This window comes from Paenibacillus apii (assembly GCF_011043685.1).
GTDB lineage: Bacteria > Bacillota > Bacilli > Paenibacillales > Paenibacillaceae > Paenibacillus_AQ > Paenibacillus_AQ sabinae.
Window position 1 is genome coordinate 1 of record NZ_JAAKGU010000019.1, and the last position, 45,265, is coordinate 45,265.

Annotated in this window: 43 protein-coding genes, 1 tRNA gene, 1 other RNA gene and 2 riboswitches; of the genes, 31 read left to right on the plus strand and 14 right to left on the minus strand. The window is 53.4% G+C overall.

The features are described 5' to 3' along the window. Positions 1 to 336 precede the first annotated feature (336 nt). The 9 genes from guaB (at position 337) to G5B47_RS24510 (ending at position 8,293) form a co-directional block, all read left to right on the plus strand. A complete protein-coding gene (gene guaB, locus G5B47_RS24470) occupies positions 337 to 1,794 on the plus strand; it encodes an IMP dehydrogenase (RefSeq protein WP_165104051.1) in 1,458 nt (485 codons plus the stop codon). Positions 1,795 to 1,895: 101 nt separating this feature from the next. Then, positions 1,896 to 3,311 (plus strand): D-alanyl-D-alanine carboxypeptidase family protein, encoded by a 1,416-nt coding sequence (locus G5B47_RS24475; protein WP_165104053.1) that lies wholly within the window; start codon positions 1,896 to 1,898, stop codon positions 3,309 to 3,311. 106 nt (positions 3,312 to 3,417) lie between these two features. Beyond that, positions 3,418 to 4,299 carry a pyridoxal 5'-phosphate synthase lyase subunit PdxS gene (gene pdxS, locus G5B47_RS24480; protein ID WP_025332627.1) on the plus strand — a complete coding sequence of 294 codons (882 nt, stop codon included), beginning with the start codon at positions 3,418 to 3,420 and terminating at the stop codon, positions 4,297 to 4,299. Positions 4,300 to 4,318: 19 nt separating this feature from the next. Then, positions 4,319 to 4,903 carry a pyridoxal 5'-phosphate synthase glutaminase subunit PdxT gene (gene pdxT / locus G5B47_RS24485; RefSeq protein ID WP_165103997.1) on the plus strand — a complete coding sequence of 195 codons (585 nt, stop codon included), beginning with the start codon at positions 4,319 to 4,321 and terminating at the stop codon, positions 4,901 to 4,903. A gap of 82 nt (positions 4,904 to 4,985) precedes the next feature. Further along, on the plus strand, positions 4,986 to 6,275 hold the full coding sequence (serS, locus tag G5B47_RS24490) for a serine--tRNA ligase (protein WP_165103999.1): 1,290 nt from the start codon (positions 4,986 to 4,988) through the stop codon (positions 6,273 to 6,275). 65 nt (positions 6,276 to 6,340) lie between these two features. After that, positions 6,341 to 6,429, plus strand: a tRNA-Ser gene (locus G5B47_RS24495). A gap of 169 nt (positions 6,430 to 6,598) precedes the next feature. Continuing rightward, a complete protein-coding gene (locus tag G5B47_RS24500) occupies positions 6,599 to 6,940 on the plus strand; it encodes a hypothetical protein (RefSeq protein WP_165104001.1) in 342 nt (113 codons plus the stop codon). A gap of 20 nt (positions 6,941 to 6,960) precedes the next feature. Then, positions 6,961 to 7,113: a small acid-soluble spore protein P gene (locus tag G5B47_RS24505; protein ID WP_025332631.1), complete on the plus strand. Its 153-nt coding sequence runs from the start codon at positions 6,961 to 6,963 to the stop codon at positions 7,111 to 7,113. Positions 7,114 to 7,204: 91 nt separating this feature from the next. After that, the gene (locus G5B47_RS24510; protein WP_165104003.1) at positions 7,205 to 8,293 is read left to right on the plus strand and encodes a hypothetical protein; all 1,089 of its coding nucleotides are present in this window, start codon (positions 7,205 to 7,207) and stop codon (positions 8,291 to 8,293) included. 125 nt (positions 8,294 to 8,418) lie between these two features. On the opposite strand, the gene G5B47_RS24515 is transcribed toward G5B47_RS24510, so the two are convergent. Then, entirely contained in the window at positions 8,419 to 8,997 is a 579-nt protein-coding gene (locus G5B47_RS24515; RefSeq protein ID WP_165104005.1) for a GNAT family N-acetyltransferase, read from the minus strand. Positions 8,998 to 9,003: 6 nt separating this feature from the next. After that, complete coding sequence (gene tadA, locus G5B47_RS24520; RefSeq protein ID WP_268958538.1) at positions 9,004 to 9,522, minus strand: tRNA adenosine(34) deaminase TadA; 519 nt, start codon at positions 9,520 to 9,522, stop codon at positions 9,004 to 9,006. Between the two features lie 320 nt (positions 9,523 to 9,842). Between tadA and G5B47_RS24525 the strand changes: the two genes are divergently transcribed. Both G5B47_RS24525 and rluF read left to right on the plus strand, forming a co-directional pair. Then, a complete protein-coding gene (locus tag G5B47_RS24525) occupies positions 9,843 to 12,164 on the plus strand; it encodes an ATP-binding protein (RefSeq protein ID WP_165104007.1) in 2,322 nt (773 codons plus the stop codon). Positions 12,165 to 12,174: 10 nt separating this feature from the next. After that, positions 12,175 to 12,876 carry a 23S rRNA pseudouridine(2604) synthase RluF gene (gene rluF, locus G5B47_RS24530; protein ID WP_165104009.1) on the plus strand — a complete coding sequence of 234 codons (702 nt, stop codon included), beginning with the start codon at positions 12,175 to 12,177 and terminating at the stop codon, positions 12,874 to 12,876. A gap of 114 nt (positions 12,877 to 12,990) precedes the next feature. On the opposite strand, the gene motB is transcribed toward rluF, so the two are convergent. After that, positions 12,991 to 13,794: a flagellar motor protein MotB gene (motB, locus tag G5B47_RS24535; RefSeq protein WP_165104011.1), complete on the minus strand. Its 804-nt coding sequence runs from the start codon at positions 13,792 to 13,794 to the stop codon at positions 12,991 to 12,993. Then, positions 13,778 to 14,581, minus strand: a complete 804-nt coding sequence (motA, locus tag G5B47_RS24540; protein ID WP_165104013.1) for a flagellar motor stator protein MotA — start codon at positions 14,579 to 14,581, stop codon at positions 13,778 to 13,780. The genes motB and motA overlap by 17 nt, the downstream gene beginning before the upstream one ends. Before the next feature lie 199 nt (positions 14,582 to 14,780). Here motA and G5B47_RS24545 point away from each other — a divergent pair, with 199 nt between their 5' ends. Next, positions 14,781 to 15,074 (plus strand): hypothetical protein, encoded by a 294-nt coding sequence (locus tag G5B47_RS24545; RefSeq protein ID WP_165104015.1) that lies wholly within the window; start codon positions 14,781 to 14,783, stop codon positions 15,072 to 15,074. A 216-nt stretch (positions 15,075 to 15,290) separates the two neighbouring features. Continuing rightward, entirely contained in the window at positions 15,291 to 15,578 is a 288-nt protein-coding gene (locus G5B47_RS24550) for a 4a-hydroxytetrahydrobiopterin dehydratase (protein ID WP_165104017.1), read from the plus strand. A gap of 92 nt (positions 15,579 to 15,670) precedes the next feature. Here the strand turns inward: G5B47_RS24550 and G5B47_RS24555 are convergent, their stop codons facing one another. The 6 genes from G5B47_RS24555 to G5B47_RS24580 form a co-directional block, all read right to left on the minus strand. Next, on the minus strand, positions 15,671 to 16,027 hold the full coding sequence (locus tag G5B47_RS24555) for a c-type cytochrome (RefSeq protein ID WP_165104019.1): 357 nt from the start codon (positions 16,025 to 16,027) through the stop codon (positions 15,671 to 15,673). 103 nt (positions 16,028 to 16,130) lie between these two features. Then, positions 16,131 to 16,631, minus strand: a complete 501-nt coding sequence (locus tag G5B47_RS24560; protein WP_025332642.1) for a GNAT family N-acetyltransferase — start codon at positions 16,629 to 16,631, stop codon at positions 16,131 to 16,133. Positions 16,632 to 16,892: 261 nt separating this feature from the next. Continuing rightward, complete coding sequence (locus tag G5B47_RS24565) at positions 16,893 to 17,384, minus strand: C40 family peptidase (protein WP_407945245.1); 492 nt, start codon at positions 17,382 to 17,384, stop codon at positions 16,893 to 16,895. Between the two features lie 5 nt (positions 17,385 to 17,389). Beyond that, positions 17,390 to 17,533: riboswitch (cyclic di-AMP (ydaO/yuaA leader) on the minus strand. A 341-nt stretch (positions 17,534 to 17,874) separates the two neighbouring features. Continuing rightward, the gene (locus tag G5B47_RS24570) at positions 17,875 to 18,342 is read right to left on the minus strand and encodes a C40 family peptidase (RefSeq protein WP_165104058.1); all 468 of its coding nucleotides are present in this window, start codon (positions 18,340 to 18,342) and stop codon (positions 17,875 to 17,877) included. Between the two features lie 20 nt (positions 18,343 to 18,362). Further along, positions 18,363 to 18,504, minus strand: a riboswitch (cyclic di-AMP (ydaO/yuaA leader). Between the two features lie 219 nt (positions 18,505 to 18,723). Continuing rightward, a complete protein-coding gene (locus G5B47_RS24575; protein WP_165104021.1) occupies positions 18,724 to 19,554 on the minus strand; it encodes a hypothetical protein in 831 nt (276 codons plus the stop codon). An 11-nt stretch (positions 19,555 to 19,565) separates the two neighbouring features. Next, positions 19,566 to 21,560, minus strand: a complete 1,995-nt coding sequence (locus tag G5B47_RS24580) for a M1 family metallopeptidase (RefSeq protein WP_165104023.1) — start codon at positions 21,558 to 21,560, stop codon at positions 19,566 to 19,568. A gap of 304 nt (positions 21,561 to 21,864) precedes the next feature. Between G5B47_RS24580 and G5B47_RS24585 the strand changes: the two genes are divergently transcribed. Beyond that, positions 21,865 to 22,371 (plus strand): YwhD family protein, encoded by a 507-nt coding sequence (locus G5B47_RS24585; protein ID WP_165104025.1) that lies wholly within the window; start codon positions 21,865 to 21,867, stop codon positions 22,369 to 22,371. 128 nt (positions 22,372 to 22,499) lie between these two features. On the opposite strand, the gene G5B47_RS24590 is transcribed toward G5B47_RS24585, so the two are convergent. The 3 genes from G5B47_RS24590 to G5B47_RS24600 form a co-directional block, all read right to left on the minus strand. Continuing rightward, a complete protein-coding gene (locus G5B47_RS24590; protein WP_165104026.1) occupies positions 22,500 to 22,967 on the minus strand; it encodes an AbrB/MazE/SpoVT family DNA-binding domain-containing protein in 468 nt (155 codons plus the stop codon). A gap of 208 nt (positions 22,968 to 23,175) precedes the next feature. Then, positions 23,176 to 23,853 (minus strand): DNA-3-methyladenine glycosylase, encoded by a 678-nt coding sequence (locus tag G5B47_RS24595; protein WP_165104060.1) that lies wholly within the window; start codon positions 23,851 to 23,853, stop codon positions 23,176 to 23,178. Positions 23,854 to 23,968: 115 nt separating this feature from the next. Beyond that, entirely contained in the window at positions 23,969 to 26,035 is a 2,067-nt protein-coding gene (locus G5B47_RS24600; protein ID WP_165104028.1) for a transglycosylase domain-containing protein, read from the minus strand. Positions 26,036 to 26,172: 137 nt separating this feature from the next. Between G5B47_RS24600 and G5B47_RS24605 the strand changes: the two genes are divergently transcribed. The 3 genes from G5B47_RS24605 (at position 26,173) to argS (ending at position 29,781) form a co-directional block, all read left to right on the plus strand. Next, complete coding sequence (locus tag G5B47_RS24605) at positions 26,173 to 27,339, plus strand: WD40/YVTN/BNR-like repeat-containing protein (protein WP_165104030.1); 1,167 nt, start codon at positions 26,173 to 26,175, stop codon at positions 27,337 to 27,339. A gap of 316 nt (positions 27,340 to 27,655) precedes the next feature. Further along, positions 27,656 to 28,093 carry a DUF1934 domain-containing protein gene (locus G5B47_RS24610; RefSeq protein ID WP_165104032.1) on the plus strand — a complete coding sequence of 146 codons (438 nt, stop codon included), beginning with the start codon at positions 27,656 to 27,658 and terminating at the stop codon, positions 28,091 to 28,093. Between the two features lie 2 nt (positions 28,094 to 28,095). Continuing rightward, positions 28,096 to 29,781, plus strand: coding sequence for an arginine--tRNA ligase (gene argS, locus G5B47_RS24615; protein WP_165104033.1), 1,686 nt, complete (start codon positions 28,096 to 28,098; stop codon positions 29,779 to 29,781). A 125-nt stretch (positions 29,782 to 29,906) separates the two neighbouring features. Here argS and G5B47_RS24620 read toward each other — a convergent pair whose 3' ends face one another. Next, on the minus strand, positions 29,907 to 31,097 hold the full coding sequence (locus tag G5B47_RS24620; RefSeq protein ID WP_165104035.1) for a S8 family peptidase: 1,191 nt from the start codon (positions 31,095 to 31,097) through the stop codon (positions 29,907 to 29,909). Positions 31,098 to 31,626: 529 nt separating this feature from the next. Here G5B47_RS24620 and rpoE point away from each other — a divergent pair. The 14 genes from rpoE (at position 31,627) to G5B47_RS24690 (ending at position 45,006) form a co-directional block, all read left to right on the plus strand. Beyond that, complete coding sequence (rpoE, locus tag G5B47_RS24625; RefSeq protein ID WP_025332655.1) at positions 31,627 to 32,190, plus strand: DNA-directed RNA polymerase subunit delta; 564 nt, start codon at positions 31,627 to 31,629, stop codon at positions 32,188 to 32,190. A 318-nt stretch (positions 32,191 to 32,508) separates the two neighbouring features. Further along, positions 32,509 to 34,116, plus strand: a complete 1,608-nt coding sequence (locus G5B47_RS24630) for a CTP synthase (protein WP_165104036.1) — start codon at positions 32,509 to 32,511, stop codon at positions 34,114 to 34,116. Positions 34,117 to 34,427: 311 nt separating this feature from the next. Continuing rightward, the gene (locus G5B47_RS24635) at positions 34,428 to 34,820 is read left to right on the plus strand and encodes a response regulator (protein WP_165104038.1); all 393 of its coding nucleotides are present in this window, start codon (positions 34,428 to 34,430) and stop codon (positions 34,818 to 34,820) included. 288 nt (positions 34,821 to 35,108) lie between these two features. Further along, positions 35,109 to 35,963, plus strand: a complete 855-nt coding sequence (fba, locus tag G5B47_RS24640) for a class II fructose-1,6-bisphosphate aldolase (RefSeq protein ID WP_165104039.1) — start codon at positions 35,109 to 35,111, stop codon at positions 35,961 to 35,963. 235 nt (positions 35,964 to 36,198) lie between these two features. Further along, positions 36,199 to 37,452: a UDP-N-acetylglucosamine 1-carboxyvinyltransferase gene (locus tag G5B47_RS24645; RefSeq protein ID WP_165104041.1), complete on the plus strand. Its 1,254-nt coding sequence runs from the start codon at positions 36,199 to 36,201 to the stop codon at positions 37,450 to 37,452. A gap of 460 nt (positions 37,453 to 37,912) precedes the next feature. Further along, complete coding sequence (rho, locus tag G5B47_RS24650) at positions 37,913 to 39,268, plus strand: transcription termination factor Rho (protein ID WP_165104042.1); 1,356 nt, start codon at positions 37,913 to 37,915, stop codon at positions 39,266 to 39,268. 21 nt (positions 39,269 to 39,289) lie between these two features. Further along, positions 39,290 to 40,567 (plus strand): radical SAM protein, encoded by a 1,278-nt coding sequence (locus G5B47_RS24655; protein WP_165104044.1) that lies wholly within the window; start codon positions 39,290 to 39,292, stop codon positions 40,565 to 40,567. A gap of 133 nt (positions 40,568 to 40,700) precedes the next feature. After that, complete coding sequence (gene rpmE / locus G5B47_RS24660; RefSeq protein WP_165104046.1) at positions 40,701 to 40,898, plus strand: 50S ribosomal protein L31; 198 nt, start codon at positions 40,701 to 40,703, stop codon at positions 40,896 to 40,898. A gap of 187 nt (positions 40,899 to 41,085) precedes the next feature. Then, an RNA gene (gene ffs / locus G5B47_RS24665) (signal recognition particle sRNA large type) lies at positions 41,086 to 41,353 on the plus strand. A gap of 139 nt (positions 41,354 to 41,492) precedes the next feature. Beyond that, positions 41,493 to 43,244: a DNA polymerase III subunit gamma/tau gene (gene dnaX / locus G5B47_RS24670; RefSeq protein WP_165104047.1), complete on the plus strand. Its 1,752-nt coding sequence runs from the start codon at positions 41,493 to 41,495 to the stop codon at positions 43,242 to 43,244. 54 nt (positions 43,245 to 43,298) lie between these two features. Continuing rightward, positions 43,299 to 43,610 (plus strand): YbaB/EbfC family nucleoid-associated protein, encoded by a 312-nt coding sequence (locus G5B47_RS24675; RefSeq protein ID WP_025332663.1) that lies wholly within the window; start codon positions 43,299 to 43,301, stop codon positions 43,608 to 43,610. A 40-nt stretch (positions 43,611 to 43,650) separates the two neighbouring features. Continuing rightward, positions 43,651 to 44,250 carry a recombination mediator RecR gene (gene recR, locus G5B47_RS24680; protein ID WP_165104049.1) on the plus strand — a complete coding sequence of 200 codons (600 nt, stop codon included), beginning with the start codon at positions 43,651 to 43,653 and terminating at the stop codon, positions 44,248 to 44,250. A gap of 207 nt (positions 44,251 to 44,457) precedes the next feature. After that, entirely contained in the window at positions 44,458 to 44,709 is a 252-nt protein-coding gene (locus G5B47_RS24685; protein ID WP_165103995.1) for a DUF2508 family protein, read from the plus strand. A gap of 30 nt (positions 44,710 to 44,739) precedes the next feature. Then, positions 44,740 to 45,006 (plus strand): pro-sigmaK processing inhibitor BofA family protein, encoded by a 267-nt coding sequence (locus G5B47_RS24690; RefSeq protein WP_025332666.1) that lies wholly within the window; start codon positions 44,740 to 44,742, stop codon positions 45,004 to 45,006. Positions 45,007 to 45,265: the final 259 nt, after the last annotated feature.

A 45,265-nucleotide genomic window follows, 5' to 3' on the forward strand; every position in this document is an offset into this window, starting at 1 on the left:
TATATTTTATTTGGCTAGGGCCAATCCTAACTTTTTAACTGTATTGGATACAACTGTACGCTGATGATGGACAAATTACCGGGATTTGGTTTGCGGTTATGCCGATTTTTTCAAAGAAATCCCTTCTCATGTAATGTTCTTGACAGTACAAAAGGCCTTTGCTAAGATGGCAATAATATATTTTTGGACATGCCGCTCCAACTTACTTGACGATTAGAACCAGTGTACTTTCTGTTCAATATATCTGTCCTCCGTGGATGGACTTGAGACGAAGGTTGTTCTTTTTATAAAGTTCGCGGGCCGTGAGAACAAAGAATACAAGGAGGAATGACCCAGGTGTGGGAAGATAAGTTTGGTAAAGAGGGATTGACTTTTGACGACGTATTGCTGGTGCCGCGTAAATCGGAAGTGCTGCCTAAGGAAGTGGATTTGTCCACTGAGCTCAGCAAGAATGTGAAACTGAATATTCCGCTGATTAGCGCCGGTATGGATACCGTAACCGAGGCGGCTATGGCGATTGCAATGGCGCGCGAGGGCGGCGTTGGCATTATCCACAAGAACATGTCTGTTGAGCAGCAAGCGGAAGAAGTGGACCGGGTAAAGCGCTCTGAGAGCGGCGTTATTACCAATCCTTTTTCGCTTACCCCGGCACATATGGTTTCCGACGCTGAGCGTCTGATGGGCAAATATCGTATTTCCGGTGTGCCGGTTGTAGATGAGAACAATAGACTGGTAGGGATTATTACGAACCGCGATTTGCGGTTTATCCACGATTTTGATATTCCGATCAGCGAAGTCATGACGAAGGAAAATCTGGTCACCGCCCCTGTTGGCACGACTCTGGCCGAAGCTGAGGTTTTGCTGCAGCGCCATAAGATCGAGAAGCTTCCGCTTGTAGACGATAACTACATTTTAAAAGGACTCATTACCATAAAAGATATTGAAAAGGCGATTCAGTTCCCTAACGGCGCCAAAGACGCTCAAGGACGTCTTCTGGTGGGAGCCGCTGTCGGTATTTCCAAAGATACCTTTGACCGGGTAGAAGCGCTGGTTAAGGCCGGAGTTGACCTGATTGTTGTCGATTCGGCCCATGGGCATCACATCAATATCCTCGATGCGGTCCGCAAGGTTCGTGAGCTGTACCCGGATTTGACGATTATAGCGGGAAATGTGGCTACCGGCGAGGCTACACGCGATCTGATCGAAGCTGGGGCTTCGATCGTCAAGGTCGGCATTGGTCCAGGCTCGATCTGTACAACCCGTGTCATTGCAGGTATCGGCGTACCGCAGATTACGGCTATTTATGATTGCGCCTCTGTAGCGCGTGAATACGGAGTGCCGATTATCGCGGACGGGGGCATTAAATACTCCGGAGATATTACCAAAGCAATTGCAGCCGGCGCGTCTGCCGTCATGCTGGGAAGCCTGTTCGCAGGCACGGAAGAGAGCCCGGGAGAATCCGAAATTTATCAAGGACGCAAATTCAAGGTATACCGCGGCATGGGCAGCATGAGCGCCATGAAGCAGGGCAGTAAGGATCGCTACTTCCAGGACGACGATAAGAAGCTTGTTCCGGAAGGTATTGAAGGCCGTGTAGCATTTAAAGGCCCGCTGTCCGATACGGTGCATCAGCTGATCGGCGGATTGCGCTCCGGTATGGGATACTGCGGTACGGAGACGTTGAAGGGACTGCGCGAAGAAACCTCCTTCATCCGGATTACCGGAGCGGGGCTTCGCGAAAGTCATCCGCATGATGTGCAAATTACGAAGGAAGCGCCCAACTATTCCCTATAAGAGAACATTATTGAAAATACGGACAGATAGGACGAATTTCGCCCTGTCTGTCTTTTTTTGATTGTACCCCTGTGTTAGAATAGAACAAGCAATTCTAGATGATGTTTAAAAGGGAGAGTTTAAATCCATTGAAGTTCAAGCGTAAATCCAGTGTGAAGCAAATGGCAGTGAAGACAGCAACAGCGGGTCTGCTTTTAAATATGCTTGTGTTATCCCCTATTCCGGCGTTGGCAGAAAGCGTTCAGACGCCGGTCCCGGCAACGGCGAATACATCCGCGGCACCGGCTGCGGCGGGAACCCCCGTAACCATTCCTTCGGTTCAATCGCTTGGTTTGAATCTGAGATCGGCCGTGCTGCTTGAGCCGACGACCGGACAAGTCCTTCTGTCGCTGAATGCGGATGTGCCGCTTCCTCCAGCCAGTATGACGAAGATGATGACGGAATATCTCGTTGCCGACGCCGTCAAGAATGGCAAGCTGTCCTGGGATCAGAAAGTAACCGTTGGTGAAAATGCCGCCGAGCAGATTGGCTCGCGTATTTTTTTGGCCGCGGGAGATCAACATACCATTGAAGAACTGTACATAGCCATGGCGGTTGGCTCAGCCAATGATGCTACCGTCGCGCTGGCCGAGACGCTTTCCGGTTCGGAACAGGAATTCGTCAAGCTGATGAACGAGACCGCCCAGAAGATGGGGATGAAGACAGCGTATTTTGTCAACTCTACCGGGCTCAGCCGTGAAGATATGCCTGCCAAGTTCCGTCCGGATACGGATAAGGAAACGGTAATGTCGGCAATGGATGCGGCGATTCTTGCCCAGCATATTGTTACCGATCATCCTGACTTCTCGAAATATACGACCATTCAATCGTATAAATTCCGCGAACGGGATTCGGCACCTATGGTAAACTATAACTGGATGCTGGAAGCGAACCAAAATATCCCTAACTTTAAAGCGTACGCCTATCCCGGCCTGGACGGCCTGAAGACGGGACATACCTCCAGCGCGGGCAACTGCTTTACGGGCACTGCTGTGCGCGACGGCATACGCCTGATTAGCGTGGTTATGGGAGCCAACTCCGAAGCCCACCGCTTCACGGAGACGAAGAAGGTGCTTGATTTTGGATTTAACAATTTTGAAGTCAAGCAGGTCGTTGCGGCCAAAGCTGTGATTGCCGGACACGAGACGGTTCCGATTGAGAAAGGCAAGAAGAGCACAGTGCCGGTGGTAACCGACGCAGGCGCGACTTTTGTCGTTCCGAAGGGGACAGCCTCTCCGCAAATTACGTCAACCGTCCAGGTTAACGATGCATCGACGCTGGTTGCGCCGATCAAGCAAGGCACGAAAGTCGGAAAGGTCACCTATACGTATAAGGTGGACGGAATAGGGACCCAGCAGAAGACAGTCAATCTCATCACATCCGAAGAAGCGGAGAAAGCCGGCTGGTTCAAGCTTCTCTTCCGGGCGATTGGGAGTTTCTTTAGCGACATTTTTTCGGGAATCAAGAATTTATTCTAAATTTTAAGAATAACGACTTAATTCCGAGTAAATGGCTTGTATATTTAGCCGCCATGCGGTAAAATAAAAAGTTAGATTAAGATAGATTATCGGGAGGCTTGAAGAGATGGAAACAGGAACATCGCGAGTTAAAAGGGGTATGGCAGAAATGCAGAAAGGCGGCGTCATCATGGACGTCATGAATGCGGAACAGGCTAAAATTGCCGAAGCCGCAGGCGCTGTAGCCGTTATGGCTCTGGAGCGTGTGCCATCCGACATTCGTGCGGCAGGCGGCGTGGCCCGTATGGCCGACCCTACCATCGTGGAAGAGGTAATCAAGGTCGTAAGCATCCCCGTTATGGCAAAAGCCCGTATCGGCCATTATGTAGAAGCGAAAGTACTGGAATCCCTGGGTGTCGACTACCTGGACGAAAGTGAAGTGCTAACGCCGGCGGATGAAGTGTTCCATATCGATAAACGTGAATTCACCGTGCCTTTCGTGTGCGGAGCGAAGGATCTGGGAGAAGCTCTGCGCCGCATCAGCGAAGGCGCGTCCATGATCCGCACCAAAGGTGAGCCGGGAACCGGCAACATCGTAGAAGCGGTTCGTCATATGCGCTATATCAACAGCCAAATCCGCAAGGTTCAAAATTTGTCGAAGGACGAGCTGTATGCTGAAGCCAAAAATCTTGGCGTGTCTTACGACCTGCTGCTTGAAGTTCATGAGCTCGGCAAGCTGCCTGTCGTTAACTTCGCTGCAGGCGGCGTAGCTACACCGGCTGATGCCGCGCTGATGATGCACCTGGGAGCGGATGGCGTATTCGTAGGCTCCGGTATTTTCAAATCGGACAACCCGGAGAAATTCGCCCGTGCGATTGTTGAGGCGACGACCCATTACACGGATTACAAGCTGATCGCTGAAGTATCCAAGAACCTTGGGGCAGCGATGAAAGGCATTGATATTGCAACTCTGAGCGCTGCCGAGCGGATGTCCGAGCGCGGCTGGTAATAGAGAGAAGGGTTTTGAAATGAAGATTGGTGTACTGGCGCTTCAGGGCGCCGTAACAGAACATATTGTGAGCATCGGCAAGACAGGTGCCGAAGGAACGCCGATCAAGCGGGTAGAGCAGCTGGATGAAGTGGAAGGGCTAATCATTCCCGGAGGCGAGAGCACGACGATCGGCAAGCTGATGCACAAGTACGGCTTCATCGATGCCATTCGCGAGTTCGCGGGCCAAGGCAAGCCGGTCTTCGGGACATGTGCCGGACTTATTGTGCTGGCGAAGGAAATTGTGGGCGGTGAATCGGCGCATCTGGAGCTGATGGACATTACCGTTCAGCGGAATGCCTTTGGAAGACAGCGGGAGAGCTTTGAATGCGATCTGGATGTCAAAGGAATCGATGAACCGGTCCGTGCCGTATTTATCCGGGCTCCGCTCATTGAGAAAGTCGGCCCGAACGTCGAGGTGCTGTCCGTCTATAACGACGAGATTGTAACCGCGCGCGAAGGCAACCTGCTTGTGTCTTCTTTTCACCCGGAATTAACGGATGATTACCGGCTGCATCAGTACTTTGCGGATATGGTGCAGGCTGCCGGGTCAACCGAACAGTAACCGCATATTTAAACATCCTGACTCTTTCAAAGCCTTCACCGGCTATTTGGAAGAGTTAGGGCTGTTTCAGGAGGGAAATGTCGTGTTAGATGTTAAAATATTGCGCACCGATTATGCCAAGGTAGAGGAGGCGCTCGACAAACGCGGCAAATCGCAGGATTTGATCTCCGGATTTCCGGCGCTGGATCTTCGCCGCCGTGAACTGCTGCAAGAGACGGAAAGCTTGAAGAACCGCCGCAACACCGTCTCGGGCGAGGTCGCCAGGAAAAAGAAGAACGGCGAGCCGGCCGACGAGCTGATTGCCGAAATGCGGAACGTATCGGACCGGATCAAAGAGCTGGACGATGAAGTGCGGGAGCTGGAAAATCAAATTTCCGAGCTGATGCTGAGCATTCCGAACATACCCCACGAATCGGTGCCGGTCGGCAAATCCGAGGAAGAGAATGTCGAAGTGCGCCGCTGGTCTCAGCCGCGTGAATTCAGCTTTACACCGAAGTCCCATTGGGAGCTGGCGCAAAATCTGGATATCCTCGACTTTGAAGCCGCCGCTAAGGTAACGGGTTCGCGTTTTGTCTTTTATAAAGGTCTTGGCGCCCGCCTGGAGCGCGCGGTAATCAACTTTATGATGGATCTGCACAGCGGGGAGCATCAATACGAAGAAATGCTGCCGCCATATATCGTCAATAAAGACAGTCTGTATGGCACAGGACAGCTTCCCAAATTCGAAGAGGACCTGTTCAAGCTGCGCGACACGGAGTATTACCTGATTCCGACGGCCGAAGTGCCGGTAACGAACTATTACCGAGAAGAAATTTTGAACGCTTCCGATTTGCCGAAATATTTTGTCGCTTACAGCTCCTGCTTCCGATCGGAAGCTGGTTCGGCCGGACGGGATACCCGCGGGCTGATCCGCCAGCATCAATTCAACAAGGTCGAGCTGGTCAAGCTGACATCGCCGGAAACCTCTTATGAAGAGCTTGAGAAAATGACAGCAGACGCCGAAAGCGTACTGCAGCTGCTTGAGCTGCCTTACCGCGTGCTGGCGCTCTGTACAGGCGATATGGGCTTTACCGCAGCCAAAACCTATGATCTCGAAGTGTGGCTGCCGGAAAGCGGCATGTACCGCGAAATTTCGTCCTGCTCGAACACCGAGGACTTCCAGGCACGGCGGGCCAACATTCGTTTCCGTAAGGAACCGAAGGCCAAACCGGAATTCGTGCATACGCTCAATGGCTCGGCTTTGGCGGTAGGACGCACGGTAGCTGCTATTCTGGAGAATTATCAGCAGGAGGACGGCAGTGTGCTTATTCCGGAACGTCTTCAGCCTTATATGGGCAACGTGAAGGCGATACGGCCAAAGACGAACCAGTAAATGGAGTTGCTTCGGCACCGTCTCATATGGTACAATCTCTAATGCATGTGATATTTGCTGCATATGGAGAGGTACCGAAGCGGTCATAACGGGGCGGTCTTGAAAACCGTTAGGGTGCAAGCCCACATGGGTTCGAATCCCATCCTCTCCGCCATATCTTTTATCTTGAATATGTATATGAGAGCATAAGCCGTTTCCCTCGGGGAACGGCTTTTTAGCATTCACTTAAGGCCCCTTTTCAAAGGATGCGAGGTGGACAGGAAGCAGAGAATAAAAACCCCGCTTTCTCCGCAATGTATTAGAGAAGGAGGCTGATCACATTTATGGAACAACAATTACAGCTGGACCAGCAGCAGCTCGTATCCGCTTGGCAGGAACGTCTTCCCTCATTTATGGATGATGGAGACAGCTATTCCGTACAGCCCGACGGAGCCGACCGGAAGAGCCTGCTTATTCATTTTAACGCGGCGGGACGTCAGAACTACTCTCTGGATTTTCGCTGCACGTACGTAGACAGCCGGGAGGTCACGGTAGACCTTCTCGATGTCGAGCAGGCCGGATTGCATACCGATGAACGAACCGACGCCGTACAGCAGCTGGCGCAGCGGTATACACGGCAGATCCACGAGTGCGCTCAGGACCTTAAGGATCTGACCAATCCCTAATTTTAAAGGAGGACGAGAACATGAGCAAACCGAAGACCATTCAGGTTCCCGGAACACAGCCCGCGATAGACGAAATGAAGACGCGTCATAACAGTGACGGTCCGGAGCCGCTTTCCGGCTCCAAGAAGGTAAAGCAGGCGAATCATGTCAGCCATAACAATCCGCAAGGATAACATTTTATTGGAAATGGTTTATCTGGGGAAGCAAATCGTTTATCATAAGATGGGGGGAAGATAGTTCTTTAATTGGGAGAGGAGAGAAAAAATGTTTAAAAAGTGGGGAATTTCCACAGCAGCATTGCTGCTCGCGACAGCCGTAATCCTGCCGGGGTGCGGAACCAAGCAAGCTCCGAAGGAAGCGCTGCAGGGTGCGGCAAGCAAAGCGGCTGCCATGACTTCTTATGAAATGAAGAGCAAGTTCGTTATCAACAACCTGACGATTGATGCGCCAAGCGAACAATCCTCTGCGATGACGACACAGGTGCTGAGCATGCTCAAGAACGCGGACATTTCGATTGATGGTGTGTATCAAGCCGATCCGATGCAGACGGAAATGACACTGGTGCTGAATTTGAAAGGCGATATGACAATGAGCTTTTCCGTTCCGATGGTGATGACGACGGAGAAGCTGTATGTTAAGATTCCGAGCATTCCGTTCCTCCCTATTCCGGAAAATGTCGTAGGCAAGTTCGTGATGCTTGACCTGAAGAAGCTTGCGGAACAGGAAGGCACTGAGTTTAATCCGGGCATGCTGGATACGCAGAAGACCCAGAAGCTGTCCAATGAGGTGCTGGGTACGCTGCTGGCCGAATATGACGAGAGCAAGTATTTTAAGAACATTGATCCCAAAGATGCGAATCTGCCGGAGGGCGTAGACGCCAAGCAGGTGGTTCAATTCCAGATCGCCAATGAGAATGTTAAAGAAGCCGTCACGATCTTTGTCAACAATGCGCTTCCGAAAATTTTGGATATTCTGTCCAAGGAAGAGTACAAGAATTTGCTCCAGATCGACCAGAAGCAGCTAGACGAAGCGAAGGCGGATTTGCAGAACAGCGAGAAGAAGGCGGAGTTCGACAAAACTCTGGCGAAGCTGGATCAGTATCTGACCGTAAATCAGTTCCGCTTCAACACTGCGATCAACAAAGACGAGTTCCCGGTCTATCAGGATTTGGCGCTCGATATCAAGGTTACCAATCCGGATGACGGGACCAAAGTGGGATTGTCGCTGACCGGCAGCAATCAATACAGCAAGATTAATGAAAAACCGGCATTCAAAATCGGTATCCCCCAAGGCAGTGACGTCATTACCGAGGAAGAGCTGCAGCAGCAGTTTGGCTCGCTTGGTTCCTATTAACCAGGAAGAATCGAATACAGGCTCTTAACAAAAGAGTCTGCCCCAGCGAAAAACCCCGCTTAAGCGCTCATACGCTTATAGCGGGGTTTTTACTAATCATTTTGCAGCGGCTGGGTGCGATAGGGTTACATGGGCGGATTTCCCTCAGAGGAAACCTCGTCGGCCAAAAGGGCATAAGTCCGGTGATCCTGCCATTGTCCGTCAATTTTAATAAAGCGGCGTGCGATGCCTTCCGCCTGGAACCCGTTCTTCTCCAAGACCCTTCTGGAAGCGTCATTGTGCAGGAGGATGGCGGCTTGCAGCCGGTGCAGACCCAACGCCTGAAAGGCATATTCCGCGGCAAGGCCGACAGCGCTCGTCATATAGCCCCGCCCTTGATGCTCATAGTCGATAAAATAGCCGAGATCGGCGAACTGCCCCACCCCGCGTACAATATTGCTGATGGTAATCTGTCCGATCAAATACTCCTCTTCGGAGGAAAAAATTCCGAACATGTACGCCCGGTCCTGCTCCTCATCCTTCATTCGCTCAAGAATGAGCTGCTTCTGGCTTTTCAGAGTAAAAAATTCTTCGTCTCGCTTAGGCTCGTACCGGCTGTGGACAATGCGGTTGCGCAGGCGCAAATCCAGCAGGGCTTCCGCATTCTGAGACCGGATGGGGGCCAGATAAATGCCGGCTGATTGATTCGTTAGAATGAATGACATTACCGTCTATTCCTCCCTGGCTTTTTTCTGCAGGCGCTCCTGCCGAAGCCGCCGGAAGAAAGAGGTCAAGAGTCCGGCGCATTCCGCCTGCATAATGCCGGATAGGACTTCGGTCCGGTGATTGAACCGCGGTTCCTCCAGCAAATTCATCAGTGTCCCGGCGCAGCCCGCTTTCGGATCAGGCGTGCCGTACACCGTAAGCGGAACTCTGGACTGCACGATGGCTCCCGCGCACATCGGACACGGCTCAAGTGTGACGTATAACGTGCATTCCAGCAGGCGCCAGGAGTTCATCGCGGCGCTTGCTTCGCGAATGGCCACCATTTCCGCATGGGCCGTGGAATCCATCGTCGTTTCACGCAGGTTGTACCCTCTGCCGATAATCTCGCCGTTCCTGACGATAACCGCACCTATAGGAACCTCGCCCAGCGCTTCCGCTTTTTGCGCTTCTGCGATGGCTTCGGCCATCCACCGCTCATGTTCTTCCCGCCGCCCAGGGCTTGTCTCATTATCCCAGTTGTCCAAAAGATTCTTCCTTTCCGCTCCGGGCCGGATTGTTCTGCGAACGAGTATTCGTTCTTAACAAGTTGTGCATAACTCTGTGGAAAACCTGGTCGTTATCCACAATATTATACACATACGGGGTGTTGATTCTGTTCGTATGTGTATAACCTGTGGACTCTTTTCTATCCTATTGTAGAGAAGTGCCCATTGATTTTCAATGACAAGCCGCCGGAATGCTTCATATAAATGCGGTTAAACGCTTTTCAAATGGAAGGGCAAACGGTATGATTATTATTGAGAACGACAGGAACGGCCAGCCGTCCAAGAGGTGAAAAATTAGCTTGTCTATAAAAACGAAGCTTTCTGCAATTATATTCGGCTCCGTATTGCTTATTCTGGCACTGAATTTAACTCTTAACACCTATGCGACCCGTAATAATCTGTGGAACGAGACCGAGAGAAACATGAAGACGGCGGCTAGTCAGATTGCCGTTTCCGTAGAACAGAGCAATTACAGCTCCAATTATGCGGAACAACTGATCGCGCAAAATTTGCGGATGGCCGCTATTTTGATATCGAATGAACTGAGCCCCGATATAGCGAACGTAAGCAACGCTGAGTTGAAGGCGCTAGCCGCAAAAGTAGGAGTCTCCAACATATCACTGCTGGTCAGGACCGAGGACGATATTGTGGTGAAGAAGTCCTCCGATCCCAAAGAACTGGGCTTGCCGACCAAAGGCTGGGGATTCTGGTACACGGCTTTTGTCGATCTGTTCGAAGGACGGGATGTATCGGTAACCAAAGGGCAGCGCATGGATCATTTTTGGTCTGGTCCCTTTGAGTATTCCTCCTCCAATCCCGAGTATATCGAGAAGTGGGGCTATTACTATGACGGGCGAAGCAATTATATTATTGATCCGTATATTCGCAGCACGTCGATTAGCAATTATGTAAGAATTATGAGTCCGGAAGAGATTGTGAAGCAGACGATGGAGGTCAACCCTGATATTTTGGAGATCACGGGCATCAATCCCTCCACATTCGGTTCATCCACTATGGCTCCGGATGGAACCGACAGCGTGAATGTCAAGCTGCGCAACCGGCCGATCATGTACGGAACCTACCGGTTCGGAGACCTGGAGCGGGATAAATGGGCGGTGAAAGAAGCGCTGGTTAAAAAAGAGCCGGTCATGTTGGACACGACGGCGCGCGGGGTCAGGGTACTGAAGAGCTTTATTCCCGTGACTCTGCCCGATTCGGGCGCCTATGTGATCAGCGTGGTGATCGATTACTCGGTCATTACGTCGGTTATCCGGGATCAACTGTGGAACAACATCCGGATTTCCCTGGTGCTGCTTGCCGTGTTCCTCGTAGGAAGCTACATTGTGGCTGGCTTTATTATCCGGCCTATTCAGGCGATCCTCACCAAGGTGCAGGATGTTTCCCGGGGCAGGTTCGAGCCCCCGCTTGAAGTCAGAAGCCGGGACGAGCTCGGGCAGCTGGCGCTGCGCGTCAACGCCATGACACGGAATCTGGCCCTTCACACAAGCCGTCTTAGGCAGACACTGGATGAGAACCGCGAGGTTAAAGAGCATCTGGAGTCAGTCATCAACGGTACTTCCGATGCGATCCATACTTCGGATATGACCGGCAGAATCATCAGCGTGAACCGCGCTTTTGAAGAGCTGTACGGCTGGAAAGAACGCGAGGTTATTGGAAGGATCATAAATCTCGTTCCGGAATCCGCGGCCAAAGAAGAGGGGACCCGGCTTCAATGGCTGATTCGGGGAGCGCATCTGCCTCCGACGGAGACGGTACGTCTGAAAAGGGACAGTTCGGTCGTCGAGGTCAGCATCAGCACCTCCGTCATCCGGGACGAAGAGGGCAAGCCGCTGTCTTTCGTGCATGTCTCGCGCGATATGACGGAGCGGAACCGGATGGAGGAGCTGCTCCGTCAATCCGAGAAGCTGACCACCGTTGGCCAGCTCGCTGCGGGCGTGGCGCATGAAATCCGGAATCCGCTTACGACGCTCCGGGGCTTTTTACAGCTGCAAAAGGAAAAGCAGACGGTTGTCCCCCTGCATGTGGATTTGATGCTCTCCGAGCTGGAGCGGATCAACCTCATTGTCAGCGAATTTTTGATCTTGGCCAAGCCTCAGGCCGTACGGTTTCAGCAAAAGGATGTCCGCCACATTCTGCATGATGTGATCTCCCTGCTGGACAGCCAGGCCCATTTGCACAATATCGAGGTCAAGGACCGGTTTGAAACGACCCCGGCGATGGTACACTGTGAAGAGAACCAATTGAAGCAAGTATTCATCAATATTATCAAGAACGGGATTGAATCCATGTCCGCAGGCGGAACGTTAACGCTGGAACAGAAGCGTCTTGAGGATTCAATCGTTATTGTTATTACGGATGAAGGTGAAGGAATCCCGGCGGAGATGCTGCCGAAGCTTGGACAGCCGTTCTTTACGAACAAGGAGACGGGAACGGGACTTGGCCTGATGATCTGCCAGCGGATTATTCAAGCGCATAAAGGATTAATGGAGATTGAAAGTCAGGTCGGCCGGGGGACCTCGGTAACGATTGCGCTACCGGCCGCCGAAGAGAGCGCGGAGACTGCCAACGCGGAAGTTGGCGCGGAAAAAGAAACGGAGTGACAAGACCAGCATGAGAATTAACAAGTTTATCAGCGAGACCGGCTACTGCTCGCGGCGGGAGGCGGATAAGCTGGTGGAAAACGGCCGGGTGACCATTAACGGCGAACGGGCCGTGCTCGGCAGCCAGGCTGAAGCGGGAGACGAGGTACGGATAGACGGGAAAAGGCTGGAAAGCGAGTCCCAAACCGTTTATATCGCACTTAACAAGCCGGTAGGGATTACGTCAACGACAGAGGGCCACATTAAAGGCAATATTGTCGATTTTGTCGGACATCATGAGCGGATTTTTCCAATCGGACGGCTGGACAAGGACTCGGAAGGGCTGATCCTGCTCACCAATGATGGGGACATCGTCAACAAAATCCTTCGCGCCGAAGGCCGGCATGAGAAGGAGTACATCGTTACCGTGGACCGTCCGATTACGCCTTCCTTTATCACCGGAATGTCCAGCGGGGTGAAGATTCTTGGAGAAAAGACGCTGCCCTGCCAGGTTACCCGGATGGCGGAGCGGGTCTTTCGGATTATTCTGACCGAAGGCAAGAACCGGCAGATCCGCCGGATGTGCAGCGCCTTCGGCTATGAAGTGCGGCGGCTGCAGCGCATTCGCATTATGAATATCCGCCTAGGAAACCTTCCGGCAGGCAAGTGGCGCGATCTTACCCCGGCCGAGAAGAAGGAGCTGGGCGAAATGCTAAGGTACAAGCTTCAGTAAAAGACTCCAGCGAATCAAGGCGGAATATAAATAAAGAGCTGTTTTCGGCCCCGGCACGGGAAGCGAAAGCAGCTCTTTTATTTTAAAGAAAGTAGAGGTTACAAGGTCTTGCCGTCATTTGGCGGGCAGTGTAGTCTTATTATCCTGATATTTGCGGAGAATGGACACTTCGACCCGGCGGTTCTTCGCCCGTCCGGCGGCGGTTGAGTTATCGGCAATCGGATGGTATTCCCCGTATCCAATGACGCTGAACTTCTCCGGATTCAGATAAGGATTCACGAGCAGAATCTTCATGAACTGCAGCGCCCGGTTAGCGCTAAGATCCCAGTTGGAGGAGTATTCGCTGTTGGAAATCGGAATGTTGTCGGTATACCCCTGCACGACCACTTCGTAATCGGGGAACTGCTGCAGCATTTGCGAGATCGATCTGGCGAGCTGCCGGGATTCCGGCTTCACGATAGCTTGGCCGGAGGCGAACAGCGCGTTGTCGCTGATCGTAATCAACAGCTGCGACTGGTTCAGCTTCGTGCTGAGCAGGTTGGTCAGGCCGTTGTTTTTGATATACTGGTCAAACTGCTTCTTCAGCTTCTCCAGTTCCTCCTGCTCCTTCTGACGGAGCTTGGCGAGGTCGGCCTCGGTGGTGTTCTTTTCGGCGATCGTGTTCAACTTTGTGGATTTGCCTGAATCCAAATCGCTATTGGTAGGCGCCATGGATGTATTATCCAGCACGCCCGTACCCCCGTTGAGAGCAGAGCTGAATGCCTGCGCCATCTCCTCGAATTTCTTTGCATCCGTCGCGCTCATCGCGTACAGTACCAGGAACAGGGCGACGAGCAGCGTCATCAGGTCGGAATACGGAAGGAGCCAGGATTCGTCGGCGTGCTCCTCATGGTCTTCGTGTCTAGTCTTTTTGCTCACCGGAGCCACCTTCCTTCTGGTTCAGCTTGGCGCGCTCTGCAGGGGTCAGAAACACGGAGAGCTTCTGGTTGATCGCAATGGTGGATACGCCGGACTGGATGGACAGAAGACCCTCGAGCATCATCATCCGGATCTGGATTTCCTGCTTGGACAGCCGCTTCAGCTTGTTGGACATTGGATGCCAAAGGACATAACCGGTAAAAATACCGAGCAGCGTAGCGATAAAGGCCGCCCCGATAGCGTGTGCCAGCTTCTCCATCGCGCTCATGTCCGCCAGGGCGGCGATCAGCCCGATAACGGCTCCAAGCACCCCGAGTGTCGGCGCGTACATACCCGCCTGAGAGAAGATCAGCGCGCCGGATTTATGACGCTCTTCGGTTGCATGGATATCTTCAAGCAGCACATCCCGGACAAACTCCTGGTCGTTGCCGTCGATGATCATCCGCATGCCGCTCCGCAAGAAATCATCCTGAATCTCATCCACCTTCGATTCAAGCGCCAACAGGCCTTCGCGCCGGGTAATGGAGGCCCACTCCATGAACATGGTGATGACCTCTCCCTTATCGATCAGCTTCTTCCCGCCGATAAACAGAATTTTGAACAGCTTCGGCACATTTTTGATTTCCGACATCGGGAAGGCCATGAACAGCGATGCTGCGGTACCTACGAGAATGATGGTAAAGGCGGCGGGGTTCTTGAGGGCGATGAGCGGCGCTCCCTTAAGATACATGCCATAAACCACCGCAATTATACCGAGCACTAGGCCAATAATTGAAGAAATCTGCATTTGTACACCTCGTCCATGAGTATTAAAAGTGATCTCGCGAATGCCGCGTCTATCATCCTTGAATGGGCGGCGGGCTTACTAGCGGAGAACAACTATGTCTATTCTTATTTATCGACAGCCGGCCCTTTTTTGTGAAGGCATTTAGGCTATAATGGATGAGGAAAGGGTATTCATCTGTTTATGAAGCGGAGTGATAGCGGTGGGTGTAAAGCATGGAAGAGATTACGGAGATATTTTACGAGACCTGACCAAAGCGGTTGAGCGTATACCGGACAGTTATCTTTTTTTCGAAATGGAACCGGACGAATGGCAGGAGCTGCCCCGTGAGTCCAAGCTCGAAGTATGGGAAGCGCTGGCGGAGGATCTATTCTATGCCCTCGGAAATGAGGCGGTAATCCAGGTTGGCAGCGGCGTCGTCATATACGACAAGGATGCGCATCGCATCAATATTTTGGTCGGTGAAGAAGATTTGGAATCGGTTTCGTTGATCTAGGCAGGAAGAAGCAGCAACGCCGGATTTGCCGCATTCCTCCCTCCATGTTAAAATTGGTAGTGTCTGAGGTATATTTGCCGGGATTCAAGAATACATTAAACCGAAAATAAGCGTTTTTCCTGGCGCATCCCTTGGACGTAAGACCTGAGGGATGTTTTGTTTAACGGGAAGGCGAATGGAACCTAAACGGCTGCTTTTTTAAGGAGGAAACATAAAGTGTTATTAACTGAGGGAGAACTGCAGGAGCAGGTGGGCAGGCTGGAAGGCTGGAAGCTGGACAGCGGGGCCATCGTACGCAAATACATGTTCAACGATTTTATGAAGGGCATTGCATTCGTGGACGAGGTGGCTGCCATCTCGGAGGCGTTCGACCATCATCCGCATATCACAATCGATTATAAAACGGTCATTCTGCGGCTTACGACAAACGAGGAGGGCGGCATTACCGCGCTTGACGTGCGTGAAGCCCATGAGTTTAATGAGGCGTTCGAGAAGACCCGTTAAATAGACGACAAGAGAAGAATGTTATGAAAAATACGCCCCTGTGCCGGGAAGCATGAAGCCTTCCGCGCAGCGGCGTATTGTTGTTTCGGCGCTTATTTTTGCTCGGACAGCCACATGGCGACGTGGGCAATCTCCTCGGGGGCCAGCTTATCCTTAAAGGATGGCATTTGTCCCCGTCCTTTGGTCACGATGCTGTAAATCTGCTCGGCCGTTTTCTCGCCGCCTATCTTCTGCAGATTCGGTCCGACTCCGCCCTGAAGCTGATCGCCATGGCAGGTGATGCAGTTGGCTTTTACGGTCGCTTCGGCTTTGGCGGGATCGGCTGTAACGCTTGGCATGGCCTCATTGTTCTGCTCGGAGACCTGCTCTTTTCCGGGCAGAGTGAACATCAGGATAACCGCGAAGGCGCAGGCAGCGAAAAATAATCCGCTCATGATCCACTTTTGCATCCCCAATCGTCCTCCCCTGTGTAAGCTGCTCCTCTAATTATAACGGATGGTAAAGCGTTATCATAGGGTTTGTGTCAAAAAATTGAACGATGGGCGGCGGGGCTTAGCTTTCAAGGAAGGACTTATCATAGACCATGCAGTAAAAAGGTTTTTCACCGCTTGGCGTCCGGCGTTCGTAAGTGTCGGTGATCGTAAAGCCGCTTTTGCGGTAGGCCCGGATGGCTCTTTGATTCCAGGTCAGAACTTCAAGATCGATCTCCCGGCTGGGATAGCGCTTCAGCGCCTCCTTCACAATCGCTCCGACAAACAAATGGCCGAGGCCTTGCCCGCACAAATCGGGACGCATGCCGATGCCAAGACGCACCGTGCCTTCCATTGGAAAGAGCTGGGCGAAGCCGCAAAGTTCGTTCTCTTCGTTCAAGACCGAGACATACTGCTCCCTCCGAATCCGCGGGTCCCCGAACTCAATGCCGAGTGCCTCCATTTGATCCCAGGACAGCCAGCCGTAAATATTGTAGGGCGCCTTGTAATGCCAACCGCAGATGTCTCTGGCATGCGCAGATGTCATGGGCCCGACATGGAAGATGACGTTGGAGCTAATCATTCGTTCAGCGACCTCCTCTCCCCGGTAAGGGAAACCTATATATTAAATTATATACAAAAAAAGGCGATTTCGACGCAAAAACTTTGCAGCCCGGAAAGAGAGCATGGGAGCGCAGGTGATTTCAGGAGTTATGGCCGGGGGGAAATGGCGTGTTTGACGAATCCAGGAGGGGGTATTATACAAGTAACAACTTTAATAGTTCTTATAAAAAAACAAAAACCCTCGCCGGGGCTGAGCCAGGCAGGGGTTCTGCGGTCACTCTTACTGCACATCATCATTGTCTACGGAATCAACGGCTGCGGATTGATAGGCACTGGAGGCCATAACCCGTTTGGCGCCAACAAAACGATTGACATAATAGCTGTCGTTCAGGGAAGTAATGGTAACGCCCTTCGAAGACGAAGCATGGGCGAATTTACCGGAGCCGACGTAAATGCCGACATGGGAAACGCCTTTACCCGTGGTGTTAAAGAATACAAGATCGCCTGCTCTCAGTTCACTGCGGGATACCGCATCTCCCATTCTGAATTGGGAGCCCGACTGATGCGGCAGATCAATGCCTATCTTATTGAATACATACATGGTAAATCCGGAGCAATCGAACCCGCTTGTGCTCGTGCCGCCGGATACATACTTGGTTCCAATGGCGTCGTCAATCACTTTATCCATTTTGGAATCCGCAAAGGCGCTGCCTGCTCCGAGTGTGAGAACGATGGAAAAGCTGAGGAATGCTGCTGCCAACTTCTTCTTCAAAAAGATTGACTCCTTCCAAATGCCTGCGAGGTTAGCTTAAGGATTCGGTAGAAGGTCCCCTATGACCCCTCTATTGGACAGGAGGTCAATTCACCCAAAGATGGTTCCCCCGCTTCCCTAATGGTTAGGGAACTCGGCACATACGATATAGTGTTCGGATTATGTCCTATAAATCATGACAAATTTATCGTCAAAACGTTAATATTCATTACAAAAATGTTACTATAAACTTATAGCGCTTATTGTAACAAACCTTTTGTTGCTTGGCAATCACTTTTAACATAGCAGAATTCGATTTTATAGCGCTTACATTTCAGAATTCGCTTGAAATCCCTGGATAAAAATCGCGTTTTTATGCTAAAAAAAATTTTTCAGCGCCGATTTTTGCAAAATCTGTTTCAAGCCGCCGAATGAAGTGTAGCTAAACTATATACAGGAAAAAGGGAAGAACCCGGAACGGATGATCTGGATCATATTCCGGGCAGGATAATCAATCGTAAGCCACCGCCTGGTAGGCTTTGGTGTTCATGACACGCTTGGCGCCGACATAACGGTTGGCCCAGTAGGACTGGTTAAGCGAGCTGATGGTTACGCCGCGCGAAGAAGAGGAGTTCGCGAATTTGCCATTGCCGACATAAATGCCGACATGGGAAACGCCGCTGCCGAGCGTATTGAAGAAGACAAGATCTCCCGATCGCAGTTTGCTGCGCGATACGGAGGTTCCCACTTTGAATTGCGCTTTGGATGTACGAGGAATGTTAAGTCCTAATTTGGTGAATACATATTTGGTAAATCCGGAGCAATCGAAACCGGCTGTGCTCATTCCACCGGTTTTATATGAGGTTCCCAAAGTTTTTGCAATGACCGTGTCCATTTTCGAATCTGCGAAAGCGCTTCCTGTACCCAAGGTGAAAGCCATCACAAGGCCCAGCGCAGCGGCTGCGAGTTTTTTCTTGATATGTTGACCTTTCAAAGCTTATGTTCTCCTTCCAATGCCTGCGTGGTTAGCTTAAGGATTCGGTTTGAAGGTTCCCTATGACCTCTTTGGTTACAAGATCAATTCACCCAAAAAAATGGTTCCCCCGCTCCCCGGTGCCCGGGAATTTGGCTAGTTATGCACCAGAACAATCGACTTGATTTATCATCATACGACAAAATAACAAAATAGTTTAAAATGATTACAAACTTGTTACCTTAGCACAAGGCTCATTGTAGCAGAGGATTTGCGGTTTGGCAAATTTATTTCAGAGGACGAAATGTTGGAAAATATCAAAATAAAAAAGAGTTCGGATTCCTGTCACGGAATTTGAACTCTTTTTGCTTGCTTCGGTATATAAATTTAGGAAACCTTCGTTTTGCCGCGCCATAGATGATACTGCGCCGCCAGCCCCCACAAAGCGAATAGGGTGGAAGGGAGAGGCGCAAGCTGCCTGATGAGAAAAGCGAGCAGTCCGGGGCAGAGGATCCCCGTTACCGCGCATATAAGGAAGATCAACAGTCCCGCGAGTCTGAACAGAATCCGCAGCGCCGCGGCGGGGAGGAAGCATCGCAGGGCCGTCAGCAGGGAAGCGAATAGCCCGGCGCCAGCGGTATAACCGAACTGCATATACAGCAGAATCTGGCGAATGATAAACACGTAGAGCAGCCATCCGAGAATGAACGGCAGCAGCTTCAGGAGCAGCCCCGGCTCCCAGTAGGAGGACAGGATGAGTCTGCGCCCCTCGGGGAGAAGCCAGTATAGGGGAAGAAGGGACAAGGCCCATTCAGCGGCGCTGAAGAGCAGGACGGGCAGACCGTATTTTTTCATGCCGGGAAAAAAGAACAGCCCGCGCTCGCCCCTGCTCTCCTGATGCAGCTCATGCAGGAGTCCGGCTCGTATGAACGGCGTCGCCAGCAGGCGCACGCCCGCCAGAACAAGCAGCGTCCACAGCCAGCGCCGCACGTCGGGCTCGGAAGTCAGGCTGAATTGGGCGTCGATATAATACAGCAGCCTGCCTATCGCGCTGCCGCCGGCATTCTCGGAAGGGTACCGCAGAAGCGCGGGAACGACGGCGGACCTTACGAAGCGGTACAGAAAATACCCCCAGAGCAGCCGGTAGATAAACAGCAGAATCAGAATATACAGCTGTTCCTTGACGCTGCCCCAGCCGCGGGTTATATAAGATCTCATTTCATTTCACCTCACCAGACGAAAATGCCGAGCACAGTTTCGATTGCGTTTGTCAGGCTTAGCGTCCAGCGGGATACGGCGGCGGCGGGGAGAGCCGCTTTTCTGAAGTTGTTGATATGCTTGTTCTCCAGCAGGACTTCGTGACCCGGGTCCACCTCGGCTGAAACGAGGGGAGCCGCGGAGGAGAGCCGGAACGAGGCCTTTCCTCCCTCGCCGTCCCAGATCTTGTGCAGCGTGCTGCCGTTAGCAAAAGTGAATTTTATGCTCACGCCGGTGTACAGGCTGCCCTTATTGGCGACGGTCGTCAGCGACTCGTAGCCGCCTTTTTTGCTTTTGCCTACGGTGATGTCTTCCACGGTGAAATCGGGTGCGCCGCCGCCATACACGTAACGGTCGAAGTAATCCTGCCACGATTTTTTAGTCACCTTCTCCACGATTTTTTGGAAGTCGGCGGTACCCGGGTGCTGGAAACGATATTTTCGGGCATAAGAGGACATAATCGTATCCATTGCCTTGGCGCCGACCTGCCGTTCGATATCTTTGAGCACCAGCTTGCCGCGTATATAGACGTTCTGGGTGTAGACATTCGCGCTGCCATATTTCCAGGCATCCAGAGTCAGCGGCATCGGCTTCGTAACGAAGTTGGCCTGAAGCGGAAGGTTGGGAGCGATTCCGTATTCCTTCTGCATCAGTCTGTCCTCGGCGTAGGAGGTGAAGCTCTCGTCCAGCCAGGCTTCCTCGAACTCGTTGCTGGCCACCATTCCATAGAAGAACTGATGCCCGATCTCATGAATCACCGTCCGTTCCAGCGAAGTATCGGCAGAGCCGCTCTCCGCGCCGAAGGCGGTGATCAAGGTGGGGTACTCCATGCCTCCCGCTCCGTTTCCCGCCTTGGGCGGCACAACGATGGACAGCGTGGTGTACGGATAGGGGCCATACCATTTGCTGAAAACGTTGAGCGCGGCCTCGGCGGCTTGGAAATAGCGCTCTGCCAGATTTTTATGCAGGGGGTCCAAATACAGCTTGATTCGCACACCGGGCACATTCGCCGAGGAGTAGGCTTTTTCCGCATAGACAAAGTCGGGAGAAGCGGCCCAGGCGAAATCATGAACGTCATCGGCGTAAAATTGATATATTTTTCGTCCCTCTGCTATTCTGGGGCTCTTAACGGGAAATCCGGTTGCTCCCACGGTATAATTTGCGGGAACGGAAATGGCCACGCTGTATATCCCGAAATCGCTGTAAAATTCGGAGGTGCCGTGGTACTGGTGCAAATTCCAGCCTTCTTCCCCCCTGCCCCGCGCCTCTGCGGGCTCGTAGACGCTCAGCTTCGGAAACCACTGCCCTGCCATGACAAAATCTCCGGATTCCCCCATGCGGGCAAATATTTTCGGCAGACGCACTTCATACCGCAGCTTAACCGTAACGCTTTCTCCGCCGTTCACCGGCTGCGGTAGATGGATCTTGATCAGTGTCTTGTCATCCGGGTTGCCGTCGTCGGGCTGGACGTACTGCATCCGGTGCATCAGGGAAACGCCGTCGGTTGTTCGCACATCGGTCAGCGTTATCGATCCGAACCCATCCTGGGGCATGGTGTCGCTGCGCAGCTTGCCGCCGGATTCTTTCATGAAGGTCGTGCTGTCTGATGCAAAGGCATTCGGGTACAGGTGGAAGTACAGATCGCTAACCGGGTTCTTGCCGGGATGGGTCCACGTTACCGTCTCGGCGGCGGTCAGGGTGCTTGTGCCCGGATCGAGCTGCACGCTGATGTGGTACTCCGCCACTCTCCGGCTGAGAGCCGGGGCGGAGCTGGCGGCCGGAGGAACGGGCATAGCGGGTTTGCCTGCCTGTTCCTGGCGGGGACTGGCCGGGGACTTGGCCGTTTCCGGAGCAGCGGCATAGCGGGAGACCGGGGAAGATCCGGATAGCGCCCATATTCCTCCGCCCAGCAGACAGAGGGCGGTCAGGGCGGCGAAGAGATAAGTCGTACGGAATCGTCGCTTCATACTGTAATTCCTCCCGTTGACAAGCTTCTACGGGATGTATATGTTGGCATTCGCCGTATTATTAGCTAAAATTAAAATATTCAAGAAGAAACGCCTGACGGCGTCTTTCAAGACGCAAGTGCGTTTCTCGTAGAAATACAAGGTCTTTTATAAGCGTGAAACTTATAAATTCTTGTATTTCAAGAAGAAACGGCTGTGCCGTCCTTTTGCCGGCGGTTTAACGGTTCTTCCAGGAGATACAGGCAAAACATAGGCGCGAAGCCTATCCATCATTACATGATTACACTAGGGAAGGAAGTGCGGCATGGACAACAAGCAGCCGGATGGCAAGAAGCAGATTGCTTTGAATATTGTGAACGCCAAAAGCAAACATAAAGGATTCGGAGCGGGCTCGATCGATCTGAACAACGTGTCGCCCGTAATCATCGACGGAGACGAAGCGGTTATCGACGTTGGCGCCATGCACGCCAAGAGCAAGGTGGAGAAGGGGATCAAGTTCTCCATGGAGCGCGAGGATGTGCCGAATGGCAGACAGGTATGGGTCGTATGGGTAGCCGTTGAACACACACCGGAGGGCCGGCATTACGCGGGGCTGACCGCGTGCGAGATGTGGATCGACAGCGAGGCGAAGCGCGGCTGGAAGATCCTTGCCGATCATGTGAACAAGCTGGATTATGCGCTTAAGCGGCGGGTGATTACCGATGGGCTCGGCGCGCGGGAGAAAGCGGCGCTGAAATCGCTGCTCATCTCGCATAACGAGGATTGGTGGAACGCGTCGCCCGATGAACTGAAGCAAGCCCTCGAAGGCTGAAGTATCCGGCGCCAAGCTGGACCTTTGACGGGACAGAATAACGATGCCACACGCAAAAAAGGCTTCGCCTTTCCTTAGAATATAAGGAGGCGAAGCCTTTTATATATAGAGCAGAGAGACCGCTGCTTCTACCGGCCGTTGCCGAATTTTCGCTTAAGCTGACTGACTCTTGCCTGACTGATGCCCAGCATCAGGGCAAGCTCCTTCTGATTGGCGGCCGGATGCTCCTGCATCGTTTGCTCCAGGCGGTCGCGGAGCTCTTCCGATTTCGTCTTCTTTTTGCCTGCGATACGTTCGAAAGTGGGTTCAAGCTGCTCCTTCTCCGGCTCCGGTTCACGATCTTCCAGGCCGGGGTTCGTCAGCTCCTGAAGGCAGCGGCTACAAATGAATTGATCCTTGAAATAGGTGACATTGTCCAGACTCCTGCAGAAGGTGCATTCCGTTGAAGTATATTTCCGCAATACAATAATGTGATCGTCCAAAATGAAAAACTCGATAGGATCCCCTATGTCGATATTTCGCGTCATACGGATTTCTACGGGAACCACAATGCGTCCAAGATTGTCTAAACTTCGGATCATGCCGGTATCCTTCATCCCATGTCCCTCATTTATATCTTCAGATTTGGTTGTATTTAATTATTATAACAGTAAATGTATTTTAAGATAAGGGGAAAGCATGTACGTAAAATAGACCTCCTGCACCAAAGGGGCAGAAGGTCCATTCGAAGGAAAGCTCATCTCCCGAGCATCAGGTAACGCCAACTGGTCGCCGGGATGGTCGATCTCGGTATCGGGATACGCCTTAGTTGTTCTCTACTGGCCAGACGAAAGGCTCGGCCTTGCTGTCATGCACCGAGACATACGGGTTATCCCGGATATAGAAGCGCCAGGGAAGGGCCGCATATTCCTCCGCGTAGGCGATGTTAATGCGCGGAGCCCGGACAATCGGAAGGCGGCGCGGATCGTAGCCGCTTTCCAGCCGGAGCGGGCCGCCGGGCTGATCGAGACGAAGCCCGTTCAGGCTTCGGTCAATCCGCAGCGCCCGGCAGAGCTTGCCAGGTCCGCCGGACAGGTCGGACGGCCTCCGGATAGCGGTTCCCCGGTTAGCGGCCATAAGCTGCGCATCCCGGGGAGACAGAGGCTCCACCGCACGAACCAGTACCGCGTGAGGATTGTTCTCCTCCGCGGTCACGATATTGAAGCAATGATGCATGCCGTAGATCAGATACACATAAGCGGTTCCTCCGGCGCGGAACATGGCATCGGTGCGGTCCGTCCGCCTTCCGCCATAGGCGTGGCTGCCTTTGTCTTCCGCTCCGCCGTAGCTCTCGGTCTCCACAATCCGGCAGCGGATCTCCCCGTCCACCGTGAGGCGGACGAGATGCTGGCCTAGCAGCAGCGGCGCCGCATGAAGCGCGGGCAGGGCAAAGAGGGAGGACAGGGACCGTCCTTCCGGCTTGCCGCAGTCATTGGGGTCCATAGGTACCACGTATAGAGGTCACCTCTCTTATCTAAACAGGTGGAAGCCGTTCTTTCGGCTGGGCTTGATGGGTCCTATCGTACCGGACCTTCACCCGCCGCGCAAGGAGTGGGAGCTAATTGAGCCACCAGCGCTTGATATCGCTCCACCAGGACCCGTCCTCTCCGGCCACGCCTTTTCCGGCGTCATTTCCCGTCGGTCCTTGCTTGCCGCTTCCGTGCAAATCGCAGTAGGCGGTCGGCTCGGTGCCGCTGATAAAGGTTTCCAGCGCTTTGTCGGGGCAGGCCGAAGTGGCAAGTTTGCCGGATTCGGGGTTGATGTAGACGCTGACGACGCCGTCAGGAATGGGAAAAATCTTCGGCGGCACATTCTCCAGCGCCTTTTCCGTGTACTGTGCAAAAATTGGCGCCGCCCGTCTCCCTTCGGTGGTCGTAATATCGCGTCCCTTGTCATAGCCTACCCAGACGGCGGTAGCCAGCTCCGGCGTAAAGCCGACCATCCAGGCATCGGTATCCGTTGTTCCGGTCTTGCCTGCGACGGGCCGCTTGATCAGTGAGGCTACCCGGTTGCCCGTCCCGCCCGTCTCGAACACCCCTTCCATCAGCCGGGTCAGCACATAGGCGGCTGCCGGCGGGACGACGCTTTCTCCTTCCGTCCGGGGCGCTTCATACAGGATGTTCCCCTTGGCGTCCGTTATCTTCAGGATAGCCGTCACCGGCATCTTGACGCCCCCGCTCGCGATGACCGAGAAGGCTCCGGCCATTTCCAGCGGGCTGACCGGCGAAGCGCCGAGCGCAAGCGATGGCACGTCCGACAGCGGGCTGATGATGCCCATCTTGCGGGCCATTTCGATGACCTTCTCCGGCCCCACCTTCATGATGGTATTGACGGCGTAAATATTGTCCGAGGCGGCAATTGCCTGCCGCATATTGATCTCGCCGAGGTATTTATCGCCGAAATTCCGGGGCTGGTACGTCTTGCGGTTGTTATCGTAATGAAACAGGGTCGGCTGGCTGTTGAAGACGGTAAGCCCCGTCATTTTCTTCTCGGACAGCGCGGTTAAATACATAATCGGCTTGAAAGAGGAGCCGGGCTGGCGGGTCTTCGTGAGCGTATGATTGAACTGGTTGGCCCGGTAATTGACGCCTCCGACCATGGCCTTGATATATCCGGTTCGGGGATCAACGGAGACAAGCGCCGTCTCCAGGCCGCCCGCTCCCGCCATCCCTTGCTCGACCGCTTCTTCGGCCGCCCTCTGCATGTCGGGATCAAGCGTCGTGTACACGCTCAGCCCTTCCAGCTCCAGCTCGCTTTGGCTGATGCCGAGCAGCTTGGCGGCCGAGGCGCCGACATAGTCGCGGAAGTAGGGAGCGGACTGCGAAGCCGTCTGCTGTTCCCGCGGCTTGATATTCAGCGTCTCCGCAGTCGCCCGCTCGGCCTCCGCCTGCGTTATTTCACCCGTCTGGACCATGGAGGACAGGATGATTTTCTGGCGTTTCTTGGCGTTCTCCGGGTGATTGTAAGGGGAATAATACGTCGGCCCCTTCGGAATCCCGGCCAGAAGCGCGCTTTCCGCAAGGTCGAGCGAACCGGCGGACTTCCCGAAGTACATCCGGGAAGCCGCCTCGACGCCGTATGCGCCATGGCCGTAATAGATTTCATTGAGGTACATGCGCAAAATGTCGTCCTTGCTGTACTTCATTTCCAGCTGCAGTGTATAAAATGCTTCTTTCGCCTTGCGGGTCCACGTCTTTTCATGAGAAAGATACAGGTTGCGGGCAAGCTGCTGGGTCAGCGTGCTGGCGCCCTGGGAGCGGCTTCCTTGTTCCAGATTAACCAGTGCCGCCCGCCCCATGCTCTTGAAATTAAATCCGGTATGCTCATAAAATTTGCGGTCCTCGACCGCCAGCGTCGCCTGAATCAGGAAAGGGGAGATCTCTTTAAGCCCGACCGGATCATGGCTGCGCCCGTCTTGCGAGAAGACGGCCAGGACATTTCCCCGGGAGTCCAGCAGCCTGGAGCGGGCATCGTCCGGAATCGGCGGGAGATCCTTCTTGTATACATAGCCGAGCAGCGCTCCGGCGGTGAGAAAGAGCAGGACCGCGGTGCCGGCCAGCAGCCGTAGGGCCATGCGCCAGCGGCTTTTTTTCCGTATAGGCTTATCCGGGGATTCAAACGGCATGACACCATGCTCCTTTGCACAAAAATGGATTCTTCTACTCATTATGGGGAAGGAGTAGGTTGGATATTCATTAAAGGAGGGGGAATCCGCGCATGGCCTTGGCGACAGCCGGGTAATAGATAATGGGAGGTGCTGACATGATATGGACTAAAAAATTACGAAATAACGCGCTGATGTTGCTTTCGGCGGTTCTGCTAGCCTTGACCGGCTGGAGCGCGGATATGCCTCGGGCAGGGGCGGCGCAGGCGCCCGTCTGCGGTACCGGCGATCACGGACTGCTCCAGAAGCTTCAACAAAAGCATACAAACGCGGATGAATCGCCGCTGGCCTTTTCCGATATTCAGTTTTTAGGCGCAAAAACCGGCCGCGGGGCCGGGAACGGCTTCATGATCGGGACGTCGGACGGCGGCTGCACGTTTCAGACGATTTACGAGGGCCAGTGGTCTTTCCGGCAAATCGATTTTCCCGATAACGTCTACGGCTGGGCGTTGGCGTCCGTACAGAACGGACAATCTGCATATTTGATCCGGACGACGGACGGAGGGTCGCACTGGAAACGGCTCTCCAGCGGCCCGGTTACGTTTACAAAAATCGATTTTTTAGACCGGCAGCACGGATTTGCCTATGACCGGGCCTTTGCCTATTACACCGCAGACGGCGGGGAGAGCTGGAGCAGAATTCCGACGCCCGCCAATACCCGCGGCGCGGTCTTTACCAGCCGCAGCAGCGGCTGGGCGGTGACGGTCGCTCCGGGCGAGGGCTACCGGATCAGAAGGACGTCCGATGGAGGCAAGAGCTGGTCGCTTCAGCTGAAATCAGCGTTCTCCTATCCGGAATTCGGTGATATTTACGCCAAGGGCAGTCAAGTATGGGGGGTGCTGTACGGGGGAACCGGCATGTCCCAGACCTCCTATTCCTTGTACGCCAGCCCGGATGGCGGCGGGAGCTGGCGGCGCGTCATCGCCCAGTCGACGGCGGGCGGCGGACCGGCGCCCGGAAGCGGCGGAAATCCGCTGCCGAAGGGTCCGGTCTCCGGCAAGCCCGGCAATATGCAGCTGGCCGGCGGCGCCGCCTTCCTCCTCGGCTATTCACCGGCTGGAGAACAGGTCGGCGTCGGCCGCTCCTACACGGGGGGCAGACAGTGGAGCAATTTGCCCGGCATTCCGGGATTTGACGGGGTGATTTCATTCACCGGAGCCAAGGAGGGCTGGCTTGCCGTCAGAGGGCCGGAGCAGTCTTCGCTGTATGCGACGCAGGACGGCGGCTTCACATGGAAGCAGAAGTTCTCTTTTCATGCGAAATAAGGATTATTTGTACGGCCGAGCATGTTTGGAAGCGGGCGGCATAATGGCGATAGCGTAAGGATGCTGGCCATAGAGTGCCTCTTGAATGGGGGGCTTAAGCGCCTGTAATGGCTGCTGGGCCCCTTTTTTATCTCCTATAGATCAGCGCTGCCGGTCCTTACGAGTGTGATTTTAAAGAGCGGTATGTTAAAATTATACATATTGAAATGTTCATTAATATAGCGATTGAATTGGCCCGGTGAACTGATTATAGTAGAACAATGGGATAGAGACGGCCCGCGCGTAAAGATCAGCAGCGAAGAATGGAGGGGCGAGGGTGCCAGACAACCAGCCGCATAAATATGGCGTTTCCATTACGCTCGCCAGCCGGCACGATGGGGAGACAAGCGTTCTCAGCGTAGGCGGAGAGGCTGTGCAGAAGGGGAAGCAGCTATACATCCGTTTTGAGGAGCCCGGACAGGGACCGCAGGGCCCTGAAGTCTCCGTGCGGACAACGATCAAGATTCTGGAGGACGAGCTGCGTATCATCCGCCATGGCGGAGTCGAGTCGGAGCAGTCTTTTCAGAGCGGACGGCGCCTGCCCGGATTTTACCGTTCTCCATATACCCAATTCAATCTTTCCACCGAGACAAGCACGCTCGGCATCTCGAGGCAGGGACGTTCCCTGACGGCAGCATGGGAATACGAGTTATATGTGTACGACGAGCCGTCGGGACAGTTTGCCATCAGTTTGCATATACAGGAGGAACCTTAAAGATGAAACAAAGTCAAAATCCGCTTGCCCTGGTCAATGAAAGGGTGAAAGAAGCCATCGCCGACGCGATTATCGCGGCCGGTCTGGTTCAGCGGGAAGAGCTTCCGGTCATTGTGCTGGAAGTGCCGAAGGACAAAGCCCATGGCGATCTGGCAACCAACGCCGCCATGCAGCTGACCAAGATCGCCAAGCGCAATCCGCGCCAGATCGCCGAGGCGATTGTGGAGCATCTGGATCTTAGCAAGGCTTCGATTGAAAAAGCGGAAATCGCCGGACCGGGATTTATCAACTTTACGCTGTCCAAGTCGTATCTGTATCCGGTCATCGCGCTTTCCCTGGAGCAGGGGGACGATTACGGCCGCACCGATGCTGGTGAGGGACAGAAGGTGGAAGTCGAATTCGTCAGCGCCAACCCGACGGGCAGCCTGCACCTTGGCCATGCCCGCGGCGCAGCCGTAGGGGATGCGCTCTGCAACGTGCTCGATTTTGCCGGGTACAGCGTTACCCGCGAATATTATATCAACGACGCAGGGAACCAGGTCGCCAACCTGAGCAAGTCGATCGAGGCCCGGTATCTGCAGGAGCTGGGCCAGCCGGCGGAGATGCCGGAGGACGGCTATTTCGGCGAAGACATCAAAGGCTTTGCCAAAGAGCTTGTTGCCGAAAAGGGCGAATCGTTGCTGGAGATGACCCCCGGAGACCGGGCGGCCTTTTTCCGCGCTTACGGGCTGGAGAAGGAGCTGGACAAAATCAAACGCGATCTGGGGCGCTTCCGCGTGCCGTTTGACATCTGGTTCAGCGAAACCTCGCTGTATGAGACCGGGGAAGTGCTGCGAGCTCTTGACGAGCTGCGGGACCGCGGCGAAGTGTACGAGCAGGACGGAGCCACCTGGCTGCACACGACCAAGTACGGCGACGACAAGGACCGCGTGCTGATCAAGAACGACGGCACCTATACGTATCTTACGCCGGACATTGCCTACCACAGAGACAAATACGCCCGCGGATACGACAAAATGATCAATATCTGGGGCGCCGACCATCACGGCTACATTCCGCGGATGAAAGCGGCGATGGCCTCACTGGGCAATGATCCGGGCAAGCTGGTCGTGCTGATCGCCCAAATGGTCAGCCTGTTCCAGGACGGCGAGAAGGTGAAAATGTCCAAGCGGACCGGCAAGGCGGTCACGATGGAAGACTTGATGGACGAAGTCGGCGTCGACGCGATCCGCTATTTCTTCACCATGCGAAGCATGGATTCCCATCTGGACTTCGACATGGATCTTGCTGTATCGACCTCAAACGAAAATCCGGTGTTCTATGTACAATACGCGCACGCGCGTATTTGCAGCGTATTCCGTCAAGCCGAGGAGCAGGGTATAACCCTGCCCGAACTGTCCGCCATCGACTACTCGAAGCTGACGGCGGAGCATGAATACGCCCTGCTTCGCAAAGTCGGCGAGCTTCCGTTCGAGGTGGCTCTGGCCGCCGAGGGCTATGCGCCGCACCGCCTGATCCGCTATGTGTACGAGCTGGCGGCTCTCTTCCACAGCTACTACAAAGCGGAACGCGTCATCACCGAAGATGCCGCCCAGACGCTGGCGCGGCTCGCGCTGCTCGGCTCCGTTCGCCAGTCCATCGCGAACGTGCTGCGCCTTGTCGGCGTGACGGCGCCGGACCGGATGTAGCCGCCTTTCACCAAATGCGGCGGAAGCCTGCCGCTTTTGAAACGCATACAAGCTTGAAAAGCCGCTCAAAAGGGCGGCTTTTTTAGTACCTGTCAAATGAAGCTGCTGCTTGCTGCCCCTGCGCTTCATCCCGGCACGCGCGGCCCCGAATTTGCGCATTTCTGCCGTCTCGCCCGCGACCGCAGCAGGCGCATCGCGTCCAGCGCCCCGCCGCCAAGCGCGGCCCGGCGCTGGCCCTTGCGCAGCAGCAGCGGCGCTGAGGAGCGGCGCAGCATCTGCTTCAGCTCCCGGGGCGTCGTGCCCGGGCGCAGGGCGAGCAGCAGGGCGGCGGCTCCCGTCACATGCGAGGTCGCCATGGAGGTGCCGCTCATTTCCTTATAGCTGTCCTTCGGCCAGCAGGAAGGAACGTTCTCCCCCGGGCCGTATACATCGATATAAGCTCCGTGGTTGCTGAAGGAGGCGACGCGGCGCTTGCGGTCGATGGCGCCGACGGCGATCGTCTCGCTGTAGCGGGCCGGATAGTCTCCTCCCCGCTTGCCGTCATTGCCCGACGAGGCAATAATCGGAATGCCCGCACGGTAGGCTTTGATGACAACATCGTGAAGCGCTATACTTCGGCTCTTCATTCCGAAGCTCATATTAATGAGGTCGATCCGGTTCTGAACGCACCAATCGATGGCGAGAACGATATCGGACACGAACGCCGAGCCGGTATGATCAAAGGCTTTGACCGGGTAAATCAGGGCGCGCGGCGCCACCCCCATCATGCCCCGAGTGCCGCCTGAGGCGGCGAGTGTACCGGCGATATGCGTGCCGTGCCCGTTATCGTCAATCGGCAGCATGCCGCGATGCAGCAGATTGACTCCGGCGGCGAGTGAAGATTTGAGATCGGGATGGAGGAAATCGGCTCCGGTATCGATGACGCCGATTTTAATATGAACGCCGGTCGATCTCGACCAGGCCTGGGGAGCGTGAATTGCACGGACGCCCCAGGGCAGAGAGTGCGGAGGCTTATACGCTGAGAGGGGAGGGGCTTTTGAATGGATTTGAATACGCAAATCTTCTTCGACGGCAATTGCTTCCCCATATCTTTGCATCAGCTTCACGGCTCCGGCCGCCGGCACAAAAAAAGCCCGGATCAGCGGAGACGCCTTGACCCTGCGCAGTCCGGGCCGGCGGGACTTCAGGGATTTCCACTGCGACAGCGCCCCGGCATACTGACGGGGATCGTGAAAAGTAACGATTCGCCGTTCTGCGTTCCCGGGAGCGGCAGCCGCTTCTTCAAGCACCAATTTCCAAAATTCGTGAAGGTCCATTGTTTGGCTATCCCCTCCTGCTGCCGTGCTTCCATATTTTATGAGGAGGGGGAGAAGCCCGCGTGGGAGCCTGCCTTTTTTTTCAGAAATAGGCCGTCTGTCGTGTCAAAAGAGAGGCCGATACATAAAATAGTGTAAGAGGGAAGGCCCTCTTTGAAACAAACGCCGAGCCGACCCTTGGCGTGGATACAGTCAGGTGCGGAGGAACTTCCTCCGCCTTTTCATTTCATACATAGCGCCAGGCAGCGAAGCGGCAGCAGTCTCCTTCCCGGGTTCTTGCTTTTTCGCTGCCGGCAGACAGGGCTTTGCGCATTCCGTTTTTGACCAGACTTTTGCCTGTCCGGATTTTCGGGAAAACTGCTTGAAACGGTTGATTTTGGCCTTTCGGAACAAGGGGCAGGGGTATGCGCCAATTTGACTTGCATTTTGTTCTCAAATAGGTTTTACTTAGGTTTGTCAATGAATGTTAACGAAATAACGGCCGAATCAAGCCATAGCGTGAACAATGCGTGAGAGGAAGTGTCCCGAAGTGAGTACGCCACTTAATTTGAAGCTGGATCCTGAAAAAATCAAAGAAATGCCGATGGTGGACCTGGCGTTTCTGATTCTGAAAGCGGCCAATACGCCGTTCTATTACCGTGATCTGATGGCCGAAGTGGCCAAGCTGCGCGGAATGACCGAAGAAGAGATTAACGATACGATTGCCCAGTTATATACCGAAATTAATATCGACGGGCGTTTTGCCTGTGTCGGAACCAACCTGTGGGGTCTGAAACGCTGGTATCCGCTGGAGCGCTCCGACGATCCGATCGGCAACTCCAAGCGTCCGCGCATCATCAATGATGAAGACGACGATCTGGACGATGAAGATTTCGCCGAGGAAGAGGATTCCTACTCCGGCGATGATGATGACTTCGACGTGATCGACGAAGACCGTGACGATCTGTACTCCGATGATGACAGCGAAGATGAAGTCGACGAAGAAGTCGTTATGGATGATGAAGACCTCGATGACGAGGATCTGGACGAAGAAGACTCCGAAGAAGAGAGCGAAGACGACGACCAGGAAGAGGAAGAAGACGACAAATATTAAGACTTTTTTGGTCCAATATTTCTTGCTTGACATCAATAAAGCCTACAGAGTAAACTATTTGATGGGCTTTTGATGAAATTAAATTCTATATTTTTAAAAATAAAAAGTGCCCCCGGTTCTGCGGGTGTCACTTTTTTGTTTTTTAGATATATGTTGGTGCCGGAACACGCTGTGATAACGATCAGTCGAAAGTGGCGGACAGGCTTCCCCGAGACATTTGGGCGATTTTGATTTTCTCCGTTTTGCCGCTCTGGAAACGGGTTACGATAACATCATACATCGCCTGATTTTACGGATATTATTTAGGAGGGTTATGCATTGACAAAGTATATTTTTGTAACGGGTGGCGTAGTGTCCTCCCTGGGCAAGGGAATTACGGCCGCTTCGCTCGGCAGGCTGCTTAAAAACAGGGGTCTTAAGGTAACGATTCAGAAATTCGATCCGTACATTAATGTGGACCCGGGAACGATGAGTCCCTACCAGCACGGTGAGGTATTTGTTACGGATGACGGAGCGGAGACCGACCTTGACCTCGGGCACTACGAGCGTTTCATTGACATCAACCTGTCCAAGAACAGCAACGTCACGACAGGCAAAGTGTATTCCTCGGTGATCAGCAAGGAAAGGCGCGGCGAGTATCTAGGAGGCACGGTGCAGGTCATTCCTCATATTACAAATGAGATCAAGGAACGTGTATTCCGCGCGGGCCGCGAGACCGGCTCGGACGTTGTCATTACCGAGATCGGCGGCACCGTTGGCGACATCGAGAGTTTGCCTTTCCTTGAAGCCATCCGTCAAATCAAGAGCGATATCGGCCGTGAAAATGTAATGTATATCCACGTAACCCTCATTCCTTATATCAAGGCTGCGGGCGAAGTAAAGACGAAACCGACCCAGCACAGCGTCAAAGAGCTCCGCAGCATCGGGATTCAGCCGAATGTCATTGTCTGCCGTACGGAATATGAGCTTTCCGCGGACATGAAGGCCAAGATTGCCCTGTTCTGCGATATCGACGCGAATGCGGTTGTGGAATGCCGCGACGCCTCGACGCTCTATGAGGTTCCGCTTAATCTGCGTAACGAAGGTCTTGACGAGATTGTCGTCAACCACCTGAAGCTGACTACGCCGGCGCCGGATATGAGCGAGTGGGAAGCTCTGCTTGCCCGCATCAACAAGCTGGAGCGCAACGTCGAGATCGCGATTGTCGGCAAATATGTGGCGCTGCACGACGCTTACCTCAGTGTGGTGGAGTCTCTTTCCCACGCGGGATTCGACGCTAATTCCGAAGTCAACATCCGCTGGGTAAACGCTGAAGAGATCACGAACGAGAATGTGGACGAGGTGCTTCGCGGCGTCGGCGGAATTCTGGTGCCCGGAGGCTTCGGCGACCGGGGCATCGAAGGCAAGATTACCGCGATCCGTTATGCCCGTGAGAAAGGTGTGCCTTTCTTCGGTATTTGCCTCGGTATGCAGGTATCCGTTATTGAATACGGCCGCTCAATCCTGGGACTCGCGGGAGCGAACAGCTCGGAGATCGATCCGGCGACGCCGTATCCGGTCATCGACCTGCTCCCCGAACAGAAGGATATCGAGGACCTTGGGGGCACCATGCGTCTGGGACTTTATCCCTGCAAGCTTCAGCCGAATTCCCTGGCGATGTCCTGCTACGGAGATGAACTGGTGTATGAGCGCCATCGTCACCGGTACGAGTTCAATAACTCCTACCGCGATCAAATTGAAAAAGCAGGCCTGCTGATTTCCGGCACTTCCCCGGACGGACGTTTGGTTGAGATCGTAGAGCTTCCGGGCCATCCGTGGTTCCTGGCGGTTCAGTTCCATCCGGAATTCACTTCCCGTCCGAACCGTCCGCAGCCGCTGTTCCGTGAATTTGTCAAAGCCTCGCTTGCCCACGCGGAGCAATTGTAGGCTCAGCCGGCACATTATATCGGATTCTCCGAAAAATGAAGAGCTTCCCTGGCGGGAGGCTCTTTTTTTATGGTGCGTCGGGATCGGCCATCCCTGAATATGCCCTAATGTCCAGGCCGAATTTTGCGGCTGGAATTTTACTTGGGCCGGGCAACCTGCCTTTGTACTGTTTTATGACGTATAATTACGCATTTTTTACCAGTTAGCAGGAGTTTCCCGGTTAAGCACGAATTATAGTTCTTCGTATGGATTTTTGAGAAGACCGTCGGACGAGGTAAGGTGGATCTGCCACATATCAGGGAGGGTTACGAATGGAGAAAAAGAAAAAGAAAGTATTAATCGTCGATGACCAAAACGGGATTCGGATCCTGCTTATGGAGGTTTTTAATAGCGAAGGCTACACGACATTCCAGGCAGCCAACGGAAAAGCGGCTTTGGATATTGTGCGCAGCGACTGCCCCGATTTGGTTCTCCTCGACATGAAAATCCCGGGAATGGACGGACTGGAAATTTTAAAGCATATTAAAGAGATCAACACGGAGATCAAGGTTATCATGATGACGGCGTACGGCGAGCTGGACATGATCAAGGAAGCGACGAAACTTGGGGCGCTTATGCATTTCACCAAGCCGTTCGATATCGATGAAATGCGCGTTGCGGTCAACATGCATTTACGGACAGGTTCTGTGGACCGCTACAGTTAAAGCCGGGGATTCTGCGATAAGCAGAGTCCCTTTTTTGAGGCCATTCTACCGGCCCTCGATCGATAGTCGCAGGACTATTTCCGGATGTATGCATCGGGAACATTTAGGGTAATAAAAAGAAGACCGGATGGTAACATCATCTTGACATCAGGTGGTTGGGCGAATTTCGTCCCGCCGGGACATTTTTTTGTCTAAACTCTTTAGTATTTGAGACAGGTTGTGCTATAATAGGCCTGTATGTGATGTCGGCTTAAAAAAAGCGAGAAACCATTTTTAGGAGGATGAACTATGCCATTGGTATCTATTACAGACATGTTGAACAAAGCTCTTGAAGGGAAATACGCGGTTGGTCAATACAACATTAACAACCTGGAATGGACCCAAGCGATTTTGGGCGCCGCAGAAGAAGAGAAATCCCCGGTTATTCTGGGTGTGTCCGAAGGCGCAGCGCGTCATATGGGCGGTTTCAACACGGTGGTCAAAATGGTAGAAGGTCTTATTCAAGACATGAATATTACTGTTCCTGTAGCGATTCACCTTGACCATGGATCCAGCTTTGAGAAATGTAAAGCAGCCATCGACGCCGGATTTACTTCCGTTATGATCGACGGATCCCACCATCCGATTGAAGAAAATATCGAAATGACCAAGCAAGTCGTTAACTACGCGCATTCCAAAGGCGCTTCCGTAGAAGCCGAAGTTGGTACGGTTGGCGGACAAGAAGACGACGTTGTGGGCGGCATTATGTACGCCAAGCTGGAAGAGTGCGTAGCGATTGTACAAGAGACCGGTGTTGACGCTCTGGCTCCGGCTCTGGGTTCCGTTCATGGTCCTTACCTCGGCGAGCCTAACCTTGGATTCAAGGAAATGGAAGAAGTTCGCGACGCCGTTAAAATTCCGCTCGTTCTTCATGGCGGTACCGGTATTCCGAAACATGACATTGACAAAGCGATCTCCCTCGGAACTTCCAAAATTAACGTAAACACCGAGAACCAAATCGCATTCGCCAAGGTTGTTCGCGAAGTGCTGGCAGCTAAACCGGACGCTTATGACCCTCGTACATTTATCGCACCGGGCCGCGAAGCTATCAAACAAACCGTTATCGGAAAAATCCGCGAATTCGGTTCCAACAACAAAGCTTAATCGTGTATAATGGGCTAGTCAGCTTTAATCGGTTATAATGAATGGAATAGCATGATTTGGAGAGCACACCGCTTAGCCGGTGTCTTTCCATTTAAATACAGAATTTTTTCCTTTCGGATGAATACGATGCGGGCAGCGGGGCTGCGTTTCAGCAGCCCTGCTGTGCTTTCCGCCGTCTTACGAGCTATTATGATCGAAAGCAGCTGCAATACATCTAGGGGGAACCATATAATCAATGGAAAAATTAATGATTGGCGGTGGGCGTCCGCTGCAAGGCATGGTGACGATCAGCGGTGCAAAGAACAGTGCGATTGCGCTCATACCTGCGGCGATTTTGGCTGAATCGGAAGTTGTTCTGGATAACTTGCCCTCCCTTAGCGATGTGGCCGTCTATTCTGAAATTCTGCAAGAGCTTGGCGCCAAAGTAGTCTGGTCGGACAGCCAGATGAGAATCGATCCTTCCCAAATTATATCCATTCCTATGCCCAACGGTCCTGTCAAGAAGCTTCGGGCTTCTTATTACATGATGGGAGCGCTCCTGGGACGCTTCAAAGAAGCGACCATCGGACTTCCCGGAGGCTGCAATTTCGAACCGAGACCAATCGATCAGCATATCAAGGGATTTGAGGCGCTGGGGGCGACCGTCACCAACGAACATGGTGCCATTCACCTGTATGCCAAAGAACTGCGCGGCGCAAAGATTTATCTTGACGTATCCAGCGTCGGCGCGACAATTAACATTATGCTTGCGGCTTCCCGGGCCAAAGGCTCTACCATTATCGAAAACGCGGCCAAAGAGCCTGAGATTATAGATGTAGCCACTTTGCTTAATTCCATGGGCGCCATTATTAAAGGTGCCGGAACCGAAACGATACGGATTGAAGGCGTGCCGGAAATGCACGGGTGCCGTCACTCTATTATCCCCGACCGGATTCAGGCGGGTACCTACATGATCGCTGCGGCTGCTACACGCGGCAATGTACTTATTGACAATGTAATTCCCAAGCATCTGGAGGCGCTGACGGCCAAGCTGCTGGAAATGGGCGTCGAAGTCGAGGAACTCGATGAGAGTATCCGGGTTATCGGTAAAGCGGTCTACGAACCGGCCGATGTCAAGGCGCTCGTCTATCCCGGCTTCGCTACCGATCTGCAATCGCCGATGACCACGATGCTGACTCAGGCGAAGGGCGTAAGCGTGCTTAGCGACTTCGTATACAGCAACCGCTTCAAGCATGTGCCGGAGCTGCTGCGCATGGGGGCGAAGATACGCGTTGAAGGAAGATCGGCCATTATTGAGGGTAACAAACTCAATGCGGCCAAAGTCAGAGCGGCCGACCTTAGGGCCGGCGCCGCGCTTGTCATTGCCGGACTGACCGTTGAAGACGGCATAACGGAAGTAACAGGAGTCGAATATATCGACCGCGGTTACGACAATCTCGTATCCAATCTCCGTGAGCTGGGGGCCGAGGTTTGGCGGGAGGAAGAGTAGTCCTCAAGCACTTTAATTTCTGAAGCGGAACGCATGGAGGTTCGCCGGGTAGCGAAGACTTATGACTTATCGGCGTGCCGCCATGATGTTCGCTAATGAATTATTCCCCGATTTTTCAAAAAGATTTGCAAAAATCTGCATATCTTCCTCCATTTTGGGTAATGCTATCCTAATGAGGATTTTTGCTGTACAACCGAAACAATCCAAGTGAAATCAAGTATTGCATTACAACCGGCAACGATATGCTGTTGTTCAACCGATTCCTCGCTTCTGATTCAGGCATATGCCGCAAGCGTCGAGCCCTGCGGTTATCCACCGGCACCCGGCCCGTCCAGTTGCCGCTCACCCACCCTCTGCATTATGTCATCTAACTTTCTGACAAATTTATGTCATAGTTGGCTTTTTTAATGTGCAACCTCACGCATTTTGAACTTATATAAATTGAATAGGTGGTTATTATATGGATCTTCAAATTTCCGACTTGGAAGAAATGAAGCTGACCGAGCTATACAAGCTGGCCAAGAAATACCAGATTCCTTATTATGGTCAGATGAAGAAGAGAGAATTGATTTTTGCCATACTGCGTGCCCAGGCAGAGCAGAGCGGTCTGATGTTTATGGAGGGCGTGCTCGAAATTTTGCCGGAGGGTTACGGTTTTCTCAGACCGATCAACTATTTGCCGAGCGCGGAGGATATTTATATTTCGGCTTCGCAAATTCGCAAATTTGATCTCCGTACCGGAGATTTGGTATCCGGCAAGTGTCGAACGCCCAAGGAGAACGAGCGTTATTTCGGACTGCTGCAAGTCAATGCCGTCAATGGCGAGAATCCTGCCAGTGCGGCCGAACGTCTTCACTTCCCGGCCCTTACACCGTTATATCCTCAAGATAAGCTTGCGCTTGAAGCAACGCCTACCCATTTGTCCACCCGCATTATGGACCTGCTCGCGCCCGTTGGCCTGGGACAGCGCGGTTTGATTGTCGCTCCGCCCAAAGCCGGCAAGACGCTCCTGCTCAAAGAAATTGCAAACAGCATCTCCTCGAACAACCCTGAGATTGAACTGTTTGTCCTGCTGATCGACGAACGTCCCGAGGAAGTGACCGATATGCAGCGTTCCGTCAAAGGCGAAGTCATCGCCTCGACATTCGATGAGCTTCCTGAAAATCATATCAAGGTGGCGGAGCTGGTGCTCCAGCGGGCGCTTCGTCTCGTTGAGCATAAAAAAGACGTCGTCATTCTGCTGGACAGCATTACCCGGCTTGCACGCGCCTATAATCTCGTTGTCCCTCCTTCCGGCCGTACGCTTAGCGGCGGGATCGACCCGGCGGCGTTCCACCGGCCGAAGCGCTTTTTCGGCTCTGCGCGCAATGTCGAGGAAGGCGGCAGTCTGACAATTCTCGCGACGGCGCTCATTGATACCGGCTCGCGGATGGACGATATTATTTATGAAGAGTTCAAGGGCACGGGCAATATGGAGCTGCATCTTGACCGGAAGCTCGCGGAACGCCGCATTTTTCCGGCTATCGATATTCGCCGCTCCGGCACGCGCCGCGAAGAAGTGCTGCTGAGCAAGGAAGAGCTGGATACCATTTGGACGATCCGCAAAAACATGAACGATTCCTACGATTTTGTGGAGAACTTTATTAAAAAGCTTCGCAACACCAAGACAAACGCCGAGTTCCTGGCTTCCTTCGATACATCCGAGAACAAGGAATCGGCTAGCGGGACAGCGAGCAGCGGCGGGACGTCGAACAGCGGCGCCTCCGCGCGGCGCCCGATGCGCGCCAAGGCGGCTTCGGTCACAACTACAACCTAAGATAATCAAGAGGAGAATAACATGCATTTGGTATATGCCGACGGGCAAGGAAATGTATACGATCATCCCGAGCTGCATGGGCTCGCCCGCAGCGGGGATATGATTGTCGAACTGTTGGAAGAAGAACTGATTCCGCTGCCGGAAGGGGCGACGCTTTCTCTTCTGCCGAATTCAAGAGCCGTCGGAATGAACCCGTCCACCGGCGAGATGCTGCCGCTGCCGGAAGGCTCGCAGGCGGTAGGAGCGCTGCTTCCGCAGGGCTATACCCGTCTCTGTCTGCCGGGATATGTCAAGACGGATAAGTCCTACAAGCTGCCGCTGTTCGGTTATACGGCCGTCGTATGGAAAGACGGGGGCTTCTATGTGGCCGCAGAGAAGACGGATGACCCTTTCAAGTGGAATCCGCTTAACTGCGACCGCGCTGCGGTTCGCAGCGGGGTGGCCGCCTTAACCGCCAAATATCCGGAGAACCGGCTGTACGAACATCTTTCGAACTGTGCGCTCGGCTATGAGTGCCTGACGTCCTCGAATACCTTTCTGAACCGCTGGGAAGGCGGCGTGCCCGTGTCGTATTCATGCAACGCCGGCTGCTTCGGCTGCATTTCCGAGCAGCCGGATGACAGCGGCTTTGTCTCGCCGCAGACGCGGATGAATTTCCGGCCGAGAGTGGACGAGATTGTACAGGTGATGCTGGAGCATCTGAAAACGCCGGAATCCATTATCAGCTTCGGCCAGGGCTGCGAAGGCGAGCCGTCGACGCAGGCGAAGCTGATTATAGAGGCGATCCGGGAAGTCCGATCGATTACAGATATGGGGTACATCAACATCAATACTAACGCCGGCCTGAGCGATCATATCCGGGGGATTGTCGACGCCGGACTCGATTTGATGCGCGTCAGCACGATCAGCGCGCTGGACGATCACTACAACGCCTATTACAAGCCGCGCGGTTATTCTCTGGCTAGTGTGGAGAAGTCGCTGAAATATGCGTCCTCCCAGGGCGTTTACACTTCCATTAACTATCTTGTATTTCCGGGGGTAACCGACCGGGAAGAAGAGGTTGAAGCCATGGTCGAATTTGTAAAGCGCACCGGGCTCAAGCTGATCCAGATGCGCAATCTTAATATTGACCCCGAGAGCTATCTTGAGCTGATTCCTCCGTCGCAGGGAGAGCTTCTGGGTATGAAGACGATGCTCGACATTTTCCGTGAGGAATTGCCGGAAGTGGTCATCGGCTCGTATACGCATGTTCCTCCGGCAGGAGAAGCCCGGACGAAAAGAGCGATTGCCCGCTTTTAGCCTTAAAGAGGCAGCGCATATTCCCGATTAGCTTTCTATTGCCTCTCTGCTTATTTCGTGCTAAACTACATCTATGTGTCTTATATTAACTCTGAGTCCGCCTGAGGCTCAGGGCAAAAGAGGTGAAATTTAAATGCAAACTGCAATTCAGCCGAAATATAATGTCGTAAACGTAACTTGCGCCTGCGGCAACACATTCGAAGCTGGTTCCGTGAAACAGGAGCTGCGCGTCGAAATTTGCTCCGCATGCCATCCGTTCTTCACTGGCAAGCAGAAGTTCCTGGATGCCGGCGGCCGCGTCGACAGATTCAAGAAGAAATACGGTATCTAATCCGGTTTGCCGCAAGTCGGCAAGAATCGGTGGAAAGCCCTCCGCCTTTTGGCGGGGGGCTTCGTTTTTTTACTACACAATATATTTCATATGCTGCCTGGGAAGAATAACTGTCATAATAAAGGCGGCAGCTTCGGGTTTCTTATCCAGTTGATTTTTGCCCCGGCGTAGGCTATACTTATCTTCGCCGTGCTAGACGGGGAGGTAGCGGTGCCCTGTAACTCGCAATCCGCTATAGCGAGGTTGAATTCCTGTTAGAGGTGCTGTCGATGTGAGGCTTGGTCCCTACGCGCTGTGTTGACGGTTGGGTCCTCCGCAATGAGCGCTTGTGAACCTGGTCAGGTCCGGAAGGAAGCAGCCATAAGCAAGTTTGCTCTTGTGCCGGAGGGCAGCCTGGCCCGAGCAGCCGCGTAGGGTTGCCGCTCGGATCGCAGTCATCAATAACAGGTGCGCGGTTTATACTTAGCAATCTATCAAGCATCTTTGCGACAAGCGGAGATGCTTTTTGTTTTTGGTCTTGGGACGGAGAATATAGTATAATTAATGAAGCGATTAACGCCCGGGAAGCGGCGGTTGAAAGAGGGTAATGCTCTAGTGGAACACATCGCGCTGTACCGTGCCTGGCGGCCTCAAGCGTTCCAGGACATGGTCGGACAACAGCACATTATCCAGACGCTTCAGAACGCGATTCGCGAGCAGCGGGTTTCCCATGCCTATCTGTTCAGCGGCCCCCGGGGCACCGGCAAGACAAGCGCCGCCAAGGTGTTGGCCAAAGCGGTCAACTGCGAGCGGGGTCCGGGACCGGAGCCGTGCAATGAATGTCCGTCCTGCTTGCGGATTGCTTCGGGCGCGGTGATGGATGTGCAGGAAATCGACGCTGCGTCCAATCGGGGCGTGGAGGAAATCCGCGACCTGCGGGATAAAGTGAAGTACGCACCCACCGAGGTGCGGCGCAAAGTGTATATTATTGACGAAGTGCATATGCTGACTACGGAGGCCTTCAATGCTCTTCTGAAGACGCTGGAGGAGCCGCCCGCGCATGTGATGTTTATTTTGGCGACAACAGAGCCTCATAAGCTGCCGGCGACGATTATTTCGCGCTGTCAGCGCTTTGATTTCCGCCGGGTTTCGCTCGAGGAACAGACGGCCCGCCTGAGAGTGATCTGCGAGAAGGAGGGCATTTCCGCCGAGGACGACGCGCTGCAGTACATTGCCCGCCTGTCGGACGGGGGGATGCGCGACGCGCTCAGCGTGCTGGATCAGATCTCCTCCTTTACCGATGGCCATGTGACCTATCAGCAGGTGCTGGGCATGACCGGCGGCATACCGGCGGAGCAATTCGCCCGGCTGGCCAAAGCCATCTTGGAGAGCGATATGGGTGGGCTGCTCGAGCTGGTCGAACAGCTGATGCATGAGGGGAAGAGCGCCGACAAATGCCTGGAGAACCTGCTTTATTACTTCCGCGATCTGCTTATGATCAAAATGGTGCCGGGCTCTGCCGGCTTGACCGACAGAGTGCTGAATCCGGCGGAATTTCAGGATATGGCACAGGCTTTCTCGCGTGATCGGCTGTTCGAAATCGTAGATACGCTGAATCGTTATTTGAGCGAGATGAAATACGCCACACATCCCCAGACGCTGTTTGAGGTGGCGCTGATGAAGCTGTGCAGTCCGAAGGAGAGCAATGATACTCCCGTGACGCAGGCACGCGTGAGCGGCGCATCACCGGCCGATCAAGGGGAACTGGATGTGCTCAAACGGCAGATTGCCGCCTTAGAGAAGAAGCTGGAACAGGCACTCCAGTCCGGCGGGATTGCAGCCAATGGCCGGGAGAGCGGTGCGCCGAAGCCTGCAGCCGGTCGATCTTCTTCGGCTCCGCGCATTTCTTCCGTCTCCAAGCTTCCGCCGCAAATGGATAAATTCATATCGGGCAAGGACAGCGGTGATTTTGCGGCGGTTTATAAGCAGTGGGGTCAGGTGCTTCAGTCTGTTAAGGAAGAGAAGGTGACGGTTCACGCCTGGTTTGTCGACGGCGAACCCGTATCGGTGACCGATGACGCGGTGCTGGTTGCCTTCAAGAATACGATCCACCGGGAAACGACCGAGAAGCCGGCCAATAAGCAGGTTATCGAACGCGTTCTGGAGACCCGGCTCGGCAAGCCGTACCGGCTGGTTACGGTCATGCTCCGCGATTGGAGCGAAGCCTCCGTTAAATCGCCGAAGGCTCCAGATCAGGAGGAGCTGCGTCTGGAGCATGAGCACGAGACCGGAGAGGCTTCCAAGGAACCCTGGATTGACGAGGCCATTCAGCTGTTTGGCGAGGACCTCGTTGTCATAAAAGATTAATCCGCAAGTATACCCTATGCGCCTCTCGCGCAGTTATTAAGGAGACGATCACGAATGAACAATATGAATCAAATGATGAAGCAAGTTAAAAAAATGCAGGAACAGATGCTGAAAGCCCAAGAAGAGCTTGGCAGCAAAACGGTGGAAGGCTCTTCCGGCGGCGGGGTTGTAACCGTACAGGTTAACGGACACAAGAAGGTGCTGTCCATTGAGATCAAGCCGGAAGCGGTAGATCCGGAAGATGTGGAAATGCTGCAGGACTTGGTTCTTACGGCCGTAAACGACGCTCTGGCCAAAGCGGAAGAGCTGGCTAGTTCGGACATGGGCAAATTCACCGGTGGCATGAAGATCCCGGGTCTGTTCTAACAACGTGAAGGCTTAAGTTAATCATAAAGGAGATACCCTATTGTATTACCCCGAACCGCTTGCCAAGCTGATCGATGCTTTTACGCGTTTGCCGGGAATCGGCCCCAAGACGGCCGCCCGGCTTGCCTTTCATGTGCTGAACATGAAGGAAGACGAGGCGATTGATTTTGCCAAAGCGCTCGTCAGCGTGAAACGCAATCTCCACTATTGCTCGGTCTGCTGCAACATTACCGATACCGACCCGTGCCGGATCTGTCAGGATAAGACGCGAGACTCTTCGGTAATTTGCGTGGTGCAGGATTCCAAAGATCTTGTCGCCATGGAGCGGACCAAAGAATTTAATGGGTTCTATCATGTGCTTCAGGGCGCGATTTCGCCAATGGAGGGCGTCGGACCCGATGACATTCGGTTAAAGGAACTGCTGACAAGGCTCAGCGATGAGAGGGTGCAGGAGCTTATTTTGGCGACCAATCCCAACATTGAGGGGGAAGCGACAGCGATGTACATCTCCCGGCTCGTCCGTCCCTTTGAAGTGAAAGTAACAAGGATTGCCCACGGCCTGCCGGTTGGCGGCGATCTCGAATACGCGGATGAGGTGACCTTGTCCAAAGCGCTGGAAGGCCGGCGCGAATTGTTTTAATCCTATAGAGTCCTATTGCGGAAGAAGCCTGCCTAAAGGCTTCTTTTTTGTTTTCCGAAACTTCCCCGATCCCGATGCCTCTCCACAAAAACAATACCCTTGGCTGCTACTTCATAGTTCTAAGTTTGGCCTTGTCCCGATATGAATGAGAATATGCGGAGATGAAGGGCGTCTTCCCATAAATTTCATCATAAAGGAGGAATCGGGATGGGTTGGTTGAGCGGGTGGCGCAGTCAGAACGGCAAGGAGCAGGAAGAGGCTCAGGAGGAGCATTGGGATGTTTTTACCGAGATAAGGAAGGCTCATATGGAGTGGGAAAGAGCTCACCTGATGTTTGACGAAGCCGTAGGCCAAGACCAGATCGATTATGCCATTTTTATTTTGGAGGCGGCCGAACGGAAGTATCAAATTCACCTGAAGCATGCCAAAAGAATCGGGTTAAACCGCGACCGGCTGTAATGCCGCTTTGAAGATAAGGGGGGAGCAGGAATGAAAATTGTAGCGTCAGGCATACTAATTCTCTCTGCTGTACTGTTGGTGGCTGTTGTATTTAAGAAAAGATTGGGCTGGGGGTGGCTGGGCCTTTTCGGCTCCCACCTGATCCTGGCGGCAATTGGACTTTATATCGTCGATTTCACGCATTTGGCCGGAGGAGTGTACATCCCGTTGAACCCGGCAACGATAGGAACGGTGTCCGTTCTGGGTTTGCCTGGAGTGGCCATGCTCGTAGGTTTAAAAATTACCTTATTTGGGTAGTTGACGCGCATTTGCGTTATGTGATACATTAATACTCGGCTCTTCGGGCCAGATATGAAGCAGCGGGTTATCGAAAAGTGCTTTGAAAAAGAAAAAATAAAAAGTGCTTGACGATAACAACTAGACTGTGATATATTATAAAGGTCGCTGCAAGAGACACGGCGACGAACTGAAAGAGACTTTGATCTTTGAAAACTGAACAACGAGTGAGTATTAATTGAGAAGAAATTCTCGTCAGTTTGTTTGATGTGAGCTATCA

Coding starts and splice junctions, on each gene's coding strand:
- G5B47_RS24575 (WP_165104021.1), bottom strand. CDS start 19,554: ATGAGATCTTATATAACCCGCGGCTGGGGCAGCGTCAAGGAACAGCTG.
- G5B47_RS24690 (WP_025332666.1), top strand. CDS start 44,740: ATGAAAATTGTAGCGTCAGGCATACTAATTCTCTCTGCTGTACTGTTG.
- G5B47_RS24515 (WP_165104005.1), bottom strand. CDS start 8,997: ATGTCATTCATTCTAACGAATCAATCAGCCGGCATTTATCTGGCCCCC.
- G5B47_RS24560 (WP_025332642.1), bottom strand. CDS start 16,631: ATGATTAGCTCCAACGTCATCTTCCATGTCGGGCCCATGACATCTGCG.
- argS (WP_165104033.1), top strand. CDS start 28,096: ATGAAACAAAGTCAAAATCCGCTTGCCCTGGTCAATGAAAGGGTGAAA.
- G5B47_RS24500 (WP_165104001.1), top strand. CDS start 6,599: ATGGAACAACAATTACAGCTGGACCAGCAGCAGCTCGTATCCGCTTGG.
- G5B47_RS24675 (WP_025332663.1), top strand. CDS start 43,299: ATGAACAATATGAATCAAATGATGAAGCAAGTTAAAAAAATGCAGGAA.
- fba (WP_165104039.1), top strand. CDS start 35,109: ATGCCATTGGTATCTATTACAGACATGTTGAACAAAGCTCTTGAAGGG.
- G5B47_RS24620 (WP_165104035.1), bottom strand. CDS start 31,097: ATGGACCTTCACGAATTTTGGAAATTGGTGCTTGAAGAAGCGGCTGCC.
- pdxT (WP_165103997.1), top strand. CDS start 4,319: ATGAAGATTGGTGTACTGGCGCTTCAGGGCGCCGTAACAGAACATATT.
- G5B47_RS24580 (WP_165104023.1), bottom strand. CDS start 21,560: ATGAAGCGACGATTCCGTACGACTTATCTCTTCGCCGCCCTGACCGCC.
- G5B47_RS24555 (WP_165104019.1), bottom strand. CDS start 16,027: ATGCAAAAGTGGATCATGAGCGGATTATTTTTCGCTGCCTGCGCCTTC.
- rluF (WP_165104009.1), top strand. CDS start 12,175: ATGAGAATTAACAAGTTTATCAGCGAGACCGGCTACTGCTCGCGGCGG.
- G5B47_RS24590 (WP_165104026.1), bottom strand. CDS start 22,967: ATGAAGGATACCGGCATGATCCGAAGTTTAGACAATCTTGGACGCATT.
- G5B47_RS24645 (WP_165104041.1), top strand. CDS start 36,199: ATGGAAAAATTAATGATTGGCGGTGGGCGTCCGCTGCAAGGCATGGTG.
- G5B47_RS24585 (WP_165104025.1), top strand. CDS start 21,865: ATGGACAACAAGCAGCCGGATGGCAAGAAGCAGATTGCTTTGAATATT.
- G5B47_RS24655 (WP_165104044.1), top strand. CDS start 39,290: ATGCATTTGGTATATGCCGACGGGCAAGGAAATGTATACGATCATCCC.
- rpmE (WP_165104046.1), top strand. CDS start 40,701: ATGCAAACTGCAATTCAGCCGAAATATAATGTCGTAAACGTAACTTGC.
- G5B47_RS24475 (WP_165104053.1), top strand. CDS start 1,896: ATGTTTAAAAGGGAGAGTTTAAATCCATTGAAGTTCAAGCGTAAATCC.
- G5B47_RS24605 (WP_165104030.1), top strand. CDS start 26,173: ATGATATGGACTAAAAAATTACGAAATAACGCGCTGATGTTGCTTTCG.
- G5B47_RS24595 (WP_165104060.1), bottom strand. CDS start 23,853: ATGGACCCCAATGACTGCGGCAAGCCGGAAGGACGGTCCCTGTCCTCC.
- G5B47_RS24635 (WP_165104038.1), top strand. CDS start 34,428: ATGGAGAAAAAGAAAAAGAAAGTATTAATCGTCGATGACCAAAACGGG.
- rho (WP_165104042.1), top strand. CDS start 37,913: ATGGATCTTCAAATTTCCGACTTGGAAGAAATGAAGCTGACCGAGCTA.
- G5B47_RS24685 (WP_165103995.1), top strand. CDS start 44,458: ATGGGTTGGTTGAGCGGGTGGCGCAGTCAGAACGGCAAGGAGCAGGAA.
- G5B47_RS24600 (WP_165104028.1), bottom strand. CDS start 26,035: ATGCCGTTTGAATCCCCGGATAAGCCTATACGGAAAAAAAGCCGCTGG.
- pdxS (WP_025332627.1), top strand. CDS start 3,418: ATGGAAACAGGAACATCGCGAGTTAAAAGGGGTATGGCAGAAATGCAG.
- motA (WP_165104013.1), bottom strand. CDS start 14,581: ATGCAGATTTCTTCAATTATTGGCCTAGTGCTCGGTATAATTGCGGTG.
- G5B47_RS24505 (WP_025332631.1), top strand. CDS start 6,961: ATGAGCAAACCGAAGACCATTCAGGTTCCCGGAACACAGCCCGCGATA.
- G5B47_RS24510 (WP_165104003.1), top strand. CDS start 7,205: ATGTTTAAAAAGTGGGGAATTTCCACAGCAGCATTGCTGCTCGCGACA.